The 57,671-nt window shown below is 36.3% G+C and carries 50 protein-coding genes (2 of these 50 only partly in view); 20 read left to right on the forward strand and 30 right to left on the reverse strand.

The window, feature by feature from the left end; genetic code table 11:
- Positions 1–198: the 5' end (the start) of an OmpA family protein gene (locus tag CHB68_RS13515; protein WP_089261514.1), read on the reverse strand. It extends 903 nt beyond the left edge of the window; only the first 198 of its 1,101 coding nucleotides appear in the window; its start codon is at positions 196–198; its stop codon lies off the left edge, out of view.
- Positions 199–386: 188 nt separating this feature from the next.
- Between CHB68_RS13515 and CHB68_RS13520 the strand changes: the two genes are divergently transcribed.
- A complete protein-coding gene (locus CHB68_RS13520; RefSeq protein WP_089261516.1) occupies positions 387–698 on the forward strand; it encodes a YegP family protein in 312 nt (103 codons plus the stop codon).
- A 13-nt stretch (positions 699–711) separates the two neighbouring features.
- Here CHB68_RS13520 and CHB68_RS13525 read toward each other — a convergent pair whose 3' ends face one another.
- A complete protein-coding gene (locus tag CHB68_RS13525; protein WP_089261518.1) occupies positions 712–1,734 on the reverse strand; it encodes a threonine aldolase family protein in 1,023 nt (340 codons plus the stop codon).
- Positions 1,735–1,752: 18 nt separating this feature from the next.
- Positions 1,753–4,161 (reverse strand): zinc-dependent metalloprotease, encoded by a 2,409-nt coding sequence (locus tag CHB68_RS13530; protein WP_089261520.1) that lies wholly within the window; start codon positions 4,159–4,161, stop codon positions 1,753–1,755.
- Positions 4,162–4,356: 195 nt separating this feature from the next.
- Between CHB68_RS13530 and CHB68_RS13535 the strand changes: the two genes are divergently transcribed.
- The 7 genes from CHB68_RS13535 to CHB68_RS13565 all read left to right on the forward strand — a co-directional run bounded on the left by CHB68_RS13535 (position 4,357) and on the right by CHB68_RS13565 (position 12,339).
- Complete coding sequence (locus tag CHB68_RS13535; RefSeq protein WP_089261522.1) at positions 4,357–5,820, forward strand: circularly permuted type 2 ATP-grasp protein; 1,464 nt, start codon at positions 4,357–4,359, stop codon at positions 5,818–5,820.
- A gap of 7 nt (positions 5,821–5,827) precedes the next feature.
- Positions 5,828–6,775 (forward strand): alpha-E domain-containing protein, encoded by a 948-nt coding sequence (locus tag CHB68_RS13540; protein WP_089261524.1) that lies wholly within the window; start codon positions 5,828–5,830, stop codon positions 6,773–6,775.
- Positions 6,776–6,800: 25 nt separating this feature from the next.
- A complete protein-coding gene (locus CHB68_RS13545) occupies positions 6,801–7,655 on the forward strand; it encodes a transglutaminase-like domain-containing protein (RefSeq protein WP_245838942.1) in 855 nt (284 codons plus the stop codon).
- A gap of 64 nt (positions 7,656–7,719) precedes the next feature.
- Positions 7,720–8,821, forward strand: a protein-coding gene (gene prfB / locus CHB68_RS13550) for a peptide chain release factor 2 (protein WP_245838943.1) whose coding sequence is annotated in 2 segments (ribosomal slippage) — positions 7,720–7,785 and positions 7,787–8,821 — 1,101 coding nt in all. Because the reading frame shifts where the segments join, the coding sequence is not laid out codon by codon here.
- A gap of 62 nt (positions 8,822–8,883) precedes the next feature.
- A complete protein-coding gene (gene arsC / locus CHB68_RS13555; protein WP_089261528.1) occupies positions 8,884–9,237 on the forward strand; it encodes an arsenate reductase (glutaredoxin) in 354 nt (117 codons plus the stop codon).
- Positions 9,238–9,311: 74 nt separating this feature from the next.
- On the forward strand, positions 9,312–9,821 hold the full coding sequence (locus CHB68_RS13560; protein ID WP_179213204.1) for a hypothetical protein: 510 nt from the start codon (positions 9,312–9,314) through the stop codon (positions 9,819–9,821).
- A 4-nt stretch (positions 9,822–9,825) separates the two neighbouring features.
- A complete protein-coding gene (locus CHB68_RS13565; RefSeq protein WP_089261530.1) occupies positions 9,826–12,339 on the forward strand; it encodes an outer membrane beta-barrel family protein in 2,514 nt (837 codons plus the stop codon).
- Positions 12,340–12,403: 64 nt separating this feature from the next.
- Here CHB68_RS13565 and CHB68_RS18595 read toward each other — a convergent pair whose 3' ends face one another.
- Positions 12,404–12,577 (reverse strand): hypothetical protein, encoded by a 174-nt coding sequence (locus CHB68_RS18595; protein WP_089261532.1) that lies wholly within the window; start codon positions 12,575–12,577, stop codon positions 12,404–12,406.
- Positions 12,578–12,746: 169 nt separating this feature from the next.
- On the opposite strand from CHB68_RS18595, the gene fumC reads away from it, so the two are divergent.
- Entirely contained in the window at positions 12,747–14,147 is a 1,401-nt protein-coding gene (gene fumC, locus CHB68_RS13575; protein ID WP_089261534.1) for a class II fumarate hydratase, read from the forward strand.
- A gap of 64 nt (positions 14,148–14,211) precedes the next feature.
- On the opposite strand, the gene CHB68_RS13580 is transcribed toward fumC, so the two are convergent.
- On the reverse strand, positions 14,212–15,099 hold the full coding sequence (locus CHB68_RS13580) for a hypothetical protein (RefSeq protein WP_089261536.1): 888 nt from the start codon (positions 15,097–15,099) through the stop codon (positions 14,212–14,214).
- A 315-nt stretch (positions 15,100–15,414) separates the two neighbouring features.
- On the opposite strand from CHB68_RS13580, the gene CHB68_RS13585 reads away from it, so the two are divergent.
- A complete protein-coding gene (locus CHB68_RS13585) occupies positions 15,415–16,221 on the forward strand; it encodes an MBL fold metallo-hydrolase (RefSeq protein ID WP_089261537.1) in 807 nt (268 codons plus the stop codon).
- 48 nt (positions 16,222–16,269) lie between these two features.
- On the opposite strand, the gene ettA is transcribed toward CHB68_RS13585, so the two are convergent.
- The 3 genes from ettA to CHB68_RS13600 all read right to left on the reverse strand — a co-directional run bounded on the left by ettA (position 16,270) and on the right by CHB68_RS13600 (position 19,255).
- On the reverse strand, positions 16,270–17,961 hold the full coding sequence (ettA, locus tag CHB68_RS13590; protein ID WP_089261539.1) for an energy-dependent translational throttle protein EttA: 1,692 nt from the start codon (positions 17,959–17,961) through the stop codon (positions 16,270–16,272).
- A 69-nt stretch (positions 17,962–18,030) separates the two neighbouring features.
- Complete coding sequence (locus CHB68_RS18600) at positions 18,031–18,207, reverse strand: CAL67264 family membrane protein (protein ID WP_089261541.1); 177 nt, start codon at positions 18,205–18,207, stop codon at positions 18,031–18,033.
- 76 nt (positions 18,208–18,283) lie between these two features.
- Positions 18,284–19,255, reverse strand: coding sequence for a Gfo/Idh/MocA family protein (locus CHB68_RS13600; RefSeq protein WP_317043829.1), 972 nt, complete (start codon positions 19,253–19,255; stop codon positions 18,284–18,286).
- A 71-nt stretch (positions 19,256–19,326) separates the two neighbouring features.
- Here CHB68_RS13600 and CHB68_RS13605 point away from each other — a divergent pair, with 71 nt between their 5' ends.
- Positions 19,327–20,955: an acyl-CoA carboxylase subunit beta gene (locus CHB68_RS13605; protein WP_089261545.1), complete on the forward strand. Its 1,629-nt coding sequence runs from the start codon at positions 19,327–19,329 to the stop codon at positions 20,953–20,955.
- Between the two features lie 43 nt (positions 20,956–20,998).
- On the opposite strand, the gene CHB68_RS13610 is transcribed toward CHB68_RS13605, so the two are convergent.
- The 7 genes from CHB68_RS13610 to CHB68_RS13640 all read right to left on the reverse strand — a co-directional run bounded on the left by CHB68_RS13610 (position 20,999) and on the right by CHB68_RS13640 (position 32,283).
- Positions 20,999–22,720, reverse strand: a complete 1,722-nt coding sequence (locus CHB68_RS13610) for a carboxypeptidase-like regulatory domain-containing protein (protein ID WP_089261547.1) — start codon at positions 22,718–22,720, stop codon at positions 20,999–21,001.
- Positions 22,721–23,378: 658 nt separating this feature from the next.
- On the reverse strand, positions 23,379–25,580 hold the full coding sequence (locus CHB68_RS13615; RefSeq protein WP_089261549.1) for a TonB-dependent receptor plug domain-containing protein: 2,202 nt from the start codon (positions 25,578–25,580) through the stop codon (positions 23,379–23,381).
- A gap of 113 nt (positions 25,581–25,693) precedes the next feature.
- On the reverse strand, positions 25,694–27,040 hold the full coding sequence (locus tag CHB68_RS13620; RefSeq protein ID WP_089261551.1) for a M24 family metallopeptidase: 1,347 nt from the start codon (positions 27,038–27,040) through the stop codon (positions 25,694–25,696).
- A gap of 98 nt (positions 27,041–27,138) precedes the next feature.
- Positions 27,139–29,127 (reverse strand): vWA domain-containing protein, encoded by a 1,989-nt coding sequence (locus CHB68_RS13625; RefSeq protein ID WP_089261553.1) that lies wholly within the window; start codon positions 29,125–29,127, stop codon positions 27,139–27,141.
- Positions 29,128–29,220: 93 nt separating this feature from the next.
- Positions 29,221–30,288 (reverse strand): AMP-binding protein, encoded by a 1,068-nt coding sequence (locus CHB68_RS13630; RefSeq protein ID WP_089261555.1) that lies wholly within the window; start codon positions 30,286–30,288, stop codon positions 29,221–29,223.
- On the reverse strand, positions 30,275–31,240 hold the full coding sequence (locus CHB68_RS13635; RefSeq protein ID WP_089261557.1) for a CPBP family intramembrane glutamic endopeptidase: 966 nt from the start codon (positions 31,238–31,240) through the stop codon (positions 30,275–30,277). The genes CHB68_RS13630 and CHB68_RS13635 overlap by 14 nt, the downstream gene beginning before the upstream one ends.
- Positions 31,231–32,283: an o-succinylbenzoate synthase gene (locus CHB68_RS13640; protein ID WP_089261559.1), complete on the reverse strand. Its 1,053-nt coding sequence runs from the start codon at positions 32,281–32,283 to the stop codon at positions 31,231–31,233. Before CHB68_RS13640 ends, CHB68_RS13635 begins: the two co-directional genes overlap by 10 nt.
- Before the next feature lie 54 nt (positions 32,284–32,337).
- Here CHB68_RS13640 and CHB68_RS13645 point away from each other — a divergent pair, with 54 nt between their 5' ends.
- Positions 32,338–33,123: an SDR family oxidoreductase gene (locus CHB68_RS13645; protein WP_089261561.1), complete on the forward strand. Its 786-nt coding sequence runs from the start codon at positions 32,338–32,340 to the stop codon at positions 33,121–33,123.
- 1 nt (position 33,124) lies between these two features.
- Here the strand turns inward: CHB68_RS13645 and CHB68_RS13650 are convergent, their stop codons facing one another.
- The 9 genes from CHB68_RS13650 to CHB68_RS13690 form a co-directional block, all read right to left on the reverse strand.
- The gene (locus CHB68_RS13650) at positions 33,125–35,098 is read right to left on the reverse strand and encodes a tetratricopeptide repeat-containing sensor histidine kinase (RefSeq protein WP_089261563.1); all 1,974 of its coding nucleotides are present in this window, start codon (positions 35,096–35,098) and stop codon (positions 33,125–33,127) included.
- A gap of 419 nt (positions 35,099–35,517) precedes the next feature.
- Entirely contained in the window at positions 35,518–36,279 is a 762-nt protein-coding gene (locus CHB68_RS13655) for a LytR/AlgR family response regulator transcription factor (RefSeq protein ID WP_089261565.1), read from the reverse strand.
- Positions 36,280–36,312: 33 nt separating this feature from the next.
- The gene (gene menA / locus CHB68_RS13660) at positions 36,313–37,221 is read right to left on the reverse strand and encodes a 1,4-dihydroxy-2-naphthoate octaprenyltransferase (RefSeq protein WP_089261567.1); all 909 of its coding nucleotides are present in this window, start codon (positions 37,219–37,221) and stop codon (positions 36,313–36,315) included.
- Positions 37,221–37,832: an SPOR domain-containing protein gene (locus CHB68_RS13665; protein ID WP_089261569.1), complete on the reverse strand. Its 612-nt coding sequence runs from the start codon at positions 37,830–37,832 to the stop codon at positions 37,221–37,223. Before CHB68_RS13665 ends, menA begins: the two co-directional genes overlap by 1 nt.
- Positions 37,833–38,001: 169 nt before the next feature.
- The gene (locus tag CHB68_RS13670; protein WP_089261571.1) at positions 38,002–38,838 is read right to left on the reverse strand and encodes a CvfB family protein; all 837 of its coding nucleotides are present in this window, start codon (positions 38,836–38,838) and stop codon (positions 38,002–38,004) included.
- A gap of 95 nt (positions 38,839–38,933) precedes the next feature.
- Complete coding sequence (locus CHB68_RS13675) at positions 38,934–39,278, reverse strand: DUF2853 family protein (protein WP_089261573.1); 345 nt, start codon at positions 39,276–39,278, stop codon at positions 38,934–38,936.
- Between the two features lie 33 nt (positions 39,279–39,311).
- Positions 39,312–41,063, reverse strand: coding sequence for a 2-succinyl-5-enolpyruvyl-6-hydroxy-3-cyclohexene-1-carboxylic-acid synthase (gene menD, locus CHB68_RS13680; protein WP_089261575.1), 1,752 nt, complete (start codon positions 41,061–41,063; stop codon positions 39,312–39,314).
- Between the two features lie 49 nt (positions 41,064–41,112).
- Positions 41,113–42,225, reverse strand: coding sequence for a chorismate-binding protein (locus tag CHB68_RS13685; RefSeq protein WP_089261577.1), 1,113 nt, complete (start codon positions 42,223–42,225; stop codon positions 41,113–41,115).
- Position 42,226: 1 nt separating this feature from the next.
- Positions 42,227–42,649, reverse strand: coding sequence for a PaaI family thioesterase (locus tag CHB68_RS13690; RefSeq protein ID WP_089261633.1), 423 nt, complete (start codon positions 42,647–42,649; stop codon positions 42,227–42,229).
- Between the two features lie 65 nt (positions 42,650–42,714).
- Here CHB68_RS13690 and CHB68_RS13695 point away from each other — a divergent pair, with 65 nt between their 5' ends.
- Positions 42,715–43,350 carry an alpha/beta hydrolase gene (locus CHB68_RS13695; protein ID WP_089261579.1) on the forward strand — a complete coding sequence of 212 codons (636 nt, stop codon included), beginning with the start codon at positions 42,715–42,717 and terminating at the stop codon, positions 43,348–43,350.
- Between the two features lie 5 nt (positions 43,351–43,355).
- Positions 43,356–43,907 carry a GNAT family N-acetyltransferase gene (locus CHB68_RS13700; RefSeq protein WP_089261635.1) on the forward strand — a complete coding sequence of 184 codons (552 nt, stop codon included), beginning with the start codon at positions 43,356–43,358 and terminating at the stop codon, positions 43,905–43,907.
- A gap of 2 nt (positions 43,908–43,909) precedes the next feature.
- On the opposite strand, the gene CHB68_RS13705 is transcribed toward CHB68_RS13700, so the two are convergent.
- Positions 43,910–44,836 (reverse strand): hypothetical protein, encoded by a 927-nt coding sequence (locus CHB68_RS13705; protein WP_089261581.1) that lies wholly within the window; start codon positions 44,834–44,836, stop codon positions 43,910–43,912.
- Positions 44,837–44,937: 101 nt separating this feature from the next.
- Positions 44,938–46,842: a molecular chaperone DnaK gene (gene dnaK, locus CHB68_RS13710; RefSeq protein WP_089261583.1), complete on the reverse strand. Its 1,905-nt coding sequence runs from the start codon at positions 46,840–46,842 to the stop codon at positions 44,938–44,940.
- A gap of 210 nt (positions 46,843–47,052) precedes the next feature.
- Here dnaK and CHB68_RS13715 point away from each other — a divergent pair, with 210 nt between their 5' ends.
- Genes CHB68_RS13715 through CHB68_RS13725 form a run of 3 tightly spaced genes read left to right on the forward strand, consistent with a single transcriptional unit; the run spans position 47,053 to position 51,060 of the window.
- The gene (locus tag CHB68_RS13715) at positions 47,053–48,453 is read left to right on the forward strand and encodes an L-serine ammonia-lyase (protein ID WP_089261585.1); all 1,401 of its coding nucleotides are present in this window, start codon (positions 47,053–47,055) and stop codon (positions 48,451–48,453) included.
- 31 nt (positions 48,454–48,484) lie between these two features.
- On the forward strand, positions 48,485–50,404 hold the full coding sequence (locus CHB68_RS13720; RefSeq protein WP_089261587.1) for a DUF294 nucleotidyltransferase-like domain-containing protein: 1,920 nt from the start codon (positions 48,485–48,487) through the stop codon (positions 50,402–50,404).
- Positions 50,404–51,060: a 3'-5' exonuclease gene (locus CHB68_RS13725; RefSeq protein ID WP_089261589.1), complete on the forward strand. Its 657-nt coding sequence runs from the start codon at positions 50,404–50,406 to the stop codon at positions 51,058–51,060. The genes CHB68_RS13720 and CHB68_RS13725 overlap by 1 nt, the downstream gene beginning before the upstream one ends.
- 1 nt (position 51,061) lies before the next feature.
- Here the strand turns inward: CHB68_RS13725 and CHB68_RS13730 are convergent, their stop codons facing one another.
- Positions 51,062–52,018 (reverse strand): phosphoribosylaminoimidazolesuccinocarboxamide synthase, encoded by a 957-nt coding sequence (locus CHB68_RS13730; RefSeq protein WP_089261591.1) that lies wholly within the window; start codon positions 52,016–52,018, stop codon positions 51,062–51,064.
- A gap of 6 nt (positions 52,019–52,024) precedes the next feature.
- A complete protein-coding gene (locus CHB68_RS13735) occupies positions 52,025–52,975 on the reverse strand; it encodes a PhoH family protein (protein WP_089261593.1) in 951 nt (316 codons plus the stop codon).
- 130 nt (positions 52,976–53,105) lie between these two features.
- Here CHB68_RS13735 and CHB68_RS13740 point away from each other — a divergent pair, with 130 nt between their 5' ends.
- A complete protein-coding gene (locus tag CHB68_RS13740; protein ID WP_089261595.1) occupies positions 53,106–53,936 on the forward strand; it encodes an SAM hydrolase/SAM-dependent halogenase family protein in 831 nt (276 codons plus the stop codon).
- A 270-nt stretch (positions 53,937–54,206) separates the two neighbouring features.
- Positions 54,207–55,325 carry a DNA polymerase III subunit beta gene (gene dnaN, locus CHB68_RS13745; RefSeq protein WP_089261597.1) on the forward strand — a complete coding sequence of 373 codons (1,119 nt, stop codon included), beginning with the start codon at positions 54,207–54,209 and terminating at the stop codon, positions 55,323–55,325.
- A gap of 71 nt (positions 55,326–55,396) precedes the next feature.
- On the opposite strand, the gene CHB68_RS13750 is transcribed toward dnaN, so the two are convergent.
- Together CHB68_RS13750 and CHB68_RS18605 are read right to left on the reverse strand one after the other, a co-directional pair.
- Positions 55,397–55,762: a DUF4870 domain-containing protein gene (locus CHB68_RS13750; RefSeq protein ID WP_089261599.1), complete on the reverse strand. Its 366-nt coding sequence runs from the start codon at positions 55,760–55,762 to the stop codon at positions 55,397–55,399.
- Positions 55,763–55,832: 70 nt separating this feature from the next.
- Positions 55,833–56,234, reverse strand: a complete 402-nt coding sequence (locus tag CHB68_RS18605; RefSeq protein ID WP_089261601.1) for a hypothetical protein — start codon at positions 56,232–56,234, stop codon at positions 55,833–55,835.
- 109 nt (positions 56,235–56,343) lie between these two features.
- Between CHB68_RS18605 and mnmE the strand changes: the two genes are divergently transcribed.
- Positions 56,344–57,671 carry the 5' portion of a tRNA uridine-5-carboxymethylaminomethyl(34) synthesis GTPase MnmE gene (mnmE, locus tag CHB68_RS13760; RefSeq protein WP_089261603.1) on the forward strand. It continues 70 nt past the right edge of the window, so the window shows 1,328 of its 1,398 coding nt (coding positions 1–1,328); the start codon lies at positions 56,344–56,346; the stop codon falls past the right edge of the window.

The raw sequence follows: 57,671 nt of genomic DNA on the forward strand, positions 1-57,671 counted from the left end.
AATTGTCTTAAATGTCGCGGGCATTGTTTTTAATATTTTATAGGAAGGGGCCGTAGTGATCGATACAGTTTCGTTTACATACACATCTGGAGTTGTACACCGAACATAACATTTACCCGGTTCTGGATTTTCAGGTAAATCTTGTGCCATTGCAAAAGATGCGGTCAAGAATGCAATTGATAATAATACTTTTTTCATTGTAATTAGTGTTTAAAATTTAATAATGGTTATTTAATATGAATGAGATAGATATTGGTTTTTTTGATTCAAAAAGGATTGTAAATTTTATCCATATTGAAGAATTCAACCTCGTTCATTTAGTAAGACACACTATTATTTGATAGGTCACTAATTTTTTGAAAAATTATTATTTATCTTTAAAAGATATGATCAAGATCAATAAAAAAAAGGAGGGCGTTTATATTTTTAAGCTTAAATCTACCAATGGCCGCACCCTATTAAAAAGTGTTCCTTTTTCCAGTAAGGACGACTTGGATAAAACTTTGCAGGAGATTAAGACCAAGCGTAATTTAACAGCAAAAGTGTTTGAACGCAAAACCACTACTGATGGCAAATTTTTGGTTCAGTTAAAGAATTCTTTGGGCGAAACCATTGGGTCCAGCGGTCTATATTCCTCTGAAGCAGGCATGGAAAACGGCATATTAAACATAAAGAATAGTTTAAATACGGAGGACTAAAGAATTTGAAATATTAAAAAGAAACTAATTGTGATAACAATTGCTCATGCATAGCCTGGGTATAATCCAAATGCGTTACCATACGCAACTTACCCTGACCCATTCCTATGATTAGAATATCCTTTTCTTTTAATTTTTCCACAAAGTCCATGCTTGTCATGTACGATTCATCAATTTCAAAAATGACTATATTGGTTTCAATGGGCTCCACTTTTTTTATAAATGGTCTTGCAACCAAAACCTCCCCTATTTCCTTTGCTCTTTTGTGATCCTCAGCAAGACGATCTATATGATGGTCCAACGCATATATAGCTGCTGCGGCCAAAAAACCGGATTGCCGCATACCACCCCCAAATAATTTTCGTATTCGTATAGCTTGCTCCATATGCTCCTTTGTGCCCAATAACAATGAGCCTACCGGACAACCCAAACCTTTGCTCAAACAGACGCTGACCGTATCAAAAAGTTGACCATACTGCAAAGGGTTCTCTTTCTTTTCCACCATTGCATTCCATAATCGTGCTCCGTCAAGATGGTAGCCCAACTTATGTTGCTTACATACTTCACCAATTTTTTCAAGCTCATTGAAATCCCAACAAGTTCCACCACCCTTGTTGGCGGTATTTTCTACGCAGACCAAAGAGGTTAACGGACTATGATAAAAATCTGGAGGATTAATGGCCGAAACTACTTGGGCAGCCGTCATGGTTCCCCTATTGCCATCTATTAACCTACACGAGACACCACTATTAAAACTTACCCCTCCACCTTCATAATTATAGATGTGGGCATATTTGTCGCAAATAAGTTGCTCCGCAGGTTGTGTGTGCAATTTTATTGCGGTTTGGTTGGTCATGGTACCACTAGGAAAAAAGAGGGCCGCCTCCATTCCAAAAAGGTGTGCTACTTTTTCTTCCAAGGCATTTACGGTAGGGTCTTCCTTAAATACGTCATCACCTACCGTTGCCGACATCATGGCATCTAACATGCCCGCCGTGGGCTTCGTTACGGTGTCACTAATAAGATTTATCTGCATAAATATTTGTTGCTAAATTTAGTGGAAACAGTCCATGCCAATTGGAGAACCATCTGGTATTGCAGGTGAAGGAATTACTTTGAACAATTCTGGATGGTCATAAAAATCTTTAATTCTTTTTACCATCTCCCCTTTAATAGGGTCCATATGTTGTTCAGATGCAAAATCCTGTGATATCTTTCTTAACTGCGCATTTGTAATCGCATTTACCTGTGGAGCCACATTGGGGTGGTTTGCCAAATTCATGATATGTGTTAGGACCCTAAAATTAATAGTTACCTGCGCCTCGTTCAAATAGGCGTCCTTATGCTTTTTCATTAATGTATTCGCTACCAATTCGTCAAGTACCTCCTGTAATCCAATATTTTTTTGGTCGATGGATTTTTGCTGAATCAGTCTTGAAGCTCTTTCCGGATGCAATAAAAAGCCCAAGGTCATATCTGCAGCAGTTTCCACAGCGGAAAGGGCATCAAATGTAAGTCCTGTCTTCCCGTTAATGGATTCCCGTGTTCTAGGATGTCCAAAGGCACGAGGCGGAAACAATTTCAACTTATCCTTCGGAATAGCGATAACCTCCGCATTAACGGTATTTAGGATACTGGTCAACGCATCTTTCTGCATGTCTTTATCCGCAATTTCAACAATGTTCTGGCCATCTCCTTTAACCGCATAATTATATTCCAACCCTCCAATAAGCTTTGCTACAGCCTCTGTTTGGTATCTATGAAAGAAATAAAGGGGCACAAAAACATCTTCTAATACAGCAAAGGCCTCCCCAGTTCTAATATTGTTCTCCGAAAAATTATTAATTGCCGTTTTCCTAATTTTTAGCATTTCATCCAGTTCCTTACTTACATTGGTACCGTTGTCCCATAAGTGTGCAAGAACATGTGCGCTACCTTGGGGCCTTGCATCTTGATCGGTTATAAAGCGTAGGCCGTTAGCTGTAGCTTGGTCCAAAATTTTATCCAATTCTTCTTTTTCGTTTACACCTTCAGGAAAGGTTTCATATGAATACGCAACTGAAACCTTGTCCCATGCTCCAATACCATTTTCATAGGCATTTGAAAATTCCACTTCACCATTATGTAATGTAAATTGCGGGTGGGGATAGTCCATCACCGAAGCTTTATTGGTGGTACTGGCAGCATAATTATGCGCAAAACCAAGGGTGTGGCCAATTTCATGGGCAGATAATTGCCTAATACGTGCTATGGCCATTTGTAACATTGGTTCATAATTATCGTCCCGTTCTGCAAAAGGTTGTTTCATTAAGGCCTGTGCAATTAAAAAATCCTGCCTTATGCGCAAACTACCTAGGCTTACGTGGCCTTTCATTATTTCACCTGTACGTGGATCCGTTATACTGCTACCATAGCTCCAACCTCTGGTAGACCTATGCACCCATTGTATAACGTTGTAGCGTACATCCAATTGATCTGCATCATCTGGTAAGATCTTGACCTGAAATGCATCTTTGTAACCTATGGCTTCAAATGCTTGATTCCACCATCTACCCCCTTCCAAAAGGGCCGTACGTACCGGTTCTGGGGTGCCGTTGTCCAAATAATATATTATGGGTTCTACGGCTTCGCTCAATTTGGCAGTAGGGTCCTTCTTTTCAAGCCTATGTCTTCTAATGAATCTTTTTAAGATTGACGATTCTACCGGTGTAGCATAATCATAATAACTAAAAGGTGATGCTCCGGAACGCGGATCAAACTCCCGTGGTTCATAACCATCATCCGGCAAGGCTATAAAAGAATGATGCTCGGCAACGGTTATCAAATTGGCATTGGGGGTCACACTTCTAATATAGCTTCCGGCAGGCTCTCCTTTAAAAGTAAGTGTTACATCAAATTCTACGTTTTGCGGAAAAGCTTTTGTCCGTTCCATAGCCATGGCGCTCTTTGACTTGTCCAAACTATAAGCGCCCTGCTTAGTTCGCTTTAAACGATTGGCAACGCCATGTGCATCCTGCATTAGAAAATCGGTAATATCTATGATATAGGTGCCATTTTTATCTTCCACTATAGGAAAACCATAAAGAATAGATTTTGCAAACGCCTGTTCCACCGAGATACGTTCCAATTCATTTTCCGTATTGGCCCTGAATTTTAAATTTGGCTGCACCAAAAGCAATTTACCACCTGCCTTTTTAAAATAAACAACCTGCTCGTCTCCCAATTGGCCGCGATCCAAACCTATATCATTACTTCCTATACCACTACTTAAGGAATAGACATACAAAAATTCCTTGTTCAATTCCTTTACCTCCAAAAATATTTTATCTGTTTTTTCTTCATAGAAAAAATCAAAAAGGCCATCATACTTTTTCAGGTCCTTTTTTTTATCGCTGAACTGGCCCAACATTACATTGGCCGTTACCAATAACAATATGAATAGTGGCAGGTAATTTTTTTTCATGGTCGTATAGTTTTTTCTAAAAGTATAGAAAAAGTAAGGAATACTAAAGACAACCTTATATCAAAATATGAAAAAACAGGCTTGATAAATAATGTGCCTAATTATTATTAAATATAAATTTCAACATGCCAATTAATACAAATATCACACCTATAAATCATACAATTTCATGTACCTTTTAGGAAAACAACTTCTATGGCAAACATTGAGAGTCAAATATTTGCATCATACCTTAGAAACCCCGATTTATATGATGAATTATACAATAGGGAAGGCAAAATTTCTGAAGTATATCAAAAATTATTCAATCTTTATGGAGAACATTCCATAAGCGATTATATAAATCTGAACTCAAAGGCAAAATCCTCTTTCTTTAATCAAGGAATTACTTTTCAAGTGTACGATGACAAGACCGTACAGGAAAAAATTTTTCCTTTTGATTTGTTTCCGCGCATTATAGATGCCAATGAATGGGAAATCATAGAACAGGGCTCTATACAAAGAAGCAAAGCCTTAAATTTATTTTTATGGGACATTTATCACGACAAAAAAATTTTAAAGGATAAAATTGTTCCTTTGGACCTGATTACTTCATCCGCAAATTATCTGGATCAAATGAACGGGATCGATCCCCCCGGTGGTATTTACAACCATATTTCCGGAACGGATATCATTAAACATAAAGACGGTCAATATTATGTTTTGGAAGATAATATTAGATGCCCATCTGGTGTAAGTTATGTCATATGTAATAGAACAGCACTTAAAAAAGCCTTGTTTGGGGTATTTAACCATTATAAGACCCATGCGGTAACCAATTATGCAGAAAATCTTTTGGACCTTTTGGAAACTGTAAAACCAAATGGTGTTGACGTCCCCAATTGTGTAGTAATAACTCCGGGAATGTACAATTCAGCCTTTTACGAACATTCATATTTGGCCAAGACTATGGGCGTTGAACTTGTTGAAGGTAGGGATCTTTTTGTGGAGAACGATTTTGTCTATATGAAGACCATTAAAGGTCCGGAAAAGGTAGATGTAATCTATAGAAGAATTGATGACCAATTCATTGACCCTTTGGAATTTAAACCGGATTCTTCCTTAGGGGTACCCGGTTTGTTCGCCGCATACAAAAAAGGAAATGTAACCTTAGCTAATGCACCGGGTACCGGGGTAGCAGATGATAAAGCGGTTTACACCTACATGCCACAGATTATAAAATATTATTTAAACGAGGAACCTATTTTAAATAATGTACATACCTACCATTGTAGTAGGCCAGATGAATTGAAATATGTGCTAGAGAACATACAGGAACTTGTCATTAAACCTGTGGATGAAGCGGGCGGTTATGGCATTTCCATTGGAAATAGACTGACCACGGACGAAATAGCGGAAGTCAGGAAGGTCATTAAGGATAATCCTCGCAAATACGTGGCGCAACCCATCATGTCATTATCGGTACACCCTACCTATATAGATGAAACAGAATCTTTTGAACAAAGACATGTGGATCTAAGGACATTTACGGTCTTAGGTAAGGACAAGGAATTTGTATTAAAAGGAGGATTAACACGTGTAGCGCTAAAAAGGGGAAATTTAATCGTAAACTCCTCTCAAGGTGGAGGATCAAAGGACACATGGGTTCTAAAAAAATAAAAACTATATGTTAGCAAGAGTAGCCAATAACCTTTTTTGGATGGGTCGTTATATAGAACGATCGGAACACATAGCACGGTATTTAAACGTAAACTATTTTTCTTCCTTGGATGCACCCAACCAAAAATCGCAAAATAGACAATTTGTACTCCGTTCCATGATGTTTATGGTTGGCAACCCAGTAAACGATGAAGATCAAGTTTTAAATGAAGCCGATATTTTGTATAAAATAGGTCTTGATCCCAATTATAGTTTTTCAATTCTGAACAATGTAAAATACGCAAGGGAAAATGCAAATAGCGCTCGCGATTTAATATCAACGGAACTCTACGAAGCCATAAATAAATTTTACCATTTTGTAATAAATTATCCTGCAGAGGTTTATGTTAAAAATGGTCTGCATGACTTCACCAATAATATTACGGAGATGACTGCGGTACTAAGGGGTAAAATAAGGGGAACTTTATTACATGATGCCACCTATGCTACTATTTTAATGGGGGTGAATATTGAAAGAGCCACCCAAATTACTCGTATGATAAATGCAAAATATAACGATGCCCTAATGGCACAAGGCAGTTATGGCGATAAATTCAGCAAAAGTTTTGAATGGACCACTTTATTAAAATGCGCAGAGTCATATGATATGATGCGCAGGTATTACAAAAAAGCACCAACAAGCATTTCAACGTTAGAATTTTTGATTTTAAATCCTAATTGTCCTAGATCGGTAATGAACGCGCTTAATCAAGTAAATGAACATGTAAAGGTATTGAACCCTGAAAAACGATATAACAAGGATTCTACAGCATTTTTAATTGGTAGGGTCAGGTCAGAATATGAGTTTAAATATATCGAAGAAATTGAGAATGATATAAAATCCTTTATTGAAAATATTCTGAACAGTTTGGATAAGATCAGTAATAAGGTAGATGCAGAGTTTTTTAATTATTAAACAGCACAAAACAAGTACCTTTGCCATGATGCCGAACAAATATGAAATTACCTATACCGCAGAAAATCATTATGACCATTGGGTATATGATGCATATTGGCAATTCCTTATTATACCCATGGAAAACCAAAGTCAATTTGGTGTTGAAATAGAATTTTACAATTCACTTTACGCAAATATTGAGTATTCTACCAATGGCTATGGTTTTAAAACCATAAGAATACACCCTAAAAAGAAGTTTGACAACATATCCTTCAAAGCCAATTTTGAATTTTTCAAGAAAGAAGAAAATCCATTTAACTTTCCATTAGATCTGGATATTTTCAAAGGTTACCAAATGCTTGAAAAACTTGACTTTAAAATAAGTTTTGAACGTTTTTTGAAAGCCACTCAATTTACCCAATTGGAGAAAGCACATGAAACCATGTTCATCTTTGACCCCAAAACATCTATTTTCGACAATCTTCAAGCCCTTAACCACTGGACCTTTAAATTTATACAGTTTAAGACTGGTGTAACAGATGTTGATACTTTGCTGACGGAAATTGTGTTAAAAAAACAAGGTGTTTGTCAAGATTTTACGCATTTGTTCTGTGCATTGGCCAGAAAAAACGGGGTTCCTACCCGGTACGTATCAGGTTACTTAAACCAGGGAAGTGGTTTTTTTGGCGATTCTCAGATGCATGCTTGGGCAGAAGCATATATTCCTGAAATTGGCTGGAAAGGTTTTGACCCTACCAATAATATTTTGGCGAACATTAATCACATTAAAGTCTGTCACGGCAAGGATTACAATGATTGCGCCCCATTAAAAGGTGTGGTATATTCACAAGGAAAAAACCAGACTTCGCATACGGTAACCGTTCAAAGTCAACAATAGGTATTGTAAAAATTACTTCCCAAAGTATATAAAAGAGTCTTACTTTTACCTAAAATTTAAATTTATGAACATTACTACAGACCACTACAAAGGTCTTATAGATCGCCTTGGTGCGTTAAGGAGGTATCTTTGACATTGATGCCAAATTAATAGAAATAGAGAATGAACAGGAAAAGACCTTGGCCCCAGATTTCTGGAACAATCCACAGGAGGCCCAGGCACATATGAAATATATCCAATCCAAAAAGCAATGGGTAGATGATTACAATGCAGCAGAAGCCATTATTGCAGAATTGGAGGTATTGATAGAATTTCATCAAGAAGGTGAGGTTTCTGAAGATGAGGTAGCTGATCAATATGAAAAAGCCCTTAATGTTCTTGAAAAAATGGAATTCAAGAATATGTTATCTGAAGAAGGTGATGAATTGCCTGCAGTCCTACAAATAACCGCAGGTGCCGGTGGTACTGAAAGTTGTGATTGGGCGGCAATGCTCATGCGTATGTATATGATGTGGGCAGAAAAAAATGGATTTAAGATCAAGGAGCTCAACTATCAAGAAGGAGATGTAGCCGGTATAAAGACCGTGACGTTGGAGATAGATGGCGAATTCGGTTTTGGTTGGCTTAAAGGTGAAAATGGTGTACATAGATTGGTGCGTATTTCCCCTTTTGATAGTAACGCAAAACGGCATACTTCTTTTGTATCCGTATATGTATACCCTTTGGTAGATGATAGCATTGAGGTGGATGTCAACCCAGCGGATATTACGATTACTACCGCAAGATCCAGTGGTGCAGGTGGTCAAAACGTAAACAAAGTGGAAACCAAAGTACAGCTAACCCACCACCCAACGGGAATTCAGATTTCATGTTCAGACAGTAGAAGCCAGCATGACAACAGGGCTACGGCAATGAAGATGCTTAAATCGCAATTATATGAAATAGAATTGCGTAAAAAAATGGAAGCCAGGCAAGAAATAGAATCGTCTAAAATGAAGATTGAATGGGGTTCGCAGATTAGAAATTATGTCATGCACCCTTATAAACTGGTAAAAGATGTGCGTACCGGGGAAGAAACCGGAAATATTGACGCCGTAATGGATGGTGATATAGATAGGTTCTTAAAAGCCTTTTTAATGATGATGGGCCAAAAAGAGGAAGAGTAACACTTTTAAGGTTTACTGATGTTTTCCTATATTGTAAATTAAGTATATATAGTAAAAATACCATGATTAAGATCTACCATAATCCCAGATGTAGAAAATCTAGGGAAGGCCTTGAAATTTTAGAAAATTCTGGCAAGAAATTTGAAGTAATTAGATATCTGGATGATGTCCCAACGAAGAAGGAACTTAAAGAAGTAATCAGCTGCCTGGACATTAAACCTATAAATTTGGTGAGGAAGTCAGAGTCAATTTGGAAGGAAAAATTTAAAAATAGACCATTGAGCGATGAAGAAATAATAGATGCAATGATATCCTATCCTAAACTAATAGAAAGGCCAATCGTTATTAAAAACAATAGTGCCGTTATTGGTAGACCACCAGAAAATATATCCAATCTAATTAATGGAGAGGTTTAAGTAGACCGTAAATATCTTAACAAATAATTAACCAAACACGGTTAAACCTAATTGAAAAATTATAATCAAAGCACATGAAAAAAGTAGCAAAATTCAGTAGTCTTAAGTTCTTGATCTTACTGTCGGTTCTATTTGCAGGTAGCGAGCTATATGCCCAATATGGATATGGTAGCGGTTATGGTTACGGCTCTAGGGGTGGTTATGGTTATGGCAGACAAAGAAGTTCCATACCGCAAGCTCAGGAGACCCAAAAAGAACCAGAGCCCAAAACTGCAGAGGAATTGGTAGATGGAGAAATGCCTAGAATTACAGAAGCTCTTGGATTAAATGAATTTGAGCAGGCAGTTTTAAGTTCGGTACTTAAAAAATATGTACAAGAACGAATAGAAGCTCAAATATTAAAGCTTCCTCCAGAAAAAATGAGGGAAGTTTATGATAATATTACAAAAAGACAGGACGAGGAATTAAAGGCTGGACTACCGTTAGAAAAGTACGAAGCCTTTGTTGCTTTACAAAAAGATGGTGTATCAAAAACACTGAAGAAAAAAAAGAAAAAAACTAAACGAAAGAAACCTAAAAATTGATTTGATGAAAAAACTTTTTCCCTTACTCCTAATTTTAGCTTTACAACCAATATTTAGCCAAACACCTCAAGGAGAAAGGGGAAGAGGCAATGGACAGGGGCTACGAGACGCTACACCCATTGAAATTACAGGAAAAGTACTGGACAAGGAAAACGACATGCCCTTGGAGTATGCCACCCTTGTATTGCAAAGTGTGGAAAACCCTGATCAAATTTCGGGTGGAATAACCGATTTGGACGGTAATTTTAATGTAGAGGCCAAGCCTGGCAAATACAATATTTCCATAGAATATATTTCTTATAAGACATACAAGTTACCCAACCAGACCTTGACAGAATCTACAGATCTTGGCACCATAAGATTAGCCTTGGACGTTGCCCAGTTAGATGCCGTAGAAGTGGTAGGTGAGAAAACTACGGTAGAGGTTCGTTTGGATAAAAAAATATACAATATAGGTAAAGACCTTACTAATAGTGGCGCTACGATTACAGATGCCCTTAACAATGTACCATCTGTAGATGTAGATGTAGAAGGCGCCATTAGCCTAAGGGGTAACGAAAATGTACGTATCTTGATAAATGGTAAACCATCTGCATTGGCAGGCTTTGGTTCTACAGATGCCCTTACCCAACTACCTGCGGACGCTATAGAAAAAGTTGAAGTAATTACCAGTCCGTCTGCCCGATATGATGCCGAAGGAACAGCCGGTATTTTAAACATAATTCTTAAAAAAGAAAAAACTTTAGGCTTCAACGGATCCGTGAATACGACTATTGGGTATCCCGTTAATAGTGGTATATCTGTCAATGCCAATTTACGAACAGATAAATTTAATATTTTCAATACTACAGGTTATAGCTATAGAGATGCCCCAGGAAATGCATTTTTTGACAACACCTATACGTCAGGTAGTTTTGATAGAATTATAGAGGACAGGGAATATAATAGAATGCGTAAAGGCTTTAATACCAACCTTGGCCTTGAATATTTTATTACCGAAGAATCCTCTATTACCGGTAGTGTTTTTTATAGAACATCAGACAGTGAGGATAGTACGGAAAATACCAATCAACGATTTATTGATAGTTCAATAAGCAGTGAAACTTTTAGGACGGAAGATGAAACAGAAGATGATGAAAACTACCAATTCTCACTTAATTATGTGAATAACTTAGATGATGATGGTCAAAAATTAACTGTAGACCTTCAATATTCTAACGGGGAGGAAACCAAATTTTCAATTATAGAGGAGAACAATACGGTACCCAACCAAGATTTACTGGTTCTAGAAAATGTATTTGAAATTGAATCTGAAAACGAATATTTGGTACAAGCGGATTATGTATTACCTATGGGAGATGCTCAATTTGAAGTCGGATATAGGGGCACGTTTGAAGAGGACGTCACGGATTATAGATTAGATTCATTGAACCAATCTACCAATCAGTTTGATATAAATGAAAACTTGACCAATATATTTACGTATACAGAAAATGTAAATGCGCTTTACACCCAATACGGAAATAAGTTTGGAAAATTCTCTTTTCTCCTAGGATTACGATTAGAGAATACACAGTTAAAAGGACAATTGGATTCGGAATTTGACACTACCGAGCTAGAAGAACAATTAGGTGTAGATGTAGATGTAAATTTCGACAAGAATTATTTAGGCCTTTTCCCTACCCTCAACTTTATCTTTGAACTGGCAGAAAATGAAAATATCTCATTAGGGTACAATAGAAGGATAAATAGACCTAGAGGTAGATTTGTAAACCCTTTTCCTTCCCGTTCAAGTAGGACCAATATTTTTCAAGGTAACCCAGACCTTAATCCGGCATTTTCCAATGCTTTTGACCTAGGCTATCTAAAACGGTGGGATAAGCTGACCTTTACCTCATCTGTTTATTACCAAAGAGAAACAGATTCTTTTGAAAGGGTACAGGAAGAAACCGGACAGACCACAACAGATGGTATTGAAATAATAAGATCAATACCAATTAACCTTTCCACCAACGATAGAATAGGTGTAGAAGCCGGTATGCTATACAATCCCACAAGATGGTTACGCTTAAACTCTAGCTTTAACTTCTTTCAATTTTCTACAGAAGGTATGTTCAATGGTATTGATTATGGTGCCAACAATACAAGTTGGTTTGCCAGGTTTAGCTCAAAAGTATCTTTACCATCTAAAATAGATTGGCAAACAAATGCTTTTTATAGAGGTCCATCACAAAACGCACAAACAGAAAATAAAGGCATATTCTCTTTGAACCTAGCTTTCAGCAAGGATATTCTTAACGATAACGGTACGATATCCATGAATGTAAGCGATTTGTTGAATTCAAGAAAAAGAAGATCATATACCGAAACCGAGTTCTTTACTTCTGAGAGTGAATTTCAATGGAGAAGAAGGCAGGTTACCCTAGGTTTTGTATATCGATTTAATCAACCAAAGGAGAAAAATAGAAACAATCGTAGAAATGGACAGGATGAAGGAGAAGAAGAAATAGAAGGTTAAGAAAATAATCCCATATAAAAAAAGAAGCCAATTGGCTTCTTTTTTTATATCTATATATTTTAATCTAAGCCTCCCTTTGGGCCTTCTTTTTATCGCGTCTTTCTTTTAGCAATTCAATAATGTTTCCACCTAACCAGTAAGGGACAACAAATAATAACAAAAACATCATCAGCCAAAAACCAATGGTCAATATGGTTAAAAAAGCTAAAAATCCTAAATATTGGTCAAATTCAAACATATCTTATTCCTTATATTTTACAAAGATACCATAATCGAATTATTTTTTGCAAACGTTCCGTAAAATAAATTTAAGATTACCAACAATCTTGTCACCATAAAAATAAAAGTATGCCTTATTTTTGAGGCTATTAAAACGAAATAACCCAAGATTCATAAAAATAGAAAATATGGAATATAGAATCGAGAAAGATACCATGGGTAATGTAGAAGTACCCAAGGATAAATATTGGGGGGCGCAAACAGAGCGCTCTCGAAACAATTTTAAAATTGGCCCCGCTGCATCAATGCCGTTGGATATTGTATATGGATTTGCCTATTTAAAAAAATCCGCAGCATATGCCAATTGTGAACTTGGCGTCCTAGCGGTCGAAAAAAGAGATTTAATCGCTCAAGTATGCGATGAAATTTTAAAAGGTAAACATGATGACCAGTTTCCTTTGGTTATCTGGCAAACAGGTTCTGGCACACAAAGTAATATGAACGTCAATGAAGTTATTGCCAATAGGGCCCATGAAATTGCCGGTAAAGTCATTGGAGAAGGCGATAAGACTATCCAACCTAATGATGATGTCAACAAATCGCAGTCCTCTAATGATACCTTCCCTACCGGTATGCATATTGCAGCCTATAAAAAAATTGTGGAGGTTACTATACCAGGAGTAACGCAATTAAGGGATACTTTACAGAAGAAGTCTAAAGAATTTAAGGATGTGGTCAAGATTGGGCGAACCCATTTAATGGATGCTACTCCACTAACCCTTGGCCAAGAATTCTCAGGTTATGTATCTCAATTGGACCATGGCTTAAAAGCATTAAAAAACACCTTGTCCCATTTAAGTGAGCTGGCTCTTGGAGGCACTGCTGTTGGTACCGGACTCAATACACCGGAAGGATATGATGTTCTTGTAGCCAAATACATTGCTGAATTTACGGGAATGCCATTTATTACCGCCGAAAATAAGTTTGAGGCACTAGCCGCCCATGATGCCATAGTTGAAAGCCATGGTGCTTTAAAACAGCTTGCCGTATCTTTGAACAAAATAGCGAACGATATAAGGATGATGGCCTCAGGTCCCCGTTCTGGAATTGGTGAAATTATAATTCCCGCCAACGAACCTGGCAGTTCTATAATGCCAGGAAAAGTGAATCCTACACAGTGTGAAGCTTTGACAATGGTGTGTGCTCAGGTAATGGGTAATGATGTGGCAATTAGTGTTGGCGGAACCCAAGGACATTATGAGTTAAATGTATTTAAGCCTATGATGGCGGCTAACATTTTACAATCTGCACAATTGATCGGTGATGCTTGTGTAAGTTTTGAGGAACACTGTGCGGCCGGTATAGAGCCCAATTATGAAGTTATAAAACAATTATTGAACAATTCATTAATGTTGGTAACTGCATTAAATACCAAGATTGGATATTATAAAGCTGCAGAAATTGCAAACACTGCCCATAAAAACGGGACTACATTAAAAGAGGAAGCAGTAAATCTGGGCTATGTAAGTGCAGAGGATTATGATAACTGGGTTAAACCGGAAAATATGGTGGGCAGTTTAAAGAAATAAGCAGAACACCCGCTTAAATACAAAAAGGCGACCAAATTGGCCGCCTTTTTTTTTTGAAGAAATTTTATTTTAAAACAAATTTAGAAGTTCCCAATAATTTTAATTGGTCATCATATACGTTCACCATATAATTACCATCCTTAAAATCTCCGGCAGGCTTATTAATGTAATCACACACATCCAAAGATTTGTTTTCAAAATAAAAATTGGTCTGTTTGCTATACGTAACGGAAGCACCATTATCATTAGTCTGGGAATTACTACCACCTAAAACATTGCCCTGTGGATCCAACACTTCTAAATAAAATGTTCTATCACCAGCTTGTGCAATAACATTATCGGCAACAGTAAAACAGATTTTAAATTTATCCGTAGCCCTTGCACGTTGGGTTGAGACCAATTTACCGCTATTTCTTTCCTTAACGGCATCTACATTAAATTTAGATAAGTTCAAAGCAGAACCTTTTTCAACCACTTGGGCCAAGTTGGTATTCTGTACTACTAATGAATCATTGAAAACAGTTTGTTTTTCCAACTCTACATATGTACTATCTCTTTGCATTGCGATCATTGAATTAGAGCGTGTTAAAGAATCAACTTGCTTTAATAATTGCTCTCTCTCAGCTTTCAATACACTTACTTGTCTTCTGTATCTTGACAAGGAACTAATATCAGCCTTCATCGTTTTAACAGAGTCAATATATTTTGCAATATTGTCCCTTGCACTTACCAACTCCTCATTAGTAGCATTGCTTTCCAATATAGCTTTGTCATATTCAGATTTTAAGCTATTTAAATCTTCGACTACCAATTCCTTTTCTTTAGAAAGAACAACTTCTGTCTTTTTCTTATCTTGATAAAGACTAACTGTGTAAATGATAGTTCCTAAAAGCACAACGCCTAAAAGGGCGGTTAAAACTTTTAAACCATTGTTATTTTTTGTTTCGGTCATAATTGTAAATTTAATAAAGTGTCTGTTTGTTAAGGTTATATACGAGTGGTTTTAAAATTTAGACTTTTTAAACGTTAAATTAATTTGGGATAAAATCCTCAAACCCTAATGAATCGTCTATCTTAGAGCTAATTTAACAAATAAATATCTACTGTGTTAACAATAGTAGCATTACCATTAAAATATGTTCATAATTTTACGATTTTAAAGAGGGTTCCCTACAATAAGAGAGATACTTTAATCATACAAAACTGAATTTTACAACAGCAATATATTACAGACCGGAAATGCAAATAACAATTTAAATACTATATGATGATAACTAAAAATTTACTTTTAATGGTATTGGCCGCCATCCTTATAATAGGATGTAAGGAAGATAAAAAACAGCCCAATACCAGTTCAGATACTATTAAGGAAGATGTGTCACAATCTACCGGTACAATAGAAAGAAAGGTTCAAATAATTCCTATTGAACATGCTACAGCGGTTATTGAATGGGGAGAAACTACAATTTATATTGACCCAACAGGTGGTGCCGCTGCTTTTGAAGGGCAAAAGAAACCAGATATAATTTTAATTACAGATATTCATGGCGACCATTTTAATTTAGAAACATTGGAAGCCCTAGATACTTCTTCCGCAACCTTTATAGTGCCTCAAGCCGTAGCGGATGATATGCCAGAGCAATATGCCCAGCAATTGGAAATATTGAACAATGGGGAGAATAAAGAGCTTTACCAAGTAGGTATAGAAGCTATACCAATGTACAATTTAAGGGAAGATGCCAAAAACTTTCATGTAAAGGGACGTGGAAATGGATATGTGCTTACATTGGATGATCAACGTATCTATTTCTCTGGTGATACAGAGGATATTTCTGAAATGCGCTCATTAAAAAATATTGACAAGGCCTTTATCTGCATGAACCTACCTTACACCATGACCGAGGAAAGTGCCGCCGCTGCAGTACTGGATTTCAAACCAAAACAAGTCTATCCTTACCATTATAGAGGTAGACCGGACGTTAGTGATGTAGAAAAATTTAAAAATTTGGTAAATGCAGCCAATCAAGATATTGAAGTTGTACAATTGGATTGGTACCCTAACGAGGAATATTAGAAAAAAGACATTCTAAAAACCAAAAAGCCCGCAATTGCGGGCTTTTTGTTACCTAATAAGTTTTTTGTATTTGATTCGCTTTGGCATTAAATCCCCTCCAAGTCGTTTTTTCTTGTTCTCTTCATAATCTGAAAAAGAGCCCTCAAAAAAGTAAACTTGGGAATTACCTTCAAAAGCCAAAATATGTGTACAGATACGATCTAAGAACCATCTATCGTGCGAAATAACTACAGCACATCCTGCAAAATTCTCCAAACCTTCTTCTAAGGCACGAAGCGTATTTACATCCAAGTCGTTGGTAGGCTCATCCAATAATAGCACGTTACCTTCTTCCTTGAGTGTCATGGCCAAGTGTAAGCGGTTACGCTCACCACCGGATAACATACTAACCTTTTTATTTTGTTCACTTCCAGAGAAATTGAACCTACTTAAATAGGCCCTGGAATTCACCTGTTTACCGCCCATCATGACCAGTTCTTGCTCGTCGCTAAAATTTTGCCAAATGGTTTTATCTGGATCTATGTTGGAATGACTTTGGTCAACATAGGCAATTTTAGCCGTATCCCCAGTAATAAACTCTCCTTTATCTGGAGTTTCCTCACCCATTATCATTCTGAAAATTGTGGTCTTACCCGCACCATTAGGTCCAATTATCCCAACAATTCCCGCTTGGGGTAATTTAAAATTCAGGTCTTCGTACAACAATTTATCATCATATGCCTTACTTACCCCATTGGCCTCAATAACATTTGTTCCCAGACGGGGTCCGTTTGGAATATAAATCTCCAGTTTTTCATCAAGCTGTTTTTGGTCTTGGCTCATCAGCTTGTCATAATTCTTTAAACGAGCCTTTTGCTTGGTCTGCCTACCTTTTGCCCCTTGACGAACCCATTCCAATTCTCGCTCCAATGTTTTCTGTCTTTTGGAAGCCGTTTTACTTTCCTGGGCCAAACGTTTGGATTTTTGATCTAACCAAGAGGAATAGTTCCCCTTCCAAGGAATGCCTTCTCCCCTATCCAATTCAAGGATCCAACCGGCAACATTATCCAAAAAATACCTATCATGGGTAACGGCTATGACCGTACCCTTATATTGTGCCAAATGATGTTCCAGCCAATGTACCGATTCTGCATCCAAGTGGTTTGTAGGCTCATCCAATAAAAGAATTTCAGGTTCCTGCAACAACAATCTGCATAATGCCACCCTTCTTCTTTCCCCTCCGGACAATACCGCTATTTTTTTATCGGGTTCTGGCGTACGTAGGGCATCCATGGCAATTTCCAGTTTGGTATCCAATTCCCAAGCGTTGGCAGCATCAATTTTATCCTGCAATACCGCCTGTTGATCCATTAATTTCTGCATTTTATCCGCATCCTCATATACCTCTGGAAGACCAAACATATCATTGATCTTATTGTATTCATCCAGAATGGCAACGGTTTCCGCTACACCTTCCTTTACAATTTCCAATACGGTCTTGTTTTCATCCAATTCGGGCTCTTGCTCCAAATAGCCCACTTTGTAGCCGGGAGAGAATACTACATCCCCTTGAAAATTTTTATCGACCCCGGCAATAATCTTCAACAAGGTTGATTTACCGGACCCGTTCAGTCCCAAAATACCGATCTTGGCACCGTAAAAGAAACTTAAATAAATATTCTTTAATACCGGTGTATTGGCATTTTTATAGGTTTTCGTAACTCCTGACATGGAGAAGATTACCTTCTTATCATCTGACATAAAATACTGTATTAATTGAATTATTATAACCCTGTAGATATTTTATACCCACAGTTGAACCAAGAAGTCCTAAACCCTGCCTTTAAGTGCGTTGAAAACCCAGGCAATGGCAAAGAAACCTATACCTACGGAAGCAAACCCCCATCCTGCAACATCATCATAACGAAAAGCGCCTAATGCGATCAAGGCCAAGCCTACAAATATCATAATAAAAGTGGCCCATGCGAGCACTGTGTTCTTGTTCATGTTCTATTGAATTATAAATTAAGCGAACTTCAAATATCGTAAATTTTAAAACATCTGTCCAATTTTAACTATGCTATTATTCAAAGGGGAAAACAATTCCTGTTTTACTCCTTACGGTATCCATAATTTCTATTAAATCCAAGCTGTTCTTATGGCTCCATAAACTACTTTCCTTTTTTCCTGAGTTTAGGCAAGTATGTACCTCTTCAATTTCATAGGTATAGCCTTTTCCAAGCTTACCTACTTCATTTACAGTAGAGTCTCCATCAACTTCCAAGGTATATCCTGTTGTTTCGTGCCATCTTGGATGAATATAGATAGATCCCTTGCTACCTGCAATTTCTGCTTTCATTTCAGAATTGGAGTTTAAACCGCTATAAAGCATAGCCTGGGCTTTTTCATAACTAAAAATCATACTGACCTGCATTTCTACACCAGTTTTAAAAAAATGTGCAGAAGCTTTGATATCCTTGGGCATACCCAATAACAAATACGATAGAAATATGGGATAGATACCAATATCCAATAACGAACCACCGGCAAGTGATGTATTCAAGAGCCTGCCTTTTTCATCCCTATCCAATGCATAGAAAGCAAAGTCTGCATGTAAATATCCAATATCGCCAATGCTACCATCGTCTACCATTTCCTTGACTTTTTTAATGGTTGGGTTAAACCTGCTCCATAAGGCTTCCATTAAAAAAACATTTTGTGCCCTTGCCACCTGAAACATTTCCTTGACCTGATCTTTATTGACCCCAATAGGTTTTTCACAGAGTACATTAATACCATGGTTCATGGCGGCTATACTGAGTTCTGCATGAGAAGTGTGCGGTGTGGCTATATATACGACATCTACCGTATTACTTTTAAACAGCTCCTCATAACTTCCATAAGCATTTGGCGCTCCGTAAATTGCCGAAAAGCCTTTTGCCTTTTCCAAATCTCTTGAAGCTACCGATACCAGCTCTCCACCACGGACCAATGCCAAATCCTTTGAAAAACTATGTGCTATATTTCCGGCACCGACTATACCCCATTTAATCATACTTTCTATTTTTGTTGCATGTACACCAAAATTAACTTCTTATCTTTATCCGAAGAAAAGAAATTAAGCTAATGGATTTAAAATTCAATCAGAACGAAGATAAGAATAAGTTGTTATTATCAGACTTACGGCGCAAACTGGCAGAAGTCCAATTAGGAGGAGGAAAGGCAAAAATTGCCAAGCAGCACGACCAAGGCAAAATGACGGCCAGAGAGCGCATAGACTATCTTTTGGATCCAAAATCTGAACGAATTGAAATTGGCGCCTTTGTAGGAGAAGGTATGTATAAAGAACATGGTGGCTGCCCTTCTGGCGGTGTTGTCATAAAAATTGGATATGTAAAAGGAAAGCAATGTATCGTAGTAGCCAATGATGCGACTGTAAAAGCAGGCGCATGGTTCCCTATTACCGCAAAAAAAAATCTACGTGCCCAAGAAATTGCCATTGAAAATAGATTACCGATCATTTACTTGGTAGATAGCGCCGGGGTATACCTACCCATGCAAGACGAAATTTTTCCCGACAAGGAACATTTTGGAAGAATATTCAGGAACAATGCTATAATGAGCAGTATGGGTATTACCCAAATATCTGCCGTAATGGGAAGTTGTGTTGCAGGTGGTGCGTACTTGCCTATAATGAGTGATGAGGCATTGATCGTCGATAAAACGGCAAGTATATTTTTGGCAGGTAGTTACCTGGTAAAAGCGGCCATAGGTGAAAGTATTGATAATGAAACCTTGGGCGGCGCTACTACCCATTGTGAAATTAGTGGTGTTACCGATTATAAAGCTAAAGATGATGCAGCAGCATTGGACACTATTAAAAATATTATGGATAAAATCGGTGATTTTCCTCGAGCTGGTTTTAACCGAAAAAAAAGCATGAAACCCCAAGAGAATCCAGAGGATATATACGGCATATTGCCCGGTTCAAGAGCGGAGCAATATGATATGATGGAAATCATTAAACGCTTGGTGGACAATTCTGAATTTGAAGAATACAAAGCCGGATACGGACAAACCATATTGACCGGATATGCCCGTATAGATGGCTGGGCGGTAGGTATCGTTGCCAATCAAAGAAAAGTGGTCAAGACCAAAAAAGGGGAAATGCAGTTTGGCGGAGTCATTTATTCCGACTCTGCAGATAAAGCGACACGATTTATTGCCAATTGCAATCAAAAGAAAATTCCGCTGGTGTTTTTACAGGATGTTACCGGTTTTATGGTAGGTAGTAAAAGTGAACATGGCGGAATCATTAAAGATGGTGCCAAAATGGTAAATGCGGTTAGTAACTCCGTCGTGCCAAAATTCACTATCGTAATAGGAAATAGCTACGGCGCAGGAAATTATGCCATGTGCGGTAAAGCTTATGACCCTAGGTTGATTGTTGCCTGGCCAAGCGCAGAATTAGCTGTAATGAGCGGAAACTCTGCTGCAAAAGTTTTATTACAAATTGAGAAGGCTTCATTGAAAAAGAAAGGTGAAACCATCACTGAGGAAAAAGAAACGGAGCTTTACGATAAGATAAAGAAAAGATATGACAATCAAGTTTCTCCATACTACGCGGCATCGAGATTATGGACCGATGCTATTATAGACCCCAAAGACACCCGTAAATGGATATCAATGGGTATCGAAGCTGCAGACCATGCACCAATCGAGAAGCCTTTTAATATGGGGGTTTTGCAGGTTTAAATTGATTAGATATAATTTTTTGATGATTGGGAAATAATGGATATTATTTCCCAAACTTATTTCTGGCCACAATGGAAAGGAGAGCCCTATTGATATTTTTTTCGGACATTTCAGTGATCTGTATGGTTTCTTTTTGCGAAGGTCTCCCATAATCATAATACACCGTGGTTTTAAGATAGGTAGGGTCAAAACCTTTATTTCCAAGATATTTTAAATTCACTTTCCAGACACCTTCTTGTGTTTCATCAATTAAAAATTGCTTACAAGAGTAGCCCTTGATCTTTTCATCATAAATGCGTTCAGATTCATTTTCCAAACTATGGCTCCACGTAAAATAACGCGCTTGTGGATTTACAAATTGCAAGTCAAATTCCGCCTCACTGTTATTCCACTCAAAAAGTATACGTATACCGCCAATATCCCCATCTATCCTTTCTTCACTGGATATGGATAATTGGTCTGCATGTAAAGCCATAAGATTCGTAGTTTCGGTATCCATAACGGCATCTATACCGTCTTCTATAGGAGCTATAGTATCCAATTTTCTAAAACTTTTGTATCTGGCATAAATACCCAAACCTTTTTGGTATTGTTTATTTACTACGTACATATTGGCAAGATCTCTATAGGATTGTGTATATCTTGGTCTTAACACAAAGATCTTTTTATACAATGATAATGCCTCACCAACCCTATTTTGATTTTCATATAAGTACGCAAGCCCTTTTAATACATTAGGATTATCCTCAAATTTTTGCAAAAGTTTGGTTTCAATTTGGCCTATAAAATCATTAGTAGATTTCTCATTAAAATGTTTTAAGGCAGTCAAGTAAAAGTATGGTGAACTGCCATATATTTTTTCTTGTTCCAGAAAGACCTCCGTAAGTTTATTATTATTAATCGCTTCATCCATTTTGGTAATATAGATAGGATTAGATCGCTTTAACGTACTGGTTGCCATGGACTCATTGTACTTATTGTTCCGTAACTTGGCCTGATCATAAGGTTTATCCGAACCTTCTTCCCGTTTTAAGAACTTTCCTTTTGTATTGATAATGATTACCCCGCCACTGGCAATATTCCCATATTTAATTGAACCTTTTAAACCTGGGATTATCGCAATTCTATCTATACTGCTTAGATCTAAAAAATCTGGAGTCTCCGTAAATATTACCCCATCTATCTCAAATATTGGGGGGCGTGGGTTTTCCAAGGAACCTCCGCCCCTTAATAGCACGGTATTTCCATCTCCACGTCTTAAACCTGGCAGTACACCAATTAAGGCATCGGCGAGGTAAATAGCACTACTATTAATACTGGCACCATCGACAAAATTCATTTCATACCCTGCATTTTCCGCATCTATAAAACCATATGCAGTACGTATGATACTTTTTTTGGTAGCGTATTCAATAGCCATGGATTCTTGACCTTTTAATTTTTTCTGCTCTACGGTTACCTCATCCAATTCCTGAACAACGGGTAACAGCTCTATATTCAATATCTTGGTCACATCCTCCACAATAATCTCTACCGTTTTCATACCCATATAACTAAAGACCAAAATATCCCAGGGACTAGCAATAATTGCATATTTACCATTACTGTCTGTTTGTATACCTGAAGATGATCCTTTTAGAGAAATATTGGCATTAGGTAAAGGAGCGCCATAAGATGTTACAACACCCTTAATTTCTGTTTCACGGGTTTGTGACCATACGGTTAAAGAACTAAAAACAATTAAAAGGCCTAAAAAAGATTTCATAAATAGTGTTTGCCATAAATATATTACAAAATAATGCGATTTCACATCTAAATTTATGAAAACTTAAATCGATAATGCCTTAAGAATTAAGTCTATATATTATTGATGTTTGACGTACTGAATTAACTTTTTTTTAGATGCCTCTTCAATAAAAAGTTAATACAGCCGCACTACAAGGTAATAATAAGTATCTATCACAGAGCCGTACAAGGAACCGAAATTATGAACGTATATTTCATATACACCATATACCTCTTCAGCATTAATACTAGCGTAAAGCTCCTTTAGATAGCGTAGGCCCTTTTTCTAACATCCCTTTTATCAATGGCATTGTTTAGGTAAATATTATCGCGTAATCCAGTCCTTTCGTAAGGTTCATTTATCCCGGGTTGGACGGCCGCATTTTGGAAACCCTCAATATTAATAATTAAAATTGCATCAGTTTCATAACCCCCTTTTTGGCCCCCAATCGTTCCTTAAATCATAACTATTCGTTCAATTCTGTTAATATCGAGCCACATAGGTAATACGCCTTCAAAATAATCTTCAACGCTATTTAAATTAAATAGTTCCTTATAGCCCCTCCCATAGGTTATAAATAAATTATTGAATTAACTTTCCTGAAAGTGGAAACTAATATTGAAATAGGAAAAACAAATTAGTCCACATTTATATTTAAAAGATTCTTCTTTTCATTATAATTAGTGAAATAAACAAAAACTTGTTCTTTTTTTTGTTCCGGATATCCATAATCTCTATATATCGTTGCTTTCAAAACCAAAGGAAGTCCTTTATTTGATTTTAAATCTTGCAATGATACTGCATTGACGATCCATTTTCCATTAGCTTCATCGCCATTAAATTCAAACTCTTCTAACCTAAATTCATTATTAATTTCATTTATTAATCTATCCTTGTTTTCTTCATTGGTATGTTTCCAATTATAATAGCGATTTTTAGGATTTACAAATTGTAGTTCAAATTCTGCTCCAGGGAAATTCCATTCAAAAACCATACGTACTTTGTACTTTAAACTATTTAAATGCTTAGAATCTATACTCAATCCGACCAAATCAGATTTATTTGTAAAAACTAAATTTTTTATTTCTCTATTTAGGGTTTTTGATATTCCATTTGAATAGATACTAGAATTACCATTAAGCATGACATCTAATTTTTTATATGTAAGTTTTGGTTTTCCTTGCTCCTTAAATACTAAAGCTTGGCTCAAATGAGCATTTACATCTTTAGGAACAATATTTATAATTTCATCATTTAATATAGCTGCCAAATCATAATAATCTATACTTGTAAAGGCGAGTGACAAAAGTTTTAAAACTTCAACATTCTCTGGGTTGTTTTCCCATAAATTAGAAAGTATTACCAAAGCTAAGTTTACATCCTTTTCCTTGAAAAAAGAAAAAGCATCCAAATAAAGCATATTGTTTGCTGAATCAGCATTTTTTAAAGTTTTATAAGCATCGTAAGCATCTGAAAGAGATTTAGAAGCTCTAAATGCCTTAGTATATGAAGACTCTTGGTCTATAAATTCACTATTTATATCATAAACGTTATTTTTTAGTAGTGCCTTATCTTCTGTTATCATTTTAGAAGAGCTTGAAGTATTTCCAGTTTTTGTAGTTATCAAAATAACTCCATTTGCACCAGCACTACCCCAAATATTAGTAGCTGCCAAGCCTTTTAAAACCGATACTTTCTCTATGTTTCCAGGGTCAATAAAATTGACATTTATTACATCATTGACAGAGCTTCGGTTTATCGGAATTCCATCAACAACAATCATGGCATTACTATCCATATTTATTGAATGCCTACCTCTTATCTCTGTCTGAGCCAATCCGCCTTCAACACCCGAAGAGTTTTGGGTGGCAACGTTAACACCTGAAATTTTATTCCTTACTACATCACCAGCAGAAGTTTCAACAGCGGCAATTTCATCTGACTCTATTGTTTCTATTTTATATCCTATCCCGTCCTTATTATAAGTATTATAACCATTACTTACATATTCTATTGATTCTTTTTCTTCCACAACAGTTACCTCATCTAACGCAATAAGACTTGACTCCAAAAGTATTTTAGTGTACTTTATAAATTCTACAGGGACAATTTTTAAAATCTTCCCACTAGAATTGGTAACAACAAGAGAATCTCCAACTTGTGCATTTATATTAAAACTACCATCAGCAGCTGTAATAACACTTTGCAAACTACCTTTTAAACCAACGCTTAAATTAGGAGAAGGTTTGGTATCGATATAAACGATACCCTTAAGATTATTTTTAGAATCTTTACTTTTGAATGAAGATTCTTTAGAAATACCTTTAGCATCAGAAGAATTTGCAAAATTGACAAAACTGCTATTATTCCTTAATGCTGTTCGTTGTAAATTTTTTAAATTATGATATATATTAGAATTTATTAGAATACTATTATCTGGCAAAAAGAGGAAATCTTTTTTAAATAATCTATTTCCATCAGTAAAAACCAAAACCTCCTTATCATCATTTATCTTATCATTTAAATTTGAAAAAATACTTGCTCCATCATATGTTATACTAGAAAGCACATCTTTTAATTGCCCCCAATTTCCATTACTTACTTGAAGATGTTGTTCTTGAATATCAATTCCAAACAAAAGTAGTTTTACCTTCATGTTAGGATTATTTGTAAAATACTCATCTAAATATTCAAAATCCAATTGTAAATTTCGCGTTATCATTGAAGATGATTGATCCCAGCAAATGGTAACCTCTTTAAAGGAATTTTGTGTATAACTTATTTGAATACACAAGAAAAACGTAAAGAATAGTTTATAGTACTTTAAATTCTTTTTCATAATAAAAACTTTACAATATCATCATAAAATATTGAACAACAGACTATTACGGTAAATCTATTTTAAAAATAAAGAACATTTACACTGAGGAAAATAATCTAACCTGCATAATACTAATTACCCTGATGCCCTTTTACCCTTGGAATCAACAAAAGTTCTGTTTGTCTACCATTTACATATCTAAAGCCTTCCTCACCATAATAACCGGCTTCTTCAAGCATAATGCGGATATCCCTGTTCCATTCAGGAATGTTGACCGTAGTATTTAATTCAATAGCATATACGGTATTTGGATTCAACGGATAATTCTCTCCATCATCTTTCATGACTCCACCTTGAGCATCCCACATACCTATTGTAGTACCGGCGGAATGTCCGTACATCCCCAAAGGATGGGTGTATATAGAAGGCTTAAGACCGGCATCCTTGGCCTGTTTTAAGGACATTGCCAAAATTTCATTCCCCGTTCTACCGTTTACCATATTGGTAGTCAAGAAGTCTTGTACTCTATTTCCATCGTTTAGTCCGTTGATCAAGAAATCCGGAGCTGTTAGTTCTTCGGGTTTTAAAACATAGGCCAATTCTTGGCAGTCCGTATTCAGCCTTAGATAGGTAATGCCAAAATCACAATGTACCAAGTCTCCCGGTAAAATAACCATGTCCTCTGGTCTACCGGAAAACGAATATAAGTGACTTACCAGTTGCTCTTTACTACGTTGCACATCTACCGTTGGGTGAAACCATGTTTCCAATCCAAGATCAGTTACTTTTTGACGCATCCACCATTCCACATCAGAAGTTGTGGTAATACCTGGAGTAATAACTTTTTCAGAAAAAGCTTCTGCAATAATATCGTGTGTAATATCTACCAATTGATCATAAATGACCATTTCACGTTCTGATCTTGTCTCGATCCAACGTACGGCAAGTTGCTCTGCAGATGTGACTTTTGATGTGAACTTTTTAGGCAGATTCGCCATAAATTCATCATAATCGGTTTTATCCAATCCGTCTGCAATATTATGGTCCTTGGAAAAATTGAGTCCAATTTTCTTTGGATTTCTTTCTGATATCAATTGCATTAATCTTTTCCATTGATCGGGCTCTTTCTCCTTATCCCAAGCAGAGACAATATTCTTACCCACATTATAACGAGCAACAGCAAGTTTTTCAATTGTATTTTTGGCCTTGTCCCTATAAAACAACAGAATTGTTCTTCTACGGGCATTAAGCCATGTAGCGGGCAGCATTGTTTTCAGCACCGGATCTTCATTATACTCCCTAGATATGACTACCCACATATCTATATTGGCGGCATCCATTAGTTGCGGCAATAGATTATTAAAACGATCGTCTAGAATTTCATCTATAACAATGGCTCTTTCTTTTTCGCTGAGGATTTGTTGGGCGTTGATTTTAGCAATAAAAAAAATGCAAAGAAAAAGGAATAGGTTTTTCATGTTCGTTATTTAGTTTGGTCTTTAAAATACGAAATAACATACTTTCAATATTACCTATTCCTTAAAATCCGTTAAATATTATAGATTGAATAAAATCATTAATTATCCATTACCAATCTTTCATTATAACTTTTAACCAACCTGACAAATTCAGCCCTATAACCATTTTCATCTTTACCCCTGCCCTGCTCAGCTAATTGAACAATAGTGTTAACTGAGGTATTGTTAGTAAATGCCGATTGCCTTAATTGTTGCCCGAATAATGCTACAGCAGCGGCAAATTGAAAGTCTTTGGACATTTCTTTAATAATAGCATTCTGTACATGAACCAATTCAATACTTTTATTTCCATCAGGTTTCTTATACCTGAATTTTACCGTAAACAACTCGTCAGAAAACGTATTATTATTTATAGGATCAACATATTTTAATTTAATATCATCTTTTGTATAATTTGAGGAACCACCTACTTCCACAATCTCATATAGTGCAGTTACCTTATGCCCGCTACCCATTTCACCGGCGTCCTTGGCATCATTGGTAAAATCCTCATCTGCCAACAATCTGTTTTCATATCCAATTAATCTATAGGACTTTACTTTGGCTGGATTGAACTCTACTTGTAATTTTACATCTTTTGCAATGGTAAATAAAGTACCCCCAAATTCCTTACCAAATAATTTTTGAGCCTCTTGCATAGTATCGATATAGCCATGGTTGCCATTACCTTTATCCGCTAAAGTTTCCAGTTTAGAATCTTTGTAGTTCCCCATACCAAAACCTAGTACAGAAAGATAAACTCCAGACGCTCTTTTGCCTGTAATAAGTTTTTCCATTTCCTTATCGTTTGATAGACCTACATTAAAATCACCATCAGTTGCCAATATAACCCTATTGTTACCATGCTTTTTATAGTTTTTCTCCGCTAACTTATATGCTAATTCTATACCCTCTCCACCAGCTGTAGAACCACCTGCCTCAAGCGTATTTAAAGCGTTTATAATCTTCGCCTTGTCCTTACCGGAAGTAGGCTCAAGTACCACACCTGCCGCACCTGCATACACCACTATGGACACCTTGTCTTTTTCCCTTAATTGATTTATTAAAAGTTTGAACGCCGATTTCAGTAATGGCAATTTGTTTTCACTTGACATGGAACCGGAAACATCAATAAGAAACGTAAGGTTGGATGCAGGTAATTCCTCATTTAGGTATTCTTTTCCTTGTAAACCAATGCGGACTAGTTTAGTATCTTCATTCCACGGAGTTTGTGCAACCTCGGTATGTACGGAAAAAGGGTGTTGACCTTTTGGTTGCGGATAGTCATAATCAAAGTAATTAATCATTTCTTCAATCTTGACCGCATCAATTGGAACCTGTTGCCCCCTATTTATGAATCTTCTAATGTTACTATAAGCGGCTTTATCCACATCAATTGAAAAAGTAGACAACGGATTGACACCAACATTATGGAACTGATTTTCATAGATGCTGGCATAATTTTCATCGTTCTTAACAGGATAATTTCCTTTTTTTATTTCGAAAGGCGGCTGTACAGTATGGTTGTATTGCTTTTCTACAGGAGCTCCTTCAACAAGGTACAAAGGGCTTTTTACTGCACCTCTAACTTTTTTATGTTGTACAGAACTTATTCCTCTAATATTAACACCGCTTACCTTACCCTGTAAAAGGCTACTGATGTCAGTATTGGAAGATTGTTTATTTATATTGGTAACAGCACCCGTTATTTGAGATTTTCTTTGAATACCATACCCTGTAACGACAACCTCTTGTAACATTTCATAATCTTCTTCAAGAGACACATTAATGATCAACTTATCTTTTATTTTAACTTCATGAGTTTTGTAACCAACATATTTATATTCCAATTTGGCCCCTTGCCGCACCGTTAAAACATAATGCCCATCAAAGTCGGTTTGAGTACTGTTGCTTGTTCCTTTTTCCAGTACATGTGCCCCAGGTAATGGGTTTCCATTATGATCATAAACAAAACCAGATATTTCAACCTGTTGCGAAAACATCCAAAAGCCACTGAGAAGAAAAAATAAGAAAGTTGCGTTTTTCATAATAATTGGTTTAAAGTTTGAGTAATAAACCTATTATGAAAAGTGCTTTATAAAAATGATAAATGAGTAAACTACTATTTACAGCTAGGGAAGTTAAGTTTTCAATAAGGACAACGTTTTAAAGCGTTGTATTTTTCCGCTTTCCGTACGTATAAATTCTTTTAACACCACAATCGATTTTGGCTTCTCAAATTTTTTAAAATCAGTAATGGTATCCAGTGTTTGCTTAATATCCTCCTTAACGCCATTTTCAACTACCAAAACCACTTTCTCTCCTAAATCTTCATCTGCAATACCTGCAACAAAAAACGGAATATCCATATAATTTGAAATTACTTTTTCAATATGTTCCGGATGTACCTTTACCCCGCCGGAATTAATAACATTGTCAAACCTACCCAGCCAATAAAATTCCTTGGTAGAGATTATGTCCACAACATCATTGGTTATTACTGGTTCATCTGAAATATTTGGAGCGTTAATTACCAAACAACCTCTTGCATCGGTTGAAATTTCTATATTTGGCAAAACCGTAAAAGGAGTATTTTTTGCCATTTTATTGTTCAACGGTTTTACAGCTATATGGGTAATGGTCTCTGTCATACCATAAGTTTCATAACTACTATTATCAATACCCTTTAATTCTTCTCTTATAGAATTTGAAATTGGCGCACCACCAATAATTAATTTTTTAATAAGGTTGAGTTTGGATAGAGAATTGGCAACTTGCATGGGTACCATAGCACCAAAATCAAACGATCTGTCAACAAATTCCAACGGACTTGAAGTAGGCGATACGAAATGGATATCTAACCCCAATACCATAGCCCTAACCAACATCATTTTACCAGCAATATAGGTTGCCGGTAAACATAGTAAAACAGAGGATTTTGAAGTTAAATTAAAATAGTTGCCCGTTGCCAAAGCACTATTTACCATCTGCTCTTTTTTTAAAGCAATATCTTTTGGTGTTCCTGTAGATCCAGATGTTTTTACCAATATGGTTGGTGAACTATCTATCCAATCCAGAATAAACCCACCAATATGCATTTCAAATTCTTCGCCTTCCTTGATCAAACTATAACCAAGTTCCAGTAGGTCATCCTTACTGTATAGACGACCATATATTGAAAAATATGGGTGTATCCTAGTGTTGTACAATTTCCTCTTTTTCCGTATTTAAAAATTCTTCCCTGGATACAACTTTACCGGCAAGTTTCTCTTTCCAATTGGTCCATTTGTATTTTTTGGAAAATAAAATCAGTAAAATAGGAAATACGACCAAAACCGGCACAAGAATATCCCAACCTAGCACGGGGTCAGAAATATCACGGTATAACGAATCCGTTTGAAATGCGGTCCAATCTGCGGTAACCAATAAGGCAGTGGTAAGGTTATTGGCAGCATGAAAGCCCAATGCCAATTCCAGACCTTCATCCATTAATGTAATAATACCCAGAAAAAAGCCGGTACCAATATAAAATACCAATATACCGTATCCTAATTTTTCCACCTCAGGGTTCATGATATGAAGTAAACCGAACAACAAGGAAGTAAACACTAATGGGAACCACTTATTTTTTGTCATAGTGCCCAACCCTTGCATCATGTATCCCCGCATAAAATATTCTTCCATACTCGTTTGAAGCGGAATCATAAAAACAGCTACTATTGCAAGTACAATAAAAGGAACAGGTTTAAAATTAAATTCGTAATCTTCCGGAGACAGCCAAATATCCAAAAATATAAAACCTACCGATATTGCGGACCATAGAAAAAATGCAAACCAAACACGCTTAAAATCTACTTTTTTACGTGAAGTAGTCAGAGATGTCAATGATTGCTTATGAAGATACTTTACAAATACGAAAATGGAAATTAACGCTATTGCAAAAGTCAATAACATGAGAAACAAAAACAAATTGGAACCCAATACCAATGACATTCTACCAATATCGCCACTGATCATGGCAGACATACCACCATCTTTTAGGGCCAAAGCAGCAATTAACGGAATAGCAGCAATTATTTGCCAAACAAACAGCACCCCTAAAATTCCCAAAATATAACGCCAACCCTCACTTAAACCTTTATACGCTTGTTCTATATACATATACTTCTAATTAACCCTTTATTCCAATTTTGCGATTTATTATATAACAAACATCCATTCTTTACTTGCAACGGGCTTTCTAAATTATTGGTGAACAAAGCACCGGTACCAAGACCTTGCGGCATATGGTTGCCCAAGGTAGCTGTCCATTGGGCTATGGCGTTCAACCCTACATTGCTCTCCAATGCGCTAGTGATCCACCACCCTATGCTATTTTCCTGCGCAAGGGAAATCCATTCATTACTACCTGCAATACCACCCACCAGACTAGGCTTTAAAATGATATACTGAGGTTGTATAGTTTGCAGCAACTCATTCTTTTTAGTTACATCTGTCACCCCAATTAATTCTTCATCAAGAGCAATGGGCAAAGGGGTATCTCTACAGAGTTTTTGCATTTCCTGCCATTGTCCCTGTTTAATAGGCTGTTCTATGGAATGTAGATCCAGTTTTGATAATGTTTTTAATTTATCTAAAGCCTCATTAGGTAAAAATGCACCATTTGCGTCTACACGCAATTCAATTTCTTTTTTAGAATAGCGCTGTCTAATAGACTTTAACAATGCTACTTCCGTATCAAAATCAATGGCACCTATTTTCATTTTAATACAGGTAAAGCCGTTTTCTAACTTGTCCTCTATTTGCCTATGCATAAATTCCTTATCGCCCATCCAAACCAAGCCATTAATGGCTATGGGCTGCTGGTCTTTAACAAATGAAGATTCAAATAAATGAAAGGGGTTTTTAGAACGAAGCGATAAAAAGGCCTGTTCAATACCAAATTGAATACTTGGAAAGTTAGATAATTGGCTTATTAATTCAGTTTCACCTAAATCAATGTTCTTGGTTACCCAATTACATTTTTCTTCATATTCAGGTACATCATCAAAACTAAGACCTCTAAAAAGTCCACATTCACCAATACCCCAGGATACGCCATCTTCCAAAAAAAGAAACCATGTTTCCTTAGTCTTTAAGATTCCTCTAGAAGTGCCACTTGGGTTTTTAAAATTGAGTAAATACTTTTTAAAAGATGCTTTCATATAATCCTTCAAATTTAGCTATATTTTCACTTTAATACCGTTGAAAATAAAAGTATGGAAGATAAGGTTATTTGGATTACGGGTGCTTCTTCTGGAATTGGGGAAGCTTTGGCCTATGAATTAAATAAAATGGGCTGTAAACTGATCTTATCGGCAAGACGTACCACTGCACTCAACATGGTAAAGAGCAATTGTCACTTTCCAGAATTGACCAAAATACTGTCTTTGGACCTTACCGATTTTGATACGCTGGAAAATGTTACGGCAGAAGCAATTTCCCTATTTGGAAAAATTGACATCCTTATCAACAATGGTGGATTAAGCCAACGTTCCTTAATCATTGATACCAGTTTTGAAGTTTATCAACAAATGGTCAATGTAAACTATTTGGGAACCATAAAACTAACAAAGCATTTATTGCCGTTTTTTGTACAACAACAAGAAGGCCATTTTGTAACCGTCACTAGTTTAATGGGCAAGTTTTCATCACCCTATCGTTCCGGGTACTGTGGTGCCAAACATGCCCTACACGGTTTTTTTGACGCCTTACGTATGGAGCATGAAAAGGACAACGTTTCCGTTACATTGATTTGCCCGGGTTTTATACAGACCAATGTAGCCAAGAATGCCTTAACAGGTGATGGTAGAGCCTTACAAAAGGAGGATGAGGCAACAGAGAACGGAATGCCCGTACAGCGGTGTGCCCAACAAATTATAAAAGCAATACATCAAAAAAAATATGAAGCCTATATTGGGGGCAAAGAAAAATACGGAATTTACCTAAAACGGTTTTTCCCTAAAATGTTACACAAAATTGTAATGAAAAGTAAGGTTAGGTAAGCTATTTAAAGTTGAACCAAAAACGCACCCCATCAGTAGTCTTATCTGTATTTAAGGTTGTCTGTAGTTGATTGGCCAACCTACTCATTAACCTAAAGCCCATAGACGATTTAGCCCGTTCTTCAGAATCATCAGGTAAACCTATACCATTGTCGGTATATTCAAAAAAGCCTTCCTTACCAACCATTTTTCGCAAATGAATATATATTTTTCCGTTGCTATCATCATGTGGAAAAGCATATTTAAATGAATTGGAAACCAGCTCGTTCAAAATGAGTCCAAAGGGTATGGCACGATCAATATCCAATTCAACACCTTCGGCATCTATAGCAATGTTGATATTGTGTCCTCCTTTTTTATATACAGATTGTATACTATTGATCAAACTTTCTATATAGCCTTGCATTTCTATTACGGACAAGTCATCGTTCTGATATAATTTTTGATGTATCAAAGCCATGGCCTTGACCCTACTTTTACCTTCTTCCAATGCCTCTATAGCTGCTTTACTGGTCGTGTTTTTTGTTTGTAAACTTAATAGACTGGAAACCATCTGTAGGTTATTCTTTACCCTATGGTGAATTTCCTTGAGCAAGGAATCCTTTTCTACCAGTGCATTTTCTATAATAAATTTCTGTTCGGCAATTAAACGCTGGTTTTTAATACTTTTTAAATACGCGTATACCAAACCTGCAAAACCGATCAAGGTAAAAATCAAGGAGACAAATACTAGACTTATCTTATCATCCCGTGCCTTTATATCTTTTCTTGACTCTTCAAGCTCAGCCTTTTGCATCTCCATCATTTTTCTGGAGTTTTCCAAATCTTGGGCCACAACAGAAGTCAACTGCTGGTTTATAATATTAGAAGCCTGGGCATCTATGGAATCCCGTATTTTAATATTCCGCTTTAAATAAAACGTTGCATTCTTAAAATCGCCGGTCTTATAATAAAAATCAGCATAGATTCTATTACGCTTAAGAATATTCTCCGTTTTAACGGGTGTCATATCATCGCTCAAATAGTCGGTAGCTTTTGCAAAATTGTCCAGTTTTAAATAGCAATCTGCCAGTGCTAAGGTATTTTCAATAAAGTCCGAAGAAAACTTGCTCTTATTGAAGGTTTTAATAATGTCCCTACTTTCCTCCAAATAAGGAATTGCTTTTTCATATTCTTTAAGCTGTAAATGGCATTTACCAATATTACCAATTATAATGGCTTTTAAAATTTTACCATCGGTAATTTCCTTATCTGTTCTTTGATTGGTAACATCACTAAGGAATACTTGGATTAATCCTTCTGATTTTTTAAAATAACTTAAGGCCGTGGGTGCAGATTTGTCCAATCTAAGATATTCCCCAATAGTATTGTTATAGATGGCTTGACCGTAATAATCGTCATCTTTCAATTCTTTTTTCTCCTCGGTCATATAATCTGTCATTGCCTTTCTATATTGCCCAAGGCTGGCATAAATATCATAAAAGGCAATATTTTCGGTTAAACCAAGCTCTCGTTTTATGCGCCTAACCTCTATTTGATTGGAGAACATCTGTAATTTGGCGTAATTATCATCCAAGAGGTCCAAGATGGTCTTCTTGAGTTCCATATCCAATTCATCAAGATTGTCATACAATGATTTTGAAATGGCCAAACTTTTTTGGTAGTTGCCAAGGTCATAGTAAATCTGTGATTGAATAAGTTGGTAATTTCTTATTGACGCCGTATCCTTGGTTTTTTCAGAACTGTTTAAATATACCTTTACGGTATCTAACCAATCATACGGGGAAACTTGATTATATCTATTTGGAGTGTTGAAGAAAAAAAACGTACGTAGTTCGCCGTTCTCCAATTCTTGAAATTGCTTATAGTAATCTTCATTTTGCATTGAAAGGTCTTCTTGCTGTGCACATACTACAAATGAGTATACACTGAACAACAGCGACCAGATCAAATTTAAAATTAGATTCCTTTTCATATAAACTTAAAAGTAGATTCAAACATATAACAAATACCTGTTTCTACTAAATTTTTGTTGTGAACCTAAGTTATATTGACATCAATAAACTTTTGGTCCAAAAAGTGTGTTCTAGTTACTTTTCTTAACAAATCAATATTTCAACATAATCATTGTTCAATATTCCAAGTGGTCCTTGATATTTAAAACGCACGATTATGTGGATTTGTACTACTACAAATTTAAAAAATAGCCCTCCTTCTTATTTTAATTTGTTGTGTAACCTCCTATATATGTTGTGAAACTATTTTTAACGGCAGAACGATGTATTTCACCGATAAAACAAAACACTTTACCGATGAAAATAATCCATTCATCTATAAGATGTGCATAAAAAAACACCATCACTGGTGCTTTAGTATATGTTATGGTACATCTATCTACGAATTCATTGCAGAGATGATGAACTCTTTAAAATCTTTTGAAATAGGTATCAGCGTATTATTTATCATAATATCTTTTGAATTAATGGCATCAATGTGGTCCACATTAACGATATATGATTTATGTGCCCTATAAAACTTATTCTGTGGCAATTTTTCCAAATAGTCTTTTAAAGGTGATCGGACCAAAAATTTCTTATCTACCGTATTCACTTCTAAATAAACGTTATCCGCTTTAATAAATTGGATATCGCCAAATTGAATTCTGTAATATAAATGTTGTTTTTTTACGAATATAGAGTCCTTTAAAATAGAATTGGACATAGGAACATCCTCGTTGACCGTTTCATTGGATAATCCTTTAGAAAGATTTTGCTTGCCATAGATAAAATTGGATAACGCAATTTCAATAGAGGTGTACAAATCTTGTTGCTCAAAAGGTTTTACTAAATAACCATTTGGTTTAACCGTCTTGGCATTTTCAACCGTAGCCCTATCTGAGTTTGAGGTTACGAAAATAAATGGAATGTCATAATTATCCCTAATATGCTTTCCTAGGTCAATACCGGTTTTATCAGAAGCAAGAATAATATCGATAAGTACCAAATCTACCTGTTGCGTTTTTAATACCTCTACCGCTTGTTCGTAAACAATAACATTGTCTACTATTTCATATCCTATTTCCTCTAACATGGACTGCATATCATCCGCGATAATTACATTGTCCTCAACAATTAGAATTTTAATGGGTTGTTCCAAGGTTTAAAATGGTTTAGAAGGTTACAATCAAAATTACAAAAAATAATAATAACTAATAAAAAACAGCATTGCCGTTAAAAAAGTACTCAGTGCCAATTTTTTAAGCTCTGGGTCCAGATCCGCTTCATTTTCCGTTACGGCTACCTTGCGCATATGAACGAACACAGGCAAGAATCCAATAAGACTTACATAACGCAAATGTGATCCATTTGTTGTGAGCAAAAAGGAAAACAGACATAAAAATGCACCGATCAATAAAATGTAATGGTAATTTTTGGCCCTGGGATACCCCATTTTAACAACGACCGTATTTTTACCGACCGCTTTATCTGATCTATGATCCCGCATATTGTTTAAATTCAGCACACCAACACTTAGTAGCCCTATAGCCATGGCCGGTAGCATTGCTAACGGATAAAATGCCTTAACGAATAAAAAATGAGTACCTAAAACACTTACCAGACCAAAAAAAATGAATACAAAAACATCTCCCAATCCGTTATAGCCGTATGCAGATTTACCCACTGTGTACTTAATGGCCGCCCAAATTGCAAAACCACCAAGAAATAAAAAAAGCAGTACATAACCAACATGAGCCATTCCAAAAGATAACAGTATTAAAGAAACAACCAATAAAATGTTGATTATAATGCTGATATAAATTCCGTTTTTTAATTGTGTTGCAGTTAGAAGACCACTTTGCAGTGCTCTTTGTGGACCAATTCTATCTGTATTATCCGTACCTTTTATACCATCCCCATAATCATTGGCAAAATTGGAAGTTATCTGAAGACCAACCGTTGTTAACAATGCTAGAAATAGAATATTATTATTACTATAACCTTGCCATGAAGCTATAGCGGCACCTACCAGTATTCCGGAAATTGATAAAGGAAGAGTTCGTAATCTTGCAGCGTTAAGCCACGCTTTTAATTTGGTCACTAATAAGGGTCTTCAATTTGAATACGCTTACCGTCCTTGTAAGATGCTACGAAAGCGTCATCAAAGCCAAGATCTACCAATTGCTTTCTAAATGACTGAGCTTCTTCCAGTGTTTCAAAATTTCCTAAGGAGTAGGAATAAAATGGATTGGTCTTAACGAATAGTGTATTTGTTAAAGCCTCTGATGCCAATGTAATATTGTTATCAACAAAGGATTTAACCTGTACGGAATAAATCTTTTCCTTTTGAAGAAATTCCTTGGCCAAATAAAACTCTTTTACCAAGCTCAATTCTTCATTCTGCTCCTTCAGATTATCAATACGAGCTTTAATGGCATCTAAACTATCTATAGAGGTAAATACCAAATCACTATTATTATTCTTCTTATTGAATCCTCCAGAAATACTAATGCCAGCCGTTAACGATCCAAAGGCAATACCTGCCAAGATAAAGAACGTGGTAATCCCCGCAAAAATATTGCGTTGAATCTTACTCTTTTTTAATTCCTTATTCTTGAACTTTATCTGGTCTAATAGACGCTCATTAATAATTTGCGCCTTATCGACATCTTTATGTAATTCCAATAAATCACTCTCTTCTATAAAAGGCATATAACTGGGGTAATTTTTATTCTTAAAGCTAAATGTAAGCTAAAAACTGTAAATAACTTTTCATTTACTACGAAAATAAAATTATTTGATTAGTCTAACAACATTCCTGCTAAGAATTTAATCTATAAATCTGCAAATCAACTAATTAAGAAATTTCTCACAATAAGAGTTAATCCTCATTGAGTGAAATTCCATCAGATTCCAATTTAATCTTTCGTTCTTTATAAAGGGTACCTACACCTTTTTTAAATGTTTTTTTACTCATCTGGAAAGTATCCCTAATCTCTTCTGGGGAAGATTTATCATGCAAAGGCAAAAATCCGCCATGCTCTTTCAATACCTCGTAAATCTTAGTTGCCGCAGGTTCCAAGACCTTTGCTCCCAAAGGCTGCAATGAAATATCCAATTTATTATCCTTTCTTATGGTCTTTATACAACCAGGAATAACATCCCCAATATTAATAGGCTTAAATACTTCGTTAAAATACACCAATCCTTTGTGTCTTTCATTAACAATAACTTCCCAACCTAAATCTGTCTGCCTGGTAACAACCAGGTCCACTTGTTCCCATACCTTTAGGTCTATATTATCGTTGCTCAGAAATTTATCCAATTTGTTGGAAGCTACCAATCTGCTGGAGCGTTCATCCAAATAACAATGCACAACGTACCACTGCCCTTCTTTCATCTTTACGCGTTGCTCCCTGAACGGGACCAAAAGATGTTTTTCCAAGCCCCATTCCATAAAAGCCCCAAATTCATTGACCTCAGCCACTTGCAATAATCTGAATTCCCCTAGCATAATATCCGGCTCCAAAGTGGTAGCTACAGGTCTCTCATCATAATCTAAATAACAAAATACCTTTATCTTTTCACCAATTTCATATGTGGAAGGCACATATTTATTGGGTAACAATACATCATTACCCTCTTCGTCACCTAAAAAAAGACCTACACTGGTATCTCTTAAGATTTCAAGATTATTTATACGTCCTAATTCTATCATGGCACAAAATTACATTTTATAATCTATAAACCTAACGGTAAAAAAAAGACCGTTGCCAAAATTGGCAACGGTCTTTAAATTGTACATTCAAAATTCTATTTATCGTAAACAGACGCTTTCTTAAAATGTTTACAAAGCATATAGTAAATAACGGCTCTATGCTTATTTCTATTTGATGAACCATACTTATCCATTACGGTCTTAATAGCATCATCTAGCTTGGAATCATCCGCTAAACCTAATTTCTTAATCAAGTAATTATTTTTAACCGTATCCAATTCCTTTTGATCACTTCCAGAAACTTTGGAAGCATCTATATTATAAATTGAAGGTCCAAGACCAACAGTTACTTTTTTAAGCAAATCCATATCCGCGTTTTCACCAAATTTATCTTTGATGTCAGCAGCATACTTTTCAATTAAATCATCTCTTTTACTCATGTTAGTGTGTTATAATTAATGGTTAATACACCTCTAAGATATAAAACGAAAATAATCAATCAAAATTTTATCGTTTATTAATGCGGGAGTTTCAATTTCCAATAGTTTTGGACGGTCAGATTCACTAAAAAAAAGGGGTATCATCTCATTGAGCGAATCTTTTGAATTTGCCTTGTTATGTTCAATATTAAACATCTTACAAAGGTGCTTGGCACTCAAATTATGTCGGGTTTCAAAAAAGGTTTTAAAAGATTCCGATTCTTTCTGTCCAGGAAGAATCCTAAATATGCCACCGCCTTGGTTATTAATGACGATAATCCTAAAATTATTCTTTGTATAATTATTCCATAATGCGTTGCTGTCATAGAAAAAGCTCAAATCTCCGGTAATGAACAAGGTAGGATTTGCATTTACAACCGATGCGCCTATTGCCGTAGAAGTACTGCCATCTATGCCACTGGTTCCCCTATTACAATTAACGTTTATGGAAGCATCAATTTCAAATAACTGCGTATATCTAATTGTGGAACTATTGGCCAATTGTAGAAGATATCCCTTAGGGATGGCATTCAAAATAGAATTAAAAGCATAGAAATCTGAAAATGGGATTTGCGCAAGGTAAGTAGCTCTCTTTAACTTATAATTTTCCTTTACCATATGCCATTCCGTAAAATAACTGCTGCCAGATGCCTTAATATCCGTATACATCTCCTGAAAAAAATAATCGACGGAAACTTTTATATGTTCCTCCAAACAAAAAAATGTATTGTTGGCATTTATGCTACCTACATGCCAGTGATGTTTTGGTTTATATTTTCGCAAGAACGCCTTAATTTTTTTTGAAACGATAAGTCCCCCAAAAGTCACCAAAATCTCTGGCTGCAGTTTTCTAAACCCTTCTTGGGGCTGTTCTCCCATTTCTATGGGAGCAATTATAGAATCTATACTATTAAAAAAATTAGGATGATTAAGGTTAGAAGTCGTTTCCGTAAATACGATAACACTTGGATCATTCGCCAAGGCATTAATCATGGCCTCATTTAACGTACTTGGAGCACTTACCCCAACCAATACCATCTTTTTGGCTGTGCTGTTCCAAATTTTCCTTTTATTGTCCAAAGTTGGAGTATTCGTTTTGGGTTCCGCTAAATCCGGTATATTGGCACTAATACTTGGTTGTAACTGTGTTTGGTACAAAGGTTCCTCAAAAGGTACATTAATATGAACAGGGCACAGTTCATTTAGCGCAAAAGTTAATGCGTTATTTAGTTCTACGTCATTATAATGCTGGACTTTACTTTGGGAACGTTCAATATGATTATCACTTATCCAGCTAGGCGCATACTGTTTTATAACCTCCGATGAATGGCTAACATCCTGTTTTAAGTTGGCGGAGTACCCTATTTGATTAGCATATATATTTTTTTGATGTATGGTTTGCCCATCTCCTATTCCAACTTTATAATACGGTCTATCAGCAGATATGACCACTAAAGGAATTGTGCTATAAAAAGCCTCTGCAACCGCAGGATAATAATTTAACAATGCACTACCCGATGTACAGAGAACGACCACAGGTTGCTGCAGCTGTTGTGCCATGCCCAACGCAAAAAAACCGGCGCAACGTTCATCCACAATACTAAAACATGTAAAAAAAGGATCTTCTGTAAACGATATGGTCAGCGGTGCGTTTCTTGAACCGGGAGAAATGACAATATTTGAAATATTCTTGGCCCTACAATGTTGAACAATGGATTGGGCAGTTGGTATAGATGAGTATTTCATGGACATCAAAAATACAACCAAAGCCTAAAATAACCCAAAAGATAGTGGTCTATTTGTTGTTCAAAATACGTAACATGGTTTTACTTTTATATGCCGTTTCCTCCCACTCCCGTTCAGGGTCGGAATCTTTAGTAATACCGCCACCAACGTATATGTTTGCTTTATCTTGGACAAGTTGCATACACCTTAGATTAACATATAGTTCCGATGATTTCCTTATACTTTTGTAAGCACTGTTTTCTTGATTCTTACGATTCCTGTTCCGTGGCATTTCTTCCTGCAGATTCAATTCTCCCAAAAATCCGGTGTAGAAGGAACGTTTATAAGATTCATTGTATAAAATAAAACGTTTAGCATTTTGTAAGGGGTTACCACAAACTGCCGGAGTAGGATGTAAAGCCTTCAGTACAGCGCCAAATTTAGATGGAGCTATAACTCCTGTCAGCTCGGTTCTCAGGTGCCATAATTGTCCCGCCCTTACAGATTCCCGCTCCAATACTTTCAATGCCTGAACATTTTCCTTCAAAACATCAACAATATAATCCGTTACCACCTGCTGCTCGTTCAATTCTTTGTAAGACCAACTTGGGGCCTGTCCTTCCTCTATACTTTGAGTGCCGGCCAAGGACATTGTAGTAAACTGGGTTCCACTGGTCTTGATCAAGATTTCTGGTGTAGCCCCCATCCATGTCCCAATTTTAGGATGGTGCCAATAATAACAGAACGCTTCTGGATAAGTAGTTAGAAGACGTTGAAAAATATGATGATATGTGTCCGTCAGTTCTACGTGTACCTTTCTGGACAAAACTACTTTATCAAAGGTTCCTTTTTCAATATAGGACAAGGCTTTTTTCACCAACCGAATATAGCCTTCCTTACCATCAACATTCAATAGAACTGAGCTCTCAATGGGTTTTAACGTGTTATTTTCCGGTGTAAAATCACTTTTCAAAACTGCATCCCTTTTAATGTAAATAGCATCTACATCCGCATCAAAAGGAGCAAAAACAAAACCAGTTTCAGAATAATCAACTACTGTATGAACCTCATCGCTATCCTGAAATATTCCAATTAATTCATGTGTATTTGGCTTTCTATAGAGTACAAAAGGTAAATGCTCATTTAAGCAAAACCTTGTACGATTAAAAAGTTCCTGTACCATATTAGGTTCTGGGTAAAGCTATGGTCGTTAATTTACATAGGGAAACCAATTCATCTGCCTCATTGGTGATTTTTATTTCCCAAAGCTGGGTGGTTCTTCCCTTGTGTACTATTACGGCTTTAGCAAATACAAAACCATCTTTTACACTTTTTACATGGTTGGCAGAAATTTCTATACCACGAACAAAATATGAACTGGCATCCAAGAAAATATAAGAAGCCGCACTACCCACACTTTCTGCCAATGCTACCATGGCCCCACCATGTAAAACTCCATCTGGTTGATGAACCTTAGGGGTCACCGGCATTTTGGCCAATAAAAAATCCTCACCCACATCTACATAATCAATTTGTAACGTCTCCATCAACGTATTCTTGGAAGTTTCGTTACAAATCTTAAGAATTTTCTCTTTGTAGTCGTTCATTCTTTTTTTTGTAAAATTACGCATTACATTGTCAACTGTAAAGTTTGAAAAGAAGTGATTTACTTATGAACAACACAATCAAGCACGTTTCTTATACAACCACCAATACATATGAAACTTTAAACAAACTAACTGGCAAGACCAAAAATATATGGCTTGTGTTCCATGGTATTGGTTATTTGAGCAAATTTTTCTTGCGTTATTTCGATGAATTAAATACAGATGAAAACTATATTATTGCTCCGCAAGCACCTTCCAAATATTATTTAAAAAACACCTACAAACATGTTGGCGCAAGTTGGCTGACCAAAGAAAATACCGACATGGAAACCAATAACATCTACAATTATTTAAATGCTGTTTTAGCACAAGAAAAACTTCCCGAACAATGTAACCTAATAATTTTAGGGTTTTCCCAAGGTGTTTCAATTGCCCTGAGATATTCGGCATTTAGTCAAATCCCCTGTAGCAAGCTAGTTTTATATGCGGGTGGAATCCCCAATGAACTTAAAAAACACCACTTTGATCATTTAAAAAACACAAAAGTAATTTCTGTCATAGGAGATAAGGATGAATATCTATCCCCAGAAAGGTTAAGGGAAGAACGGCACAAACTAATATCTTTGTTTGGACAAAATATTCATTACATCAATTTTAACGGAGGCCACGAAGTGCGCAAAGATATAATCAATCAAATATAAAAATGATGATTTCACCTGTTTTACAAGATGACAGGGTAATGCTAAGTCCATTAACCTTAACCAATTACAAAGAGCTTATTGATATAGCTCTTCAGGATAAACTTGTACAATATTCACCATCGGAAATTAATACGCCAAATAGTCTAAGGAATTATGTGGAGATAGCATTGCAACAAGCTAAGGCAGGTACCAGTATACCCTATATTATCTACGATAAAAAATTCAACAAATACGCAGGATCCACCCGGTTCATGAATATCAACCTTAAAAACAAAGTCCTGCATATTGGTTCTACTTGGATCGGCAAGGAATTTCATGGAACCGGCCTAAATAGCCATATGAAAGAATTAATGCTCACCTATGCATTTAATACTTTGGGGTTTGAAAAAGTGGAATTTAGGGTGGACGAAAGAAATATTGCCTCTAGAAAAGCAATTGAAAAACTGGGCTGTACTTTAGAAGGAATACTTCGTAAAGATGTATATCTCTTGGACGGCTTTAAAAGAAACACCTGTTGTTATGGACTTTTAAAGAATGAGTGGGCAGCCAAGCAATAAGGTTAATTGTTTTCTTTGAGGGAAGTCTTGTAATACGTAATTTTTCTGGTCTTATAAGAATTATCCGGTGTTATGATTTGCTTGATCCAATTACCTTGGTTTACTTGATCGTACTGATAGATATATTCTTTTTTTGAAGTACTTATACCAGACTTGGTAATTTCCTCGACCAGCATATTCTTATCATCGTAAACATAAGATGTCCTAACGGTAGGCTCAAAACTTTGCTCCGTGGCATTATAGCTGAATTCTTGCTGTGCCATTAATTTTCCGTCCATATCAAACACTTCTTCAAAAGCCATATTTGCTTCACCGTTTAGATATTCCTTGGTCAATACTACTTTCTGGTCAGGTTTGTTCTTTGGTTTTAAAATAGAGGTACGAATAGATTTTAAAGGCTGATCGTTCAACAGATAGGTTACCGTATATTCCCCATTAATTTTTTTATGCTCTACTTGGGTGATATCGGTACCGTCATTGTTTGTCCTTCTTATACTGGAAATATCACCGGCTTCGTCATATTCATATATATACTCTTCCAAGAACTGTTTGTCATAGGAGAAAATACGTTCTTGAATCTTTAGATTTTCCGTTGAATCTATTTGATAAAAATGCGCAATGGAGGTATTGGGATCAAAAACATTGTTCTGATAGGATTCCGAACGTTTTTCAATTAAATGATTGTTCTTGTATTTATAATAGACAACATCATAATCCTCTGCATTATAACGAGTTACGGATTTTGTAAGTAATCCATTTCTATTAAAATCATATTCTTCCTTACCATAGTCCGTACTTACCAAACAAGTTTTGACACTATCCCGTAAATCAAAATCTGCCAGGGTGAAAATTTGTATTTCCTGTCCATGTACCTTGATCGTAAATATGATGCCAAGTAGAATAAGTATTTGTAAGTATTTCTTTACCATAGCACAAAATTAGGGTATTATTACTGGGTGAAAAAAGAAATACGATAAAAGTAAAAAAGGGCGGTAAATACCGCCCTTTTTAATATCAATATATGGTTAACTTATTTAACCTCTTCAAAATCTACATCCTCTACATTATCACCTTCGGTTGCACCACCATCTGCAGTAGGCTCTCCTTGAGGAGCTCCAGCACCTTGTGCATCTGCCTGTGCTTTGTACATTTCCTCAGATGCTACTTTCCAAGCCTCATTGATTTTATCCAAGGCAGGATTTATAACTGCTATATCCTTGGTTTCATAAGCCGCCTTAAGTTCTGTTAAGGCTTCTTGGATCGGTTTCTTTTTATCGTCGGATAATTTATCTCCAAACTCTTCCAATTGCTTTTCTGTCTGGAAAATCATTCCGTCCGCCTCGTTTAACTTGTCAGCAGTTTCCTTGGCTTTTTTATCCGATTCAGCGTTAGCTTCAGCCTCAGCCTTCATCTTCTTGATTTCTTCCTCAGTTAGACCTGAAGAAGCTTCAATACGGATATCTTGTGATTTTCCTGTAGCTTTATCCGTAGCGGATACTTTGATAATACCATTGGCATCGATATCAAAAGTTACCTCAATTTGAGGAGTACCTCTTTTTGCCGGTGGAATCCCATCTAAATGGAACCTACCAATAGTCTTGTTATCGTTGGCCATTGGACGCTCTCCTTGCAATACATGAATTTCAACCGATGGTTGGTTATCCGCTGCTGTTGAGAACACTTGGGATTTCTTTGTAGGGATAGTAGTATTGGCTTCTATCAACTTGGTCATTACACTACCCATAGTTTCAATACCTAATGAAAGTGGTGTTACATCCAATAATAATACATCCTTAACATCTCCCGTTAATACACCTCCTTGAATAGCCGCACCGATTGCAACGACCTCATCTGGGTTTACCCCTTTAGAAGGTTTCTTGCCAAAGAATTTTTCTACGGCCTCTTGAACTGCAGGAATTCTTGTAGAACCACCTACCAGGATTATTTCATCAATATCGCTCTTGGACAATCCGGCAGATTTCATTGCCGCCTCACAAGGCTCTATTGTTCTTTTTACCAAATCAGCGATCAATTGCTCAAACTTAGATCTGGTCAAAGTTCTGACTAAGTGCTTAGGTCCAGAAGCAGTTGCGGTAACGTAAGGTAAATTAATTTCTGTTTGTGCAGAAGAAGACAATTCTATCTTGGCTTTTTCTGCAGCTTCACGCAAACGTTGCAAAGCCATTGAATCTTCCCTAAGATCCAGACCTTCTTCAGCCTTGAACTCTTCCGCTAACCAATCAATGATTTTTTGATCGACATCATCACCCCCTAAGTGGGTATCACCATCTGTAGCCAATACTTCAAATACTCCATCACCCAACTCTAATATAGATACATCATGTGTACCACCACCAAAGTCAAATACAACTATTTTTTGATCGGTATCCTTTTTATCCATACCATATGCCAAAGATGCAGATGTAGGTTCGTTGATAATACGTTCAACGGTTAAACCTGCAATCTCACCAGCTTCTTTTGTTGCTTGTCTTTGTGCATCGTTGAAGTATGCAGGAACCGTAATTACGGCACGAGAAACTTCCTGACCTAAATAATCTTCGGCCGTTTTCTTCATCTTCTGAAGAATCATTGCCGATAATTCTTGTGGAGAATATAAACGACCGTCAATATCTACCCTTGGCGTATCATTATCTCCTTTTACAACCTTATACGGTACTCTTTCCGCTTCCTTTTGGGATTCTGAATACTTGTTACCCATAAACCTTTTAATAGAATAAATGGTTTTGGTAGGATTGGTAACCGCTTGTCTTTTTGCCGGATCACCTACTTTAATCTCTCCACCTTCAACAAAAGCGATAACCGAAGGAGTTGTTCTTTTACCTTCTGCATTCGGAATTACTACTGGTTCATTACCTTCCATTACGGAAACACAGGAATTGGTAGTACCCAAATCTATTCCAATAATCTTACTCATCTTATATATTTTAAATTAGTGCTTTATTTTATAATCGCTAACAAGAGGACAAACAATATGCCAAGCAAGAAAAACTGACATGATGTCATTAACAACATCAAATGCTTGATGAATTATGCCAATCAAAGCATATTATTGCATTTCTAAACATTGTAACTTAGCAGCACAAAACAATAGAAATTGGAAAGAGAGAGTATAAGTATTTTTGATATGCTTAAAATAGGTGTTGGGCCCTCAAGTTCACACACCTTGGGGCCATGGCGTGCCGCAGAGAGATGGTTGGCCAGGCTTGACTCTAGAAACAACCTGGAACTGGTAGATGAAGTTATAGTACATCTATATGGTTCGCTTTCGTTGACTGGAAAAGGGCATGCCACGGACTATGCCGTAATGTTAGGATTATTGGGCATGGACCCGGAACGAATTCCAATAGAAAATATAGACCCATTAATCAAAACAATAAATCAAGATCATGTTTTACGATTAAACGGTGTTTATGACATTACATTTGACCCTAAAAAAAACATTATATTCAATAAAAAATTTCTACCCTATCATGCCAACGGCGTAAAGTTTCAGGCGAAATTAAAAACCGGTAGAACAATTTCAAAGACGTACTACAGCATAGGAGGTGGTTTTGTGGTAAGCGAAGAACGAAAAAACGCAAAACGCAAAATAGACATGTTCAATAAATTTCCTTATCCTATAGAGAAGGGAACCGACCTTTTGGAGGCTTGTAAAACAAATGGATTAAAAATTTCCGAACTGGTCTTACAAAATGAATTGTCATTACGTACCGCACAACAAATTGATTTTGAATTACAAAGAATATGGGGTACGATGTTGGAATGTATGTACACCGGATGCCATACGGAAGGTACTTTACCAGGTGGGTTGAACGTGAAACGCAGGGCGTTTGAAATGCACCAAAATTTAAAAAGCGACCTCCCCTATTCCAATCCCGAAGAATGGATGCAAACCTTAAGGCTAACCGAAGTAAAGTTCAGGCAAATTTTAAAGTGGGTAAGTTGCTTTGCATTGAGTGTCAATGAGGTGAACGCATCATTAGGACGTGTAGTTACCGCCCCTACCAATGGCAGCGCCGGTGTCATTCCCGCTGTACTTATGTACTATATGGTCATAGAAAACCATGCCGGCAATTTTGAGCATATTAAACAATTTCTACTAGTGGCCGGAGAAATTGGTAGTATTTTTAAGAAAGGTGCTACAATATCTGCGGCAATGGGTGGCTGCCAAGCAGAAATTGGCGTTTCATCCGCAATGGCCGCAGGTGCTCTTACGGAACTCTTGGGCGGTACGCCGGAACAAGTGCTAATGGCCGCTGAAATTGCTATGGAACATCATTTAGGACTTACCTGCGACCCCATTGGCGGCTTGGTCCAAATTCCATGTATAGAACGAAATTCCATGGGGGCCATTAAAGCCATCAATGCCGCTGAACTAGCTTTAGGTTCTGACCCATCTGCTGCAAAAGTTCCACTGGACAAAGTGGTACAGACCATGTGGGAAACAGCAAAGGATATGAGTACCAAATACAAGGAAACATCTGAAGGTGGTTTGGCCGTTGGCGTCTATTTAAGTGATTGCTAAATACCCTATTGGCTACAATTAAACTTAAAATATGAAAAACCTTATTTCTGAAAGAGTAGCAGATTTTATTAAAAACTATCCACCATTTAATGTATTGGATGTAAAATCACTTTACCTTTTAGCAGAACAAGTACTCATCATTTATAAGGAAAAGAATAGTATAGTATTTTCCGTGGACGAAAACCCACACGCGCATTTCTATCTTGTACACAAAGGGGCGGTAACGCTAACGAACACCACAACCAATACTATTATAGATTTTTGTGACGAAGGCGATATTTTTGGACTCCGCCCGTTGATTGCCAATGAAAATTACAAATTAGAAGCAAAGGCCCATGAAGAATGTATCCTATATGGTATACCCATAGAGGTATTTAGGCCAATTGCAAAACAAAACGAGGAGGTATCAGTATTTTTAATGGAAAGTTTTGCTTCCAACACCCGTAATCCGTATTCCAAAAACCAAAAGGGCCAACTTTATGGTTTTGATGTAGATTCTGACAAAAACAAAGATGTCAATATACCAGATTTACAACTAGCAAATTATTCAAAAAAGCTAATTTCCTGCTCTCCTAGGACTACAATACAGAAAGCTGCAGAATTAATGACCAAAAAACATATAGGTTCAATTCTAGTGGTGAGCAATGAATTACCGGTAGGTATTATCACGGACAAGGATTTGCGCAGTAAAGTTATTTCGGGCAAACATCCTATTACCGCAACCGTAAGAACCATCATGACATCACCGGTAATTACCTATCCTAAAAAACTTACCATTACACAAGCACAAATGGCCATGATGAAAAGTAACATAAGTCATTTGGTCATTACGGAAGATGGTACGGTCAATTCCAAAGCGTTGGGTATAATGTCCAAACATGATGTTATGGTCTCTCTTGGGGACAACCCTGCAGTTTTGGTAAAGGCAATTAAAAGAACCCAAAAAGTAAAACAGATCAAACAACTTAGAAAAAGTGTTATGATCCTGCTAAGCGGTTATTTGGAACAAAATATTCCATTGGGACTAATTGCCAAGATAATTTCTGAGCTTAATGACACCTGTATTAAGCAAGTTGTTGAACTCTCTTTGGCAAAGATGAATGAAAAGCCACCGGTTAAATTTGCATGGCTGGCACTAGGAAGCCAGGGAAGAAGTGAACAGTTATTACATACAGACCAGGACAATGCCCTGGTTTTTGAAAATGTACCAGAAGCCGAACTACCTAAAACAACAGCTTACTTTTTAGAGTTGGCAAAACGCGTTACTAAGGGGCTGAACACCATTGGCTATGAATATTGCCCTGCAGATATGATGGCATCTAACCCAAAATGGTGCTTAAGTTTACAGGAATGGAACAATAGGCTATCTTACTGGATCAGTAATCCCGGCCCCAATGAAGTTTTAATGTCCTCTATTTTCTTTGATTATAGTTTGGCATATGGTGAACGCGATTTGTTGGACCAAATGTCCGAACATATTTTTAGAACGGTTGAAAAATATCCGATATTCTTAGTCCATATTGCCAACGGAGCATTACAAAGTCCGTCTCCCACAGGCTTTTTCAGACAGTTTGTCGTGGAACAGGACGGTCAGCATAAAGACTTTTTTGATTTAAAAAGTAGGGCTTTAAGACCATTAATAGATGCTGCTAGAGTGCTTATATTATCACATTCCATAAAAGGAATTAGCAATACATGGGAGCGCTATGAAAAATTGGCGGAGTTGGAACCCAATAATCAAGAACTATATATGGCATGCTCCTATGCTACAAAAGCCCTACTTAAGTTTAGAACGCGCCAAGGTTTATTACATCATGACTCGGGAAGGTTTATTGAACTGGAAGAATTGACCAAGCAGGAAAAAATGAAACTAAAACGAACATTTAAAGCCATTAAGGAAATTCAAGAATTGATAACCTTACGCTTTAAGGTAGCAAATATATTGGGCTAATGGCATTGTTCTCCAAAAAATCCAAACATTTACCAGCTTTTTGGACCAATTATGAAAATAGGTTCAAAGAGAAAATAGCTGCAGATTTAAATGAAATTACATTTGTGGTCTTAGATACTGAAACAACCGGTTTTAGTTTCGATGAAGATCGTATTCTTTCTATAGGTGCCGTTAAGATTAAACATGAAACCATTGCCGTTCAAGAAGTTCTGGATATTTTCTTGGAGCAAGAAAAGTTCAATAAGGATAGTGTACCCGTACATGGTTTATTAAAAAATGGTCAGCGTAACTGCATAAGCGAAATTAACGCTATGGAGCAATTTCTGGACTATATTGGCAATGCTGTAATTGTGGCTCATCATGCAGGTTTTGATATGGGTATGCTCAATATGGCCCTTAACCGTAACGGGCTGCCCAACCTTAAAAATAAAGTTTTGGATACAGGTGTCCTATACAAAAGAACGCTTATAAAAACGTATTTAATACAGCCCAAAACCAATTATACGTTAGATGAACTTGCCGAAAAATTTTCCATTTCAAAAAAAGATAGACATACCGCCCTGGGTGATGCCTATATAACCGCAGTGGCTTTTTTAAAGATTATCAGCCGCTTAAAGGAAAAAAGAAAATTTTCCGTGAAAAAACTATTGCATTAGTTTAAATGCTTTCCAAATAAGCTAACACATTTCTATTTATACGGTCATGAATATTGCTCGTATCGGCCTTTACAAAAGGTTGACCTATAATATGTTCATAAAGCTCTATATATCGGTCTGATACCGAGGCTATATACTCATCTGTCATGTGTGGTACCGTTTGCCCATCTAGACCTTGAAATCCGTTGGCTATTAGCCATTGCCTTACAAACTCTTTGGACAATTGTTTTTGTGATTCATTGTTGTCCTGGCGTTCCTGATATCCTTCTTTATAAAAATATCTGGAAGAATCCGGTGTATGAATTTCATCGATCAAAACTATTTTACCCTCACGAGTCTTTCCAAATTCATATTTTGTGTCGACCAAAATCAAGCCTCTTTCATCTGCTATCTGGGTACCTCGTTCAAACAGTGCATAAGTGTATTTTTCCAAGATAGCATAGTCTTCTGCAGAAACAATGCCTTTAGCAATAATATCCTCTTTGGATATATCCTCGTCATGGTCTCCCATTTCTGCCTTGGTAGCGGGAGTTATTATGGGTGATGGAAACCGATCGTTCTCCTTTAACCCCTCTGGTAATGGCACACCGCAAAGCAATCTTTTACCGGCCTTGTATTCCCGGGCAGCATGTCCTGACATATAACCCCTTATCACCATTTCAACCTTAAAAGGCTCACAGGCAACCCCCATGGCTACGTTTGGATCAGGTGTGGCGGTCAACCAATTGGGTACAATATCTTCCGTTAAAGCCATCATTTTGGTAGCAATTTGATTTAAAATTTGACCTTTATATGGAATGCCTTTGGGCATAATAACGTCAAAGGCAGATAATCTATCGGTGGCAACCATTAAAAGAATATCGTTCTCCAACGTATAAACTGTTCTTACTTTACCCTTATATACATTTTTTTGACCGGGGAAATTAAAATCGGTATCGTAAATAGTATTGTTCAACATGTAGCTTTAATTGTGGTGTTCAATAGTTTTATAGGCGGCAATTACTTTTTTGACCAATTTATGGCGTATAACATCCTTATCATCCAAATAAATAACATCTATACCCTCTACATTCTGTAAAATAAGTAAGGCTTCCTTTAGACCGGAAATTGTTCTACGAGGCAAATCTATTTGACCGGGATCTCCGGTAATCAAAAAACGCGCATTCTTACCCATTCTTGTTAGAAACATTTTCATTTGGGCATGAGTGGTATTCTGTGCCTCATCTAGGATTACAAAGGCATTATCCAAAGTTCTACCTCTCATAAATGCCATTGGGGCTATCTGTATGACACCGGTTTCTATATAATGTGCTAATTTTTCGGCAGGGATCATATCACGTAATGCATCATAAAGGGGTTGCATATAGGGATCAAGCTTTTCCTTTAAATCCCCTGGCAAAAACCCTAAATTCTCACCGGCTTCCACAGCGGGTCTTGTCAATATAATTTTCCTGACCTGCTTTTCCTTTAAAGCCTTTACTGCAAGTGCAACACTGGTATAGGTTTTACCGGTTCCGGCAGGACCCACAACAAAGACCATATCGTTTTTTCTTGCTGCATCTACCAATCTTCGCTGGTTTGCCGTTTGTGCCTTGATCAGTCTACCGCTTACCCCATGCAACAGTGTTTCACCGCTTTTGGCAGAAGATTTGTCATCATCTTCAGAACTGGTCAATACCCGTTCTATACTGTTTTCGTCCAACTTATTATATTTCAAGAAATACTGAATAAGGAGATCAAATCGCATCTCAAACTCCTCAAGAAGTTCTTCATCTCCATAGGCTTTGATCTTATTGCCACGGGCAACGATCTTTAGCTTGGGAAAGTATTTTTTCAATAAGTCAATATGCTCGTTTTGTTGTCCAAAAAACTCTCTTGGACTAACTTCTGTCAATTCTAGGATAATTTCGTTCAAACAGTCTTTTTTAGTAAGTATTATAGATAGCGAAGTTTAATTTCCAATCGCTGTTTTTTTGTTTAGTTTTGTAATTCAAATTTAAGCAAATTTTAAGTTTGACTAATTAAAAACATATCAACATTGCTGTATGGCAATAATCACCCTAACTACGGATTTTGGACTTAAAGATCACTTTGTAGCAGTACTAAAAGGCTCTATATATAGTGAACTGCCCGATGCTAAAATTGTTGATATTTCCCATGACATTATGCCATTCAATATACATGAATGTGCATATATCCTATCCAATTCATATAAAAGTTTTCCTAAGGGCACCATCCACATTGTAGGTGTAGATTCTGAGGAGACCCCAGATAACAAACATGTAGTGGCATTGATCAATGGCCATTACTTTATTAGTGCCAATACTGGTGTAATAGGTCTTATTACTGAGGAAATGACTCCAGAAAAAGTAGTAGAGATCAATTTACCGGATTCAATAGCCTATTCTTTCCCTGTACTCAATGTTTTTATACAAGTAGCGTGCCATATTGCAAGGGGAGGAACATTGGAAATTGTAGGTAAGCCTTTTGACGGACTCCATAAACTAAGGGAGTTTGCGCCTAGAATAGTAGAGGACGGCAAAAAAATTATAGGTAGTGTAATCTATATAGATAATTATGGAAACGTAATTACCAACATTCGTAAAAACTTGTTCGAAGCTTACCGTAATGGACGTGAATTTAAATTATTGGTCAGAAACCATAAGATAGACAAAATCCATAAAGCTTATGGAGATTTCATAGATTACGACCAGGAAAAAAACCAGCGTAAAGGGGCTGGCGACCTTTTGGCCATATTTAATTCATCTGACTACATAGAATTGGCTATCTTTAAAAGTAACTTAACTACTGTTGGTGGTGCCTCTACCCTTCTGGGGCTTGATTATAGGGACACTATAATGGTAGATTTTGAATAATGAAGTTTAATGGAATTCTGTTAATACCTTTTCTATATCATTGTGTAGAAAGCAATAGTTAATAACTATTTTTTAAATGATAAATTAATTTAGCTTGATGCAGCAATACCGATACTTACACCAAGGCAATAGACCGTTAAAACTGTTAATAAGTTTGTTTCCTTAAAAAGACCAATTAAAATATCTTTGTTGGTATTGAAAACTACCAATAATAAGGAGTTTCAACTATTTTTAGAATAGATTTAAATTTTTACCCATAAAAAATAAATAATGAAATTTATAGTTTCAAGTACTTATTTGCTAAAACAGCTTCAAATTTTAGGAGGTGTTATTAATAACAGTAATACGCTGCCAATTCTAGATAATTTTCTTTTTGACTTACAAAAGGATAAATTGACCGTTTCGGCTTCAGATCTAGAAACCACTATGAGTTCCGTAATTAAGGTTGACTCAGATAATGAAGGCACTATTGCTGTACCTGCAAGGTTACTTTTAGAAACTTTAAAAACTTTTCCAGAGCAACCGTTAACGTTTGTGGTTGAAGATAACAATACGGTAGAAATAAGCTCCAATCATGGTAAATATGCTTTGGCATATGCAGACGGTGCAGAATTTCCAAAAGCAGTGGAATTGACAAGTCCTAGCTCCACGACCTTACTTGGTGATATTCTTGCAACTGCAATCAACAAAACCATTTTTGCTGCAGGTAATGATGATTTGCGACCTGTAATGAGTGGTGTATTTTTTCAGTTTTCGCCAGAGAACCTAACTTTTGTCGCCACAGATGCCCATAAATTGGTAAAGTACCAACGTACAGATGTTACCGCATCACAGGTAGCGGAGTTTATCATGCCTAAAAAACCATTAACCTTATTAAAAGGGATTTTGGCAGGTAGTGAATCTGATGTATTGATCGAATATAACGAGAGCAATGCTAAATTCAGCTTTGAGGAAACGGAATTGATCTGTAGGTTAATTGATGGAAAATATCCTAATTATGAAGCGGTTATACCAAAGGAAAATCCAAACAAACTTACAATTGCCAGAAATCAGTTCTTAAGTTCCGTTAAAAGGGTATCTATTTTTTCAAACAAAACGACACATCAAATTCGCTTAAAGATTGCCGGGGCAGAATTAAATATTTCTGCAGAAGATATCGATTACTCAAATAAAGCAGAAGAACGATTAACTTGTTCCTACCAAGGTGATGATATGCAAATAGGCTTTAACTCCAGGTTTTTAACAGAAATGTTGAACAATTTAAATTCTGATGATGTTTCGTTGGAAATGAGTTTACCTAACCGCGCGGGAATTTTAACTCCAACGGATGGTTTGGATGAAGGGGAATATGTTACCATGTTGGTAATGCCAGTAATGCTTAACAGTTAATAAACCAACCTATATCAATTAAAAAGGGACCATAATTTCTTATGGTCCCTTTTTTTAATGTGTCTTAATTATTATGAAATGAACCTAAAGGTTCCAAAGTAACTTGGTGACTGGCCATTACTAGCCTTTATGGCGTTAACGGCAGGTATAATTAAAGATAATATACCTGAAAAGATCAGAACCAAAATACCAAGTCCAAAAAACAAGATACCCGGTATGCCAATTATTAAATAAAGGATTAGCGAAAGTTGAAAATTTATTATCGATTTGCCATGCTCATCCATTCCTATAACAGAATCCTTTGATGTTAACCAAATAACCAAAGGCACGATAAGTCCGCCAAAACCGGTTACAAAATATAAATATTGAGATAAATGTGTAACCACCAAAAGATTGCGGTCTTCACGTAAAACTATACTATTATTTACAAGTTCCATTTTTGATTGATTTTATGATGAATACTATAAATATGACGCATAACTTACGTAATTGTTACATTCATTACTTTTATAATTTTCTTTTCAATTTTTTTAATTTCTCGTTTTCCTTCATAAGCTTAATTTGCTTATTTGCTACTTTATCTTCAATTTTCTGAATTTCTATAGGTGATAACGAACCTTTTATAGTTCCCTTTTCTAATTGTCCCTTTAATTTTTCAATTTGCCTTTCTTCTTTAGCAATGGACTTCTCTTTTGCATTAATCTGTTTCTTAAGCTTCTCAACTTTTTTTTCCTCAGCGGCTACTTTTTCCTGTTTTTTTGCTTTAGCTTCCGCTTTTTCCACCTTTTTCTTTACCAATTCCAATTCCTGCTCGGTTGTAAGTGTATCGGTAGAATTTTGAGATTCGGATTGGGCCTTAGCAGCACCACAAATCATAATTAATAACGCAAGTACAATAAATTTTTTCATGTTTTAACCAATTTTTAATCTGTAAAATTACTATATAATTAATTACCTAAAGCGTTATATCATGAATTTGGGAATGCCTTAACCATTAATAAATGATTATTTTTGCCAGATGATTCAGAACGATACCATAATAGCACTAGCGACCCCTTCAGGTGCGGGGGCCATTGCAGTTATTAGAATTTCAGGCCCAGAGGCTATTGCTATTGCTTCTGAACATTTTGAATCTGTTTCCGGCAAAAAACTTAGCAACCAAAAAAGTCACACTATACATTTAGGATATATCAAGGAAGGCGCCAATACTTTAGATCAAGTATTAGTTTCCATTTTTAAAAATCCACACTCTTATACGGGTGAAGATGTAATAGAAATTTCATGTCACGGTTCATCATATATTCAACAACAGATTATTCAGTTATTCTTAAGAAATGGATGTAGAACGGCTACCCCTGGTGAATTTACTCTTAGGGCATTTTTAAATGGAAAAATGGACTTAAGCCAAGCGGAAGCCGTAGCGGATTTAATCTCTAGCGATAATGCTGCCAGTCACCAAATTGCAGTTCAACAAATGCGTGGAGGTTTTAGCAATGAGATTAAAGTTTTACGTTCGGAATTATTGAATTTTGCTTCGCTGATCGAACTTGAGCTTGATTTTTCCGAAGAAGATGTAGAATTTGCAGATCGCACGCAGTTTAAGGAATTACTAAAACGTATTCAAAAAGTATTGCAAGGCCTTATAGATTCTTTTGCAGTTGGTAATGTTATAAAGAATGGAATACCTGTAGCCATAGTAGGTGAACCTAATGTGGGAAAATCCACATTATTGAACGCCTTTTTAAATGAAGAACGGGCTTTGGTTTCAGATATAGCAGGCACTACTAGGGACACCATTGAAGATGAAATTTCCATTGGCGGAATAGGCTTTAGGTTTATAGATACGGCAGGTATCCGTGAAACCCAAGATATTGTAGAGGGCATGGGTATTAAAAGAACTTTTGAGAAGATAGAGCAGGCACAGGTCATACTATTATTGGTAGATGGGCCTCAACTAGTATCGGGAAACCAAAAGTTAAGAAACACTGTATTAGATTTTGAAAAATTAAAAAATAAAAATCCGCAAAAACCTTTATTGTTATTGATCAACAAAGCAGATATGTTATCTAAAGATGATAGATTACAAATTAATCAACATTTAGAAAACGTTCATTTTATTTCAGCAAAGAGAGGAATAGGCGTGGACGAACTTAGACACTCGCTTTTAAATTTCGTAAATACAGGAGCATTACGTAATAATGAAACCATTGTCACCAATACACGTCATTACAATTCTCTTTTAAAAGCGTTGGAAGAAATAGAAAAGGTACAATTTAGTATGAAAGAAAATATTTCAAGTGATTTAATGGCTATTGATATAAAAGAAGCACTGTACCATTTAGGCGA

Source organism: Maribacter sedimenticola (genome assembly GCF_900188415.1).
Lineage (GTDB): Bacteria > Bacteroidota > Bacteroidia > Flavobacteriales > Flavobacteriaceae > Maribacter > Maribacter sedimenticola.

What these genes read in the sequence shown, in the direction of transcription:
- CHB68_RS13520 (WP_089261516.1), top strand. Translation starts at nt 387, where the DNA reads ATGATCAAGATCAATAAAAAAAAGGAGGGCGTTTATATTTTTAAGCTT.
- CHB68_RS13525 (WP_089261518.1), bottom strand. Translation starts at nt 1,734, where the DNA reads ATGCAGATAAATCTTATTAGTGACACCGTAACGAAGCCCACGGCGGGC.
- CHB68_RS13530 (WP_089261520.1), bottom strand. Translation starts at nt 4,161, where the DNA reads ATGAAAAAAAATTACCTGCCACTATTCATATTGTTATTGGTAACGGCC.
- CHB68_RS13535 (WP_089261522.1), top strand. Translation starts at nt 4,357, where the DNA reads ATGGCAAACATTGAGAGTCAAATATTTGCATCATACCTTAGAAACCCC.
- CHB68_RS13540 (WP_089261524.1), top strand. Translation starts at nt 5,828, where the DNA reads ATGTTAGCAAGAGTAGCCAATAACCTTTTTTGGATGGGTCGTTATATA.
- CHB68_RS13545 (WP_245838942.1), top strand. Translation starts at nt 6,801, where the DNA reads ATGATGCCGAACAAATATGAAATTACCTATACCGCAGAAAATCATTAT.
- arsC (WP_089261528.1), top strand. Translation starts at nt 8,884, where the DNA reads ATGATTAAGATCTACCATAATCCCAGATGTAGAAAATCTAGGGAAGGC.
- CHB68_RS13560 (WP_179213204.1), top strand. Translation starts at nt 9,312, where the DNA reads ATGAAAAAAGTAGCAAAATTCAGTAGTCTTAAGTTCTTGATCTTACTG.
- CHB68_RS13565 (WP_089261530.1), top strand. Translation starts at nt 9,826, where the DNA reads ATGAAAAAACTTTTTCCCTTACTCCTAATTTTAGCTTTACAACCAATA.
- CHB68_RS18595 (WP_089261532.1), bottom strand. Translation starts at nt 12,577, where the DNA reads ATGTTTGAATTTGACCAATATTTAGGATTTTTAGCTTTTTTAACCATA.
- fumC (WP_089261534.1), top strand. Translation starts at nt 12,747, where the DNA reads ATGGAATATAGAATCGAGAAAGATACCATGGGTAATGTAGAAGTACCC.
- CHB68_RS13580 (WP_089261536.1), bottom strand. Translation starts at nt 15,099, where the DNA reads ATGACCGAAACAAAAAATAACAATGGTTTAAAAGTTTTAACCGCCCTT.
- CHB68_RS13585 (WP_089261537.1), top strand. Translation starts at nt 15,415, where the DNA reads ATGATAACTAAAAATTTACTTTTAATGGTATTGGCCGCCATCCTTATA.
- ettA (WP_089261539.1), bottom strand. Translation starts at nt 17,961, where the DNA reads ATGTCAGATGATAAGAAGGTAATCTTCTCCATGTCAGGAGTTACGAAA.
- CHB68_RS18600 (WP_089261541.1), bottom strand. Translation starts at nt 18,207, where the DNA reads ATGAACAAGAACACAGTGCTCGCATGGGCCACTTTTATTATGATATTT.
- CHB68_RS13600 (WP_317043829.1), bottom strand. Translation starts at nt 19,255, where the DNA reads ATGATTAAATGGGGTATAGTCGGTGCCGGAAATATAGCACATAGTTTT.
- CHB68_RS13605 (WP_089261545.1), top strand. Translation starts at nt 19,327, where the DNA reads ATGGATTTAAAATTCAATCAGAACGAAGATAAGAATAAGTTGTTATTA.
- CHB68_RS13610 (WP_089261547.1), bottom strand. Translation starts at nt 22,720, where the DNA reads ATGAAATCTTTTTTAGGCCTTTTAATTGTTTTTAGTTCTTTAACCGTA.
- CHB68_RS13615 (WP_089261549.1), bottom strand. Translation starts at nt 25,580, where the DNA reads ATGAAAAAGAATTTAAAGTACTATAAACTATTCTTTACGTTTTTCTTG.
- CHB68_RS13620 (WP_089261551.1), bottom strand. Translation starts at nt 27,040, where the DNA reads ATGAAAAACCTATTCCTTTTTCTTTGCATTTTTTTTATTGCTAAAATC.
- CHB68_RS13625 (WP_089261553.1), bottom strand. Translation starts at nt 29,127, where the DNA reads ATGAAAAACGCAACTTTCTTATTTTTTCTTCTCAGTGGCTTTTGGATG.
- CHB68_RS13635 (WP_089261557.1), bottom strand. Translation starts at nt 31,240, where the DNA reads ATGTATATAGAACAAGCGTATAAAGGTTTAAGTGAGGGTTGGCGTTAT.
- CHB68_RS13640 (WP_089261559.1), bottom strand. Translation starts at nt 32,283, where the DNA reads ATGAAAGCATCTTTTAAAAAGTATTTACTCAATTTTAAAAACCCAAGT.
- CHB68_RS13645 (WP_089261561.1), top strand. Translation starts at nt 32,338, where the DNA reads ATGGAAGATAAGGTTATTTGGATTACGGGTGCTTCTTCTGGAATTGGG.
- CHB68_RS13650 (WP_089261563.1), bottom strand. Translation starts at nt 35,098, where the DNA reads ATGAAAAGGAATCTAATTTTAAATTTGATCTGGTCGCTGTTGTTCAGT.
- CHB68_RS13665 (WP_089261569.1), bottom strand. Translation starts at nt 37,832, where the DNA reads ATGCCTTTTATAGAAGAGAGTGATTTATTGGAATTACATAAAGATGTC.
- CHB68_RS13670 (WP_089261571.1), bottom strand. Translation starts at nt 38,838, where the DNA reads ATGATAGAATTAGGACGTATAAATAATCTTGAAATCTTAAGAGATACC.
- CHB68_RS13675 (WP_089261573.1), bottom strand. Translation starts at nt 39,278, where the DNA reads ATGAGTAAAAGAGATGATTTAATTGAAAAGTATGCTGCTGACATCAAA.
- menD (WP_089261575.1), bottom strand. Translation starts at nt 41,063, where the DNA reads ATGAAATACTCATCTATACCAACTGCCCAATCCATTGTTCAACATTGT.
- CHB68_RS13685 (WP_089261577.1), bottom strand. Translation starts at nt 42,225, where the DNA reads ATGGTACAGGAACTTTTTAATCGTACAAGGTTTTGCTTAAATGAGCAT.
- CHB68_RS13690 (WP_089261633.1), bottom strand. Translation starts at nt 42,649, where the DNA reads ATGAACGACTACAAAGAGAAAATTCTTAAGATTTGTAACGAAACTTCC.
- CHB68_RS13695 (WP_089261579.1), top strand. Translation starts at nt 42,715, where the DNA reads ATGAACAACACAATCAAGCACGTTTCTTATACAACCACCAATACATAT.
- CHB68_RS13700 (WP_089261635.1), top strand. Translation starts at nt 43,356, where the DNA reads ATGATTTCACCTGTTTTACAAGATGACAGGGTAATGCTAAGTCCATTA.
- CHB68_RS13705 (WP_089261581.1), bottom strand. Translation starts at nt 44,836, where the DNA reads ATGGTAAAGAAATACTTACAAATACTTATTCTACTTGGCATCATATTT.
- dnaK (WP_089261583.1), bottom strand. Translation starts at nt 46,842, where the DNA reads ATGAGTAAGATTATTGGAATAGATTTGGGTACTACCAATTCCTGTGTT.
- CHB68_RS13715 (WP_089261585.1), top strand. Translation starts at nt 47,053, where the DNA reads ATGCTTAAAATAGGTGTTGGGCCCTCAAGTTCACACACCTTGGGGCCA.
- CHB68_RS13720 (WP_089261587.1), top strand. Translation starts at nt 48,485, where the DNA reads ATGAAAAACCTTATTTCTGAAAGAGTAGCAGATTTTATTAAAAACTAT.
- CHB68_RS13725 (WP_089261589.1), top strand. Translation starts at nt 50,404, where the DNA reads ATGGCATTGTTCTCCAAAAAATCCAAACATTTACCAGCTTTTTGGACC.
- CHB68_RS13730 (WP_089261591.1), bottom strand. Translation starts at nt 52,018, where the DNA reads ATGTTGAACAATACTATTTACGATACCGATTTTAATTTCCCCGGTCAA.
- CHB68_RS13740 (WP_089261595.1), top strand. Translation starts at nt 53,106, where the DNA reads ATGGCAATAATCACCCTAACTACGGATTTTGGACTTAAAGATCACTTT.
- dnaN (WP_089261597.1), top strand. Translation starts at nt 54,207, where the DNA reads ATGAAATTTATAGTTTCAAGTACTTATTTGCTAAAACAGCTTCAAATT.
- CHB68_RS13750 (WP_089261599.1), bottom strand. Translation starts at nt 55,762, where the DNA reads ATGGAACTTGTAAATAATAGTATAGTTTTACGTGAAGACCGCAATCTT.
- CHB68_RS18605 (WP_089261601.1), bottom strand. Translation starts at nt 56,234, where the DNA reads ATGAAAAAATTTATTGTACTTGCGTTATTAATTATGATTTGTGGTGCT.